The 54,418-nt window shown below is 60.6% G+C and carries 54 protein-coding genes (2 of these 54 only partly in view); 18 read left to right on the top strand and 36 right to left on the bottom strand.

The window, feature by feature from the left end; genetic code table 11:
• The 3 genes in view from ACIPL2_RS20540 to ACIPL2_RS20530 are tightly spaced (at most 3 nt apart) and all read left to right on the top strand, a layout consistent with a single transcriptional unit that may run on beyond the window.
• Positions 1 to 331, top strand: the 3' portion of a protein-coding gene (locus tag ACIPL2_RS20540) for a glycosyltransferase family 2 protein (RefSeq protein WP_401358970.1). It extends 410 nt beyond the left edge of the window; 331 of the gene's 741 nt are visible here — the last part of the coding sequence; the start codon falls outside the window, past its left edge; its stop codon occupies positions 329 to 331.
• The gene (locus ACIPL2_RS20535; protein WP_047528080.1) at positions 328 to 606 is read left to right on the top strand and encodes a lipid-A-disaccharide synthase N-terminal domain-containing protein; all 279 of its coding nucleotides are present in this window, start codon (positions 328 to 330) and stop codon (positions 604 to 606) included. The genes ACIPL2_RS20540 and ACIPL2_RS20535 overlap by 4 nt, the downstream gene beginning before the upstream one ends.
• 3 nt (positions 607 to 609) lie before the next feature.
• Complete coding sequence (locus tag ACIPL2_RS20530) at positions 610 to 2,184, top strand: ArnT family glycosyltransferase (RefSeq protein ID WP_401358968.1); 1,575 nt, start codon at positions 610 to 612, stop codon at positions 2,182 to 2,184.
• Between the two features lie 7 nt (positions 2,185 to 2,191).
• Here ACIPL2_RS20530 and ACIPL2_RS20525 read toward each other — a convergent pair whose 3' ends face one another.
• Complete coding sequence (locus ACIPL2_RS20525) at positions 2,192 to 5,683, bottom strand: hypothetical protein (protein WP_401358966.1); 3,492 nt, start codon at positions 5,681 to 5,683, stop codon at positions 2,192 to 2,194.
• A 124-nt stretch (positions 5,684 to 5,807) separates the two neighbouring features.
• Here ACIPL2_RS20525 and ACIPL2_RS20520 point away from each other — a divergent pair, with 124 nt between their 5' ends.
• Together ACIPL2_RS20520 and ACIPL2_RS20515 are read left to right on the top strand one after the other, a co-directional pair.
• Positions 5,808 to 6,740 carry a GlxA family transcriptional regulator gene (locus ACIPL2_RS20520; protein ID WP_401358963.1) on the top strand — a complete coding sequence of 311 codons (933 nt, stop codon included), beginning with the start codon at positions 5,808 to 5,810 and terminating at the stop codon, positions 6,738 to 6,740.
• Positions 6,741 to 6,924: 184 nt separating this feature from the next.
• The gene (locus ACIPL2_RS20515; protein WP_401358961.1) at positions 6,925 to 7,899 is read left to right on the top strand and encodes a nitrilase-related carbon-nitrogen hydrolase; all 975 of its coding nucleotides are present in this window, start codon (positions 6,925 to 6,927) and stop codon (positions 7,897 to 7,899) included.
• A 144-nt stretch (positions 7,900 to 8,043) separates the two neighbouring features.
• Here the strand turns inward: ACIPL2_RS20515 and ACIPL2_RS20510 are convergent, their stop codons facing one another.
• From ACIPL2_RS20510 to ACIPL2_RS20490, 5 genes are all read right to left on the bottom strand, one after another.
• Positions 8,044 to 8,742: a dienelactone hydrolase family protein gene (locus tag ACIPL2_RS20510; RefSeq protein WP_401358958.1), complete on the bottom strand. Its 699-nt coding sequence runs from the start codon at positions 8,740 to 8,742 to the stop codon at positions 8,044 to 8,046.
• Between the two features lie 37 nt (positions 8,743 to 8,779).
• Positions 8,780 to 9,403: a glutathione S-transferase family protein gene (locus tag ACIPL2_RS20505; RefSeq protein WP_401358955.1), complete on the bottom strand. Its 624-nt coding sequence runs from the start codon at positions 9,401 to 9,403 to the stop codon at positions 8,780 to 8,782.
• A gap of 45 nt (positions 9,404 to 9,448) precedes the next feature.
• Complete coding sequence (locus ACIPL2_RS20500; protein ID WP_401358953.1) at positions 9,449 to 9,964, bottom strand: DoxX family protein; 516 nt, start codon at positions 9,962 to 9,964, stop codon at positions 9,449 to 9,451.
• 57 nt (positions 9,965 to 10,021) lie between these two features.
• Positions 10,022 to 10,225, bottom strand: coding sequence for a hypothetical protein (locus ACIPL2_RS20495; RefSeq protein ID WP_150632833.1), 204 nt, complete (start codon positions 10,223 to 10,225; stop codon positions 10,022 to 10,024).
• Between the two features lie 392 nt (positions 10,226 to 10,617).
• Positions 10,618 to 11,409 carry an N-acetylmuramidase domain-containing protein gene (locus ACIPL2_RS20490; protein WP_401358950.1) on the bottom strand — a complete coding sequence of 264 codons (792 nt, stop codon included), beginning with the start codon at positions 11,407 to 11,409 and terminating at the stop codon, positions 10,618 to 10,620.
• Positions 11,410 to 11,574: 165 nt separating this feature from the next.
• Here ACIPL2_RS20490 and ACIPL2_RS20485 point away from each other — a divergent pair, with 165 nt between their 5' ends.
• Together ACIPL2_RS20485 and ACIPL2_RS20480 are read left to right on the top strand one after the other, a co-directional pair.
• Positions 11,575 to 13,077: an aldehyde dehydrogenase family protein gene (locus tag ACIPL2_RS20485; protein WP_401358948.1), complete on the top strand. Its 1,503-nt coding sequence runs from the start codon at positions 11,575 to 11,577 to the stop codon at positions 13,075 to 13,077.
• 75 nt (positions 13,078 to 13,152) lie between these two features.
• Positions 13,153 to 13,503 (top strand): BON domain-containing protein, encoded by a 351-nt coding sequence (locus ACIPL2_RS20480; protein ID WP_401358945.1) that lies wholly within the window; start codon positions 13,153 to 13,155, stop codon positions 13,501 to 13,503.
• An 80-nt stretch (positions 13,504 to 13,583) separates the two neighbouring features.
• Here the strand turns inward: ACIPL2_RS20480 and ACIPL2_RS20475 are convergent, their stop codons facing one another.
• Together ACIPL2_RS20475 and cynS are read right to left on the bottom strand one after the other, a co-directional pair.
• Entirely contained in the window at positions 13,584 to 14,243 is a 660-nt protein-coding gene (locus tag ACIPL2_RS20475; RefSeq protein WP_401358944.1) for a carbonic anhydrase, read from the bottom strand.
• A gap of 183 nt (positions 14,244 to 14,426) precedes the next feature.
• The gene (gene cynS / locus ACIPL2_RS20470) at positions 14,427 to 14,894 is read right to left on the bottom strand and encodes a cyanase (RefSeq protein WP_201112519.1); all 468 of its coding nucleotides are present in this window, start codon (positions 14,892 to 14,894) and stop codon (positions 14,427 to 14,429) included.
• 123 nt (positions 14,895 to 15,017) lie between these two features.
• Between cynS and cynR the strand changes: the two genes are divergently transcribed.
• Positions 15,018 to 15,902 (top strand): transcriptional regulator CynR, encoded by an 885-nt coding sequence (gene cynR / locus ACIPL2_RS20465; RefSeq protein ID WP_401358943.1) that lies wholly within the window; start codon positions 15,018 to 15,020, stop codon positions 15,900 to 15,902.
• A 5-nt stretch (positions 15,903 to 15,907) separates the two neighbouring features.
• Here the strand turns inward: cynR and ACIPL2_RS20460 are convergent, their stop codons facing one another.
• From ACIPL2_RS20460 to ACIPL2_RS20440, 5 genes are all read right to left on the bottom strand, one after another.
• Positions 15,908 to 16,207, bottom strand: coding sequence for a hypothetical protein (locus tag ACIPL2_RS20460; RefSeq protein WP_401358942.1), 300 nt, complete (start codon positions 16,205 to 16,207; stop codon positions 15,908 to 15,910).
• A 137-nt stretch (positions 16,208 to 16,344) separates the two neighbouring features.
• Positions 16,345 to 16,674, bottom strand: a complete 330-nt coding sequence (locus ACIPL2_RS20455) for a hypothetical protein (RefSeq protein WP_401358941.1) — start codon at positions 16,672 to 16,674, stop codon at positions 16,345 to 16,347.
• A 521-nt stretch (positions 16,675 to 17,195) separates the two neighbouring features.
• Positions 17,196 to 17,699, bottom strand: coding sequence for a GNAT family N-acetyltransferase (locus ACIPL2_RS20450; RefSeq protein ID WP_401358939.1), 504 nt, complete (start codon positions 17,697 to 17,699; stop codon positions 17,196 to 17,198).
• A gap of 48 nt (positions 17,700 to 17,747) precedes the next feature.
• Complete coding sequence (locus ACIPL2_RS20445; protein WP_401358937.1) at positions 17,748 to 18,377, bottom strand: glutathione S-transferase family protein; 630 nt, start codon at positions 18,375 to 18,377, stop codon at positions 17,748 to 17,750.
• A gap of 78 nt (positions 18,378 to 18,455) precedes the next feature.
• Positions 18,456 to 20,405 (bottom strand): DNA topoisomerase III, encoded by a 1,950-nt coding sequence (locus tag ACIPL2_RS20440; protein WP_401358936.1) that lies wholly within the window; start codon positions 20,403 to 20,405, stop codon positions 18,456 to 18,458.
• A gap of 366 nt (positions 20,406 to 20,771) precedes the next feature.
• Between ACIPL2_RS20440 and ACIPL2_RS20435 the strand changes: the two genes are divergently transcribed.
• Entirely contained in the window at positions 20,772 to 21,137 is a 366-nt protein-coding gene (locus tag ACIPL2_RS20435) for a DUF427 domain-containing protein (RefSeq protein WP_401358934.1), read from the top strand.
• Positions 21,138 to 21,229: 92 nt separating this feature from the next.
• On the opposite strand, the gene lldD is transcribed toward ACIPL2_RS20435, so the two are convergent.
• From lldD to ACIPL2_RS20420, 3 genes are all read right to left on the bottom strand, one after another.
• Positions 21,230 to 22,372 carry an FMN-dependent L-lactate dehydrogenase LldD gene (gene lldD / locus ACIPL2_RS20430; RefSeq protein WP_401358933.1) on the bottom strand — a complete coding sequence of 381 codons (1,143 nt, stop codon included), beginning with the start codon at positions 22,370 to 22,372 and terminating at the stop codon, positions 21,230 to 21,232.
• A gap of 307 nt (positions 22,373 to 22,679) precedes the next feature.
• Positions 22,680 to 24,302: an MFS transporter gene (locus ACIPL2_RS20425; protein WP_401358932.1), complete on the bottom strand. Its 1,623-nt coding sequence runs from the start codon at positions 24,300 to 24,302 to the stop codon at positions 22,680 to 22,682.
• Positions 24,303 to 24,501: 199 nt separating this feature from the next.
• Positions 24,502 to 26,148, bottom strand: coding sequence for a GMC family oxidoreductase (locus tag ACIPL2_RS20420; RefSeq protein ID WP_401358931.1), 1,647 nt, complete (start codon positions 26,146 to 26,148; stop codon positions 24,502 to 24,504).
• 121 nt (positions 26,149 to 26,269) lie between these two features.
• Here ACIPL2_RS20420 and ACIPL2_RS20415 point away from each other — a divergent pair, with 121 nt between their 5' ends.
• Positions 26,270 to 27,160 (top strand): LysR family transcriptional regulator, encoded by an 891-nt coding sequence (locus ACIPL2_RS20415; RefSeq protein WP_401358929.1) that lies wholly within the window; start codon positions 26,270 to 26,272, stop codon positions 27,158 to 27,160.
• A gap of 1 nt (position 27,161) precedes the next feature.
• Here the strand turns inward: ACIPL2_RS20415 and ACIPL2_RS20410 are convergent, their stop codons facing one another.
• The 7 genes from ACIPL2_RS20410 to ACIPL2_RS20380 are packed head-to-tail and all read right to left on the bottom strand — an operon-like array spanning position 27,162 to position 33,507.
• Positions 27,162 to 28,580 carry an ATP-binding protein gene (locus tag ACIPL2_RS20410; RefSeq protein ID WP_401358927.1) on the bottom strand — a complete coding sequence of 473 codons (1,419 nt, stop codon included), beginning with the start codon at positions 28,578 to 28,580 and terminating at the stop codon, positions 27,162 to 27,164.
• Complete coding sequence (locus ACIPL2_RS20405; RefSeq protein ID WP_401358926.1) at positions 28,577 to 29,239, bottom strand: response regulator; 663 nt, start codon at positions 29,237 to 29,239, stop codon at positions 28,577 to 28,579. Before ACIPL2_RS20405 ends, ACIPL2_RS20410 begins: the two co-directional genes overlap by 4 nt.
• A gap of 11 nt (positions 29,240 to 29,250) precedes the next feature.
• On the bottom strand, positions 29,251 to 29,895 hold the full coding sequence (locus tag ACIPL2_RS20400; protein WP_401358925.1) for a tetratricopeptide repeat protein: 645 nt from the start codon (positions 29,893 to 29,895) through the stop codon (positions 29,251 to 29,253).
• Positions 29,892 to 30,701, bottom strand: coding sequence for an SDR family oxidoreductase (locus ACIPL2_RS20395; RefSeq protein WP_401358924.1), 810 nt, complete (start codon positions 30,699 to 30,701; stop codon positions 29,892 to 29,894). Before ACIPL2_RS20395 ends, ACIPL2_RS20400 begins: the two co-directional genes overlap by 4 nt.
• Positions 30,688 to 31,362: a TenA family transcriptional regulator gene (locus ACIPL2_RS20390; protein WP_401358922.1), complete on the bottom strand. Its 675-nt coding sequence runs from the start codon at positions 31,360 to 31,362 to the stop codon at positions 30,688 to 30,690. The genes ACIPL2_RS20395 and ACIPL2_RS20390 overlap by 14 nt, the downstream gene beginning before the upstream one ends.
• Positions 31,359 to 32,840, bottom strand: coding sequence for an AMP-binding protein (locus ACIPL2_RS20385; protein ID WP_401358920.1), 1,482 nt, complete (start codon positions 32,838 to 32,840; stop codon positions 31,359 to 31,361). The genes ACIPL2_RS20390 and ACIPL2_RS20385 overlap by 4 nt, the downstream gene beginning before the upstream one ends.
• Positions 32,830 to 33,507, bottom strand: a complete 678-nt coding sequence (locus ACIPL2_RS20380) for a thermostable hemolysin (RefSeq protein ID WP_401358919.1) — start codon at positions 33,505 to 33,507, stop codon at positions 32,830 to 32,832. Before ACIPL2_RS20380 ends, ACIPL2_RS20385 begins: the two co-directional genes overlap by 11 nt.
• A 381-nt stretch (positions 33,508 to 33,888) precedes the next feature.
• Between ACIPL2_RS20380 and ACIPL2_RS20375 the strand changes: the two genes are divergently transcribed.
• Positions 33,889 to 34,461, top strand: a complete 573-nt coding sequence (locus ACIPL2_RS20375; RefSeq protein WP_401358918.1) for a cytochrome b — start codon at positions 33,889 to 33,891, stop codon at positions 34,459 to 34,461.
• Here the strand turns inward: ACIPL2_RS20375 and ACIPL2_RS20370 are convergent.
• Both ACIPL2_RS20370 and ACIPL2_RS20365 read right to left on the bottom strand, forming a co-directional pair.
• Positions 34,442 to 35,548, bottom strand: a complete 1,107-nt coding sequence (locus ACIPL2_RS20370) for a DNA alkylation repair protein (protein ID WP_401358917.1) — start codon at positions 35,546 to 35,548, stop codon at positions 34,442 to 34,444. The two genes, ACIPL2_RS20375 and ACIPL2_RS20370, sit on opposite strands and share 20 nt — an antisense overlap.
• A 143-nt stretch (positions 35,549 to 35,691) precedes the next feature.
• Complete coding sequence (locus tag ACIPL2_RS20365) at positions 35,692 to 37,500, bottom strand: monovalent cation:proton antiporter-2 (CPA2) family protein (protein ID WP_401358915.1); 1,809 nt, start codon at positions 37,498 to 37,500, stop codon at positions 35,692 to 35,694.
• 305 nt (positions 37,501 to 37,805) lie between these two features.
• Here ACIPL2_RS20365 and ACIPL2_RS20360 point away from each other — a divergent pair, with 305 nt between their 5' ends.
• Complete coding sequence (locus ACIPL2_RS20360; protein ID WP_401358914.1) at positions 37,806 to 38,711, top strand: LysR family transcriptional regulator; 906 nt, start codon at positions 37,806 to 37,808, stop codon at positions 38,709 to 38,711.
• Here ACIPL2_RS20360 and ACIPL2_RS20355 read toward each other — a convergent pair.
• From ACIPL2_RS20355 to ACIPL2_RS20345, 3 genes are all read right to left on the bottom strand, one after another.
• A complete protein-coding gene (locus ACIPL2_RS20355) occupies positions 38,701 to 39,477 on the bottom strand; it encodes a substrate-binding domain-containing protein (RefSeq protein WP_401358912.1) in 777 nt (258 codons plus the stop codon). The genes ACIPL2_RS20360 and ACIPL2_RS20355 overlap by 11 nt on opposite strands.
• A gap of 25 nt (positions 39,478 to 39,502) precedes the next feature.
• A complete protein-coding gene (locus ACIPL2_RS20350; RefSeq protein WP_401358911.1) occupies positions 39,503 to 40,795 on the bottom strand; it encodes an MFS transporter in 1,293 nt (430 codons plus the stop codon).
• 309 nt (positions 40,796 to 41,104) lie between these two features.
• Entirely contained in the window at positions 41,105 to 41,710 is a 606-nt protein-coding gene (locus ACIPL2_RS20345) for a DJ-1/PfpI family protein (protein WP_401358909.1), read from the bottom strand.
• A 149-nt stretch (positions 41,711 to 41,859) separates the two neighbouring features.
• On the opposite strand from ACIPL2_RS20345, the gene ACIPL2_RS20340 reads away from it, so the two are divergent.
• Positions 41,860 to 42,168, top strand: coding sequence for an RcnB family protein (locus tag ACIPL2_RS20340; RefSeq protein ID WP_401358908.1), 309 nt, complete (start codon positions 41,860 to 41,862; stop codon positions 42,166 to 42,168).
• Between the two features lie 93 nt (positions 42,169 to 42,261).
• Here the strand turns inward: ACIPL2_RS20340 and ACIPL2_RS20335 are convergent, their stop codons facing one another.
• Together ACIPL2_RS20335 and ACIPL2_RS20330 are read right to left on the bottom strand one after the other, a co-directional pair.
• Positions 42,262 to 42,585, bottom strand: a complete 324-nt coding sequence (locus ACIPL2_RS20335; protein ID WP_401358907.1) for a protealysin inhibitor emfourin — start codon at positions 42,583 to 42,585, stop codon at positions 42,262 to 42,264.
• A complete protein-coding gene (locus ACIPL2_RS20330) occupies positions 42,582 to 43,646 on the bottom strand; it encodes a M4 family metallopeptidase (RefSeq protein WP_401358906.1) in 1,065 nt (354 codons plus the stop codon). The genes ACIPL2_RS20335 and ACIPL2_RS20330 overlap by 4 nt, the downstream gene beginning before the upstream one ends.
• Before the next feature lie 146 nt (positions 43,647 to 43,792).
• On the opposite strand from ACIPL2_RS20330, the gene ACIPL2_RS20325 reads away from it, so the two are divergent.
• The gene (locus ACIPL2_RS20325; protein ID WP_401358904.1) at positions 43,793 to 44,131 is read left to right on the top strand and encodes an FKBP-type peptidyl-prolyl cis-trans isomerase; all 339 of its coding nucleotides are present in this window, start codon (positions 43,793 to 43,795) and stop codon (positions 44,129 to 44,131) included.
• Positions 44,132 to 44,134: 3 nt separating this feature from the next.
• On the opposite strand, the gene ACIPL2_RS20320 is transcribed toward ACIPL2_RS20325, so the two are convergent.
• Positions 44,135 to 45,166: a D-cysteine desulfhydrase family protein gene (locus ACIPL2_RS20320; protein WP_401358903.1), complete on the bottom strand. Its 1,032-nt coding sequence runs from the start codon at positions 45,164 to 45,166 to the stop codon at positions 44,135 to 44,137.
• Positions 45,167 to 45,372: 206 nt separating this feature from the next.
• Positions 45,373 to 46,500 carry a cytochrome P450 gene (locus ACIPL2_RS20315; RefSeq protein ID WP_401358902.1) on the bottom strand — a complete coding sequence of 376 codons (1,128 nt, stop codon included), beginning with the start codon at positions 46,498 to 46,500 and terminating at the stop codon, positions 45,373 to 45,375.
• Between the two features lie 82 nt (positions 46,501 to 46,582).
• On the opposite strand from ACIPL2_RS20315, the gene ACIPL2_RS20310 reads away from it, so the two are divergent.
• Positions 46,583 to 47,338, top strand: a complete 756-nt coding sequence (locus tag ACIPL2_RS20310) for an ArsR/SmtB family transcription factor (RefSeq protein ID WP_401358900.1) — start codon at positions 46,583 to 46,585, stop codon at positions 47,336 to 47,338.
• Here the strand turns inward: ACIPL2_RS20310 and ACIPL2_RS20305 are convergent.
• A complete protein-coding gene (locus ACIPL2_RS20305) occupies positions 47,335 to 47,943 on the bottom strand; it encodes a LysE family translocator (protein WP_401358899.1) in 609 nt (202 codons plus the stop codon). The two genes, ACIPL2_RS20310 and ACIPL2_RS20305, sit on opposite strands and share 4 nt — an antisense overlap.
• A gap of 105 nt (positions 47,944 to 48,048) precedes the next feature.
• Between ACIPL2_RS20305 and ACIPL2_RS20300 the strand changes: the two genes are divergently transcribed.
• Genes ACIPL2_RS20300 through ACIPL2_RS20290 form a run of 3 tightly spaced genes read left to right on the top strand, consistent with a single transcriptional unit; the run spans position 48,049 to position 51,088 of the window.
• Entirely contained in the window at positions 48,049 to 48,975 is a 927-nt protein-coding gene (locus ACIPL2_RS20300) for a LysR substrate-binding domain-containing protein (protein WP_401358898.1), read from the top strand.
• 53 nt (positions 48,976 to 49,028) lie between these two features.
• Complete coding sequence (locus ACIPL2_RS20295; protein WP_401358897.1) at positions 49,029 to 50,249, top strand: putative DNA modification/repair radical SAM protein; 1,221 nt, start codon at positions 49,029 to 49,031, stop codon at positions 50,247 to 50,249.
• Positions 50,246 to 51,088 (top strand): TIGR03915 family putative DNA repair protein, encoded by an 843-nt coding sequence (locus ACIPL2_RS20290; RefSeq protein ID WP_401358896.1) that lies wholly within the window; start codon positions 50,246 to 50,248, stop codon positions 51,086 to 51,088. Before ACIPL2_RS20295 ends, ACIPL2_RS20290 begins: the two co-directional genes overlap by 4 nt.
• A 53-nt stretch (positions 51,089 to 51,141) precedes the next feature.
• On the opposite strand, the gene ACIPL2_RS20285 is transcribed toward ACIPL2_RS20290, so the two are convergent.
• From ACIPL2_RS20285 to ACIPL2_RS20275, 3 genes are all read right to left on the bottom strand, one after another.
• Positions 51,142 to 52,161 (bottom strand): branched-chain amino acid aminotransferase, encoded by a 1,020-nt coding sequence (locus tag ACIPL2_RS20285; protein ID WP_401358894.1) that lies wholly within the window; start codon positions 52,159 to 52,161, stop codon positions 51,142 to 51,144.
• A 214-nt stretch (positions 52,162 to 52,375) separates the two neighbouring features.
• Complete coding sequence (gene lpdA, locus ACIPL2_RS20280) at positions 52,376 to 53,761, bottom strand: dihydrolipoyl dehydrogenase (protein ID WP_401358893.1); 1,386 nt, start codon at positions 53,759 to 53,761, stop codon at positions 52,376 to 52,378.
• Between the two features lie 3 nt (positions 53,762 to 53,764).
• Positions 53,765 to 54,418, bottom strand: partial view of a dihydrolipoamide acetyltransferase family protein gene (locus ACIPL2_RS20275; RefSeq protein WP_401358891.1) — the 3' portion only. Its footprint extends 630 nt past the window's final position; 654 of the gene's 1,284 nt are visible here — the last part of the coding sequence; its start codon lies off the right edge, out of view; the stop codon is at positions 53,765 to 53,767.

The following is a 54,418-nucleotide window of genomic DNA, read 5'->3' as shown; positions in this document are numbered from 1 at the left end:
GCGCTGGGCCTCGTGTTTCGCCAACGGCCTGCGCCGTCGCCTGCTCAAGGACGCCACTCCGGACACCGGTTGCGGCTTGAAGCTGATCGAGCGCGTGGCCTTTCTGCACCTGCCGTACTTCGACCATATGCACCGCTTCATTCCGGCGTTGATCCAGCGCCACAACGGGCGAATGATCGTCCACCCGGTCAACCACCGACCGCGCACGGCGGGTGTGTCAAAGTACGGCAACCTCGACCGCGCACTGGTGGGCGTTTTCGACCTGATCGGTGTCTGGTGGCTGATCAAACGCACGCGCCTGAACACCAACGCCCAGGAGGTCGACGCATGACTTTGTCGCGAGAAGTCCTGTGGCTGGTGATTGGCTTTGCCGGGCAGATTGCGTTTACCGGTCGCTTCGTCTTGCAGTGGCTGTACAGCGAATACAAGAAACGCAGCGTGATCCCGGTGAGCTTCTGGTACTTGAGCATTGTCGGCAGCACCTTGCTGTTCGCCTACGCCATTTACCGCCAAGACCCGGTGTTCATTGCTGGCCAGGCCTTTGGTTCCATCGTGTATCTGCGCAACCTGCAATTGATCGCCAAAAGCAAACACCTCAAGGAATAAGTCATGCGCCGAACCCTATCGCCCAGGGTCGAATGCCTGGGCCTGATGCTGCTTGCCTTGCTGTTGATCGGTGCAGGCCTGGGGCTGCGTTCGGCGCAGAACGTCGATGAAGAACGTTTCCTCGGCGTGGCGCTGGAAATGCTGAACAACGGTTCATGGCTGATTCCACACCGCGCCGGGGAGATCTACGGCGACAAACCGCCGATCTTCATGTGGACGGTGGCGTTCTTCGTCTGGCTCACCGGCAAGCCCAACATCGCCCTGTACATTCCGGGGCTGTTTTCGGCGGTGACGGTGACGGCGATCGTCTACGACCTGGGCCGCCGGCTCTGGAATCAGCGCACCGCTCGCACGGCCGCGCTGCTGTACCTGGCGACCTACCAGACCTACAGCATCCTGCGCACCGGGCAGATCGACAGCTTTTTGATTCTGTTCACCTCGCTGGGCCTGTATGGGGTGGCGCGTCACTTGCTGCTCGGCCCGGCGTGGCGCTGGTTCTATGTGGGCTGCGCCGCGATGGGGATTGGCGTGATCACCAAAGGTGTCGGCTTCCTGCCGGCGCTGATGCTGATCCCGTATGCCTACGCGGTGCGCAAGGATTGGCCGGGCGTGGTGGCCATGCCGGGCGAGGCGCGCAAGTGGCTGCTGGGCTTTGTGGTGATGCTCGGGGCGATTGCGATCTGGCTGCTGCCCTTGGCGCTGTCCATTGCACTCAATGGCAGCGCTGACGAAATCGCTTATGCACGGGAAATCCTCCTGCGCCAGACCGCCGGGCGCTACGCCGCCGCGTGGCACCACCGCGAGCCGTTCTGGTATTTCTTCGTCAACGTCATTCCGCAGTATTGGCTGCCTTTGGTTTTGGTCTTGCCATGGCTGGTGCCGGCCTGGCGTCGGCAGTTGAGCAAACGCGACGGTCGGGTGCTGGTGCTGCTCGGTTGGGTTGCGCTGGTGGTGCTGTTTTTCTGTATCAGCAGCGGCAAACGCAAGTTGTACATCTACCCGGCGCTGCCCGGATTGGTGCTGGTGGCCGCGCCGCTGATCCCGTGGCTGCTGCAGCGCTGGTTCCGCCAGCGCCCATGGTTTCGACGGGCCTTCCCGGCGCTGGTTACGACCTGGTTTGTGCTGTGGTTCACCCGCGGTTTCATCGAGCCGGTCAAGGACGGGGTCAATCCGGATCAGCTGATCATGACGCAGGCGAATACTCTGAGCCACGGCGCGGAGCTGGTATTGGTCAACTGGAGCGAGGGCCACTGGTTGTTCGCCCGCCAGCCGATTGTGCATTTCGGCATGCTCGATTCCACGGTGGAGCGGGCGGCGCAATGGCTGCGCGAACATCCGCAAGCCTACGCGATGGTGCCGGATGAGGTGCTGAATCGCTGTTTCGACCCCCAGTCTGCCCGTGAACTGGGTAAATCCTCTGGTGCGCAGTGGTCGATGGTCGGTGTCGATGCGGATAACGGCAAATGCCACCCCGAGCCGTCTGCCACGGTCTATCGATTCACCTGGCCGCAGACGGTTGGTTATACGGTCTTAGGCGAAAACCTGCCGCTGGATGTCGTGCACGCCGGTGCGCCATGACGGCGCGCTAAAACTTCGCATAGTTCAACGCATCGACAATCGCCGAGCCGCCGATGCCGGTCAGCGACAGCAGCAGCGCCCGGATCAACGGATCCTCGGAGTAGCGGGAGAATGAGCCGGTATTGAGCGTCGCGACGCGCTCGCGGATCATCTTGAATTTCTCGTAGCAGGGCGATGATTCGGGTGTTTGCAGCAGGAAGGCGTCCAGTCGTTGCAAGGCCTGCGTGCGGGCCTTTTCCGCGCCGCGCCGCAGCGACAATGCCGAGACGAGCAGCACCAGCGCCGTCAGCAAATACGAAATGATCAGGCCCGGCGGTGTCGGCCAGTTATCGAACAGGCTGCTGCGCGACGCCAGCAGGATCAACATCACCACCGTCGGCGCATAGATCAGCCGGTTGACCGCCGAGGTGCGCTTGGCGATCAGCTGCAAATCCACCCACTCATCGATGCACGGATGCCTGAGCATGCCGAAGGTTTTCTTGTGCTCCGCCTGCAAGGTCCCGGGCCAGATCGCATGGTGTTCGCTGAGGTGGCGGATGAAGCGCGTCAGCAGCAGATTGGCGTCCACCACCCAGAACACCAGCACCTGGAAAATCAGCGTGGGCAGCAACCAGCCCATCATCCACCACATCGAATGGCCGCGAACGGGCATGCCTTCCATTGGCCAGACGACAAACAGCACGCTGGTGACGACCACATAAACCCACGTCGCGAGCATGGCCCGCAGCATTCGCGCACCGAAGGAACCGCACACACAGTGCTCACCCCAGAAGCGCGCAATGGAGATCAGCTTGCGCCCGTCCGCGCAGGTGGCCTGAGCCGGTGCGCAGGACCTCGACCACTCTTCGCTAGTGCTCATCAGCGGGAAAAAAATCAGCAGCAGGCAATGCCCGAACTCGTTGCACCAGCGCCGAAACTTCCAGCCCTTGCCGCGACGTATCAAACGCCGGAGCTGACCCCATAAGGTCATCTCGTATTTGCGCATGTGCAGGGTCAGGTGGTACGCGGTCTCGATCTCGGCCCGATTGACGCGCAGGTTGCGCCAGCCCCAGGCCAATGCCGCGAGCGATATCAGCACGGCCAGCAGTCGCAGGGCCATGGTCGGCCAGGCACTGATGCCTTCGAACAGGAACATCGGTTCACCCAGGCCGTTTTCCGTCAAGGTGCTGCGCATCTGATACGCCATCATCAAGGCGAGGATAAACATCACCAGGGGAACCACGATGTACCACGCCCGAGAGTCGTACAGGCCGGTGCTGGCGTTGCCCGTCACATCCTGCGCTATCGCCAGTTTTCTTGCGGAGCGCCGGGTCAGGTTCGACGTGACGATACCCAGCAGAATCAGTACGAAGGTGAACCAGAGAAACTCCGCGTGCCAGAACCGCGTGGCGATAAAGGCGCAGGCCGCTGCCACCATGTACAGCGTGATCGGTACGCCCCGGACCCAGGCCAGCCGGGGATCGTGATCATCTCGCGGGCCTTCGATTTTCCACCAGACAATGAACCCGGCGAGTATCAGCAGGGTGAGCGTCAGCGGCCCGGCCCAGAAAAACGATTGGGCCTGCTTGAAGCGCTCGCGGATCGACGTGGACGGTTCAGGGTAGGGCGGTGGCGAGGGATCCTGCAGGCAACGCAGCGCCATCAGGTCGTGCGGACGGACGCCACGATCGGACTGGGATTGGGTCGGGGCCTCGCAGTTGGCCGGGCGTGAAGCGGTCAGCCGGCTCGCCAGCGGAATGAAGCCGCTGATGCCCACCTCATAGATCCCCGGCGACAGCAGCTCGGATTTTGAATAGTCGAACTTCGCCCGTTTGGCGTCGAAGGATTGTGGCGCCAGCGCGGCCAGCACCGAGATGAACACCGCACTTTGCAGGCTGTCGCGAAACGGCGGCACGTCCTGTTGCAGCGCACGGGTCAGCGTCAGGCCATAGGGCGCGGCGAGTATCAGGTTGCGCGTGGTTTGCGCCTGGCCCCGCTGCAACATGCGCGCGTCGAGGTCGGTGGAAAAGTACAGTTTGTACGGCAACCGGCTCTTCAGCGCCTGCAACACCAGCAGCTTGTCGTAGGCATCGACGCCCAGCACACCGATGGCGCCGATGCCGCTTTCGCCATTGCGCCTATACGCCGCGTCCTCGCTGGCGATGTGGTCGGCAAGACGCCGCAGGTAATCGAGTTGGGAGTTGCCATCGGATTTCTCCAGTGGGCTGAGATCAATCTGGGTGGCGTCTTTGCTGTTTTTGCCGGGATCAGCAGCGGCGTTTTTGTCGTTGCTGGCCGACTCCTCGGGCAGGCGTCCGTCCAGGCCGCGTAAATAGCTGAAGCGCAAAATCCACTGATCAACCACCGACCGCTGGTTTTTATCATCGTTACCGAGGCGGGCGTCGTTGGCGACCTGCGACTTGAAGCTTTCGATCAGCGCGCGGCTGTAGAAACTGTCCCACTCGGAAATCAAGGCGATGCGATTGCCGCTGCGGCGCAGGTCACGGGTGCATGGCGAGCCGATGCGTCGCAGCTTGCCTTCGCTGCACCGCACGCCAGCGGCCGGGTCGACACGGCGCAGCTTCAATTCCTCAAGCATCAGCTGCGTCATGGTGCCGTCGTCGCTGACGGTGCGCAGCAACTTCATCGGTGGTCTGCTTGCCAGCGGTGGCGAAAGTTTCTTGTAGCCGCGATCCAGGGTTTCGTTGTCGGCCGTGGCCAGCGGTGAGTAAATCTCGACCGTCGCGGTGGCCTTGCCGAGGTCCTGGTCCTGGAACATGTCGCGCAGAACGGTGGAGGTGGAAGGGCCTATGACTTTCAGAACGGCGTTGTCGGGTGGCGCTGTACAGGGGTTTGGCGTGCAGCCCTGAGCGATTTTGTGGTTCAGGGTTGCGCGCAGTTTTTCCAGCTGCTGCAACGGGGTTGAACCGAGTGCGTCCTGTTTCAACCAGAACACGATCGTTCGGTCAGGCGGCGGTGGGGCGCCTTCCAGTGCGGTCGGCGGATCGAAGGGGTTGGAGACGAAAATTTCATAGGGCGCGTCGACGAAGGCCTGTTTCTGCGGTGCATCGACCGACAGGTCAGCGGCGAGTCTCAAGCAATGGATGTACTGTTCCTGATCCGGCACCCGATGGGAATTCTTGAACCCCGCCAGCAAGGCGTAGCGGATGCGGCGGCGCCGTTCGACTTCGTCGGCGTAAGGGCCACCCTCGACCAGCGCCACCATGACATCGGGCGCTGCATTTTCGCCGGACAGCGACGCCATGTCGGCACTGCACACATTGTCCGCATCCGGGTTCTTGCTGTCGGTGAGCTTCTTGCGATAACGCTCGACGGCGTCGAATGGGTCTTGCCAGAGCCGAGCTTCGATGGGCAGTTGCGCCTGGAACTGGGCGCCGATGGGCCGCGGTTCAAGGAACGGCTCGCGGTTGAGGGCGAACATCGAGACCACGAGACTGAGGATCACCGCACTGCCTGGCAGCCAAAACGCCAGGTTAGTGCCTGAACCGTGGTTGTCCATGGCCTGTGCCTCTTGTTTTCGGCCAACTGATAACAGTTATGTATAGACCCGATTTGGGCGTACAGTGCAATTTAGTGGCCTAAAAACAGTTATGCCACTTTTACGGTCAAGAGGGGCGGCTGCCATGCACAACATCGGACTGATTGTTTATCCCGGCTTTCAGGTGCTCGGCCTGGCCATGTGCGCCACGTTCGAGTTGGCCAACACGGCCGCCGACGAACCGGTGTACAGCATTGCCTTGCTGTCCGAGCACGGTGGAACCGTGCAGACCTCCGCCGGGTTCGGCGTGGAAACCACGGCGTTCGATCAGCGTGCGTTCGATACGCTGCTGGTGATGGGCGACAACCTGGTCCGCCCGACAACGCCGGGCATGGTCGAATTTTTGCGCAACGCCAGCCGGACCACCCGGCGCCTTGGCTCGATCTGCACCGGCGCTATTGTGCTAGCCGAGGCCGGTTTGCTCGATGGCCGACGGGCGACCACGCATTGGTGCCATGCCCCGGCGTTGCAGCGGGCGTACCCGAAAGTGAAGGTGGAAGAAGACCGGATATTCATCAACGACGGCAACCTCTGGACCGCGGCGGGCATGAGCGCCTGCGTCGATCTGGCCCTGGCCCTGGTTGAGAACGACCTGGGCGCCGAAGTGGCGCGGCGCGTGGCCCGGCAATTGGTGGTCTACCACCGGCGCGCGGGCGGGCAATCGCAGTTTTCGGTGATGCTCGAACTTGAGCCCAAGACCGACCGCATCCAGGCCGCGCTGACCTACGCCAAGCACAACTTGAAGTCCGCGCTGTCGGTTGAGGAACTGGCCAACGCGGCCCATTTGAGCCCTCGTCAGTTCAGCCGGGTGTTCCATGCCGAAACCGGTCAATCACCGGCCAAGGCCATCGAAAACCTGCGGGTGGAATCCGCGCGCCTGATGATGGAAACCGGGCGGCACTCCATTGATGTGGTGGCTGCCGATACCGGTTTTGGTGATCGAGAGCGCATGCGTCGGGCGTTTATCCGCGCGTTCGGCCAGCCCCCCCAAGTCATACAACGCGCCAACCGAGCCTGAATGACACACCCTGTAGGAGCACGGCTTGCCGGCGAAGGCGTCTTCAAGAACGCCTTCGCGAGCAAGCTTTGCTCCTACAGATGTCAAGGTGTCCTAAAAGGTGGTGTATACGACATTTGGGTCTGAATATTATTGGCGTAATGTTGATCTCGTTGAAGCCCACTTTCTCAATGAGATCACCGCCATGACCCTCATCAAAGCCGCCGCCGTCCAGATCGCCCCCGTACTCTACAGCCGTGAAGGCACTGTCGATAAAGTTGTCCAGAAGATTCTCGAACTCGGTGATCAAGGTGTGCAGTTCGCCGTGTTCCCGGAAACCATCGTGCCGTACTACCCGTATTTTTCGTTCGTACAGTCGCCGTTCGAAATGGGCACCGAACACCTCAAACTGCTGGATCAGTCCGTGACCGTTCCGTCGGCCGCCACTGATGCCATCGGTGCCGCTGCCAGACAGGCTGGCATGGTCGTGTCCATCGGCGTCAACGAGCGTGACGGCGGCACGTTGTACAACGCGCAGTTGCTGTTCGATGCTGACGGCACACTGATCCAGCATCGCCGCAAAATTTCCCCGACCTATCACGAACGTATGATTTGGGGCATGGGGGACGGCTCTGGCCTTCGCGCCACCGACAGCGCGGTAGGGCGCATCGGTCAGTTGGCCTGCTGGGAACATTACAATCCGCTGGCCCGTTACGCCTTGATGGCCGACGGCGAACAAATCCACGCGTCGATGTACCCAGGATCGTTTGCCGGACCGTTGTTCACCTCGCAAATGGAAGTCAACATCCGCCAGCATGCATTGGAATCGGCGTGCTTTGTGGTCAACTCCACCGCCTGGCTGAGCCCTGAGCAACAGGCACAGATCATGGCCGACACCGGTTGCCCGATCGGCCCGATTTCCGGTGGGTGCTTCACCGCGATCATCAGCCCGGATGGCGTGATACTCGGTGCGCTGACTGAAGGTGAAGGCGAGGTGATCGTCGACCTGGACATGAGCCTGATCGACAGGCGCAAACGCATGATGGATTCCCGTGGCCACTACAGCCGTCCGGAACTGCTGAGCCTGCTGATCGACCGCACACCGCAGGCTCATGTCCATGAACGTGGCGCTCATTCGAGGCTGGCAGTGATCGACAGGGTGGAAGAAATCAGCCTTTAACGTCTTGGGACCGTGTCGTTCCCTTCGCGGGCAAGCCTCGCTCCTACAGGATAGGCGGGTGGCCTGGCCGCGATGAGGCCATCACCGGCACAAAAAAGGGGACTTCCACCCAAATGGTGTAAGTCCCCTTTTACTCATCGGGCCTTACAGTTCCTGGCCCAAAAAGATCAACGTATTGCCATGGGCCTCAGCCGCGGTGCGCTGGTTGTAGCTGTCGCGGTGCGAGCAGTTGAAGCCATGCTCGGCTTCCGGATACACGACAATTTCCACGTTGTCGTTGTTCTCGAAACGCTCGGCGATTTGCTCCACGGCTTCCAGTGAAATGTGGCTGTCATTTTCGCCGAAGTGCATCAACAGCGGCACATCGATTTGATCGGCGCGGTCCAGGTGATTCTGGATTCCGCCGCCGTAGTAGGCGACGGCGACGTCCACCAGCCCATTAGTGGCGGTGAGGTAAGAGAGCAAGCCGCCGAAGCAGTAGCCGAGCGAGGCGATGCCGCCGTCCAGCTCCGGCCGGGCTTTCAAGGCATCGATGGCCAGTTCGATGTCAGCTTGTGCCTTGCCGACATCGGTGGCGTTCATCAATTCGACGGCGCGTTTCCAGCCGGCTTCGTCGTAGGCCAGTTCGATACGGTGGCCGTTGCGCCAGAACAAGTCCGGTGCGATCACCAGGTAACCATCAGCCGCGTACTGCTCGGCGACCGAGCGGATGTGTTCATTCACGCCGAAGATCTCCTGGATCAGCACGATCCCCGGACCTTTGCGGGTATGCGGAATCGCCAGGTAAGCGCCGAATTTACCTTCGTCGCTGTCGATCTCGATCCATTGGGTGGTCACGCTCATGGTGGCTCCTGTCTACGCAATTGAGGTGGGGTAAAGCTTACTGTGGCTGTGTGGCCTGGAAGCTTGGCAGTGCCTGCATACGTTTCCACCATTCGCTGAAACCGTCTACTGAAAATACCTGCGGCGCATCCTTGGTCATCGCTATATAGGCACAACCCGGTGCCAGGTAAAAGTCGCCGATGCTCTGTTCCTGACCGGCGATGTACGGATCGCTGCCTTTTATTTTCATCAGTTCACGCAGCACGCGTTTCGAATTCTCGATCCCTTTGCGGCGTGAATCTTCATTTTGCCCGCCAATAAAGTCAGGAAAAAGATGGTAGCCGAACACCTGCACCAGGTTGCCGTAGCCATAAGCATCGTAAATGCCCTGGGCCATGTGGGTACGCGCACGGTCATGGGCGTTATCCGGTGTGATCGACGGGCCTGGCAGGACTTCGTCCAGGTAGGCCACGATCGCAGCGGTTTCGATGATGCGGAAACCGTCGTGGTCGACGACGGGCACCTTGCCGAAAGGGTGACGCACCAAATGCTCTGGCAGGTGCGGCTCACCTTTGATGACGTTGACCTGCACCTGATCGAAGTCGGCGTCTTTTTCCGCCAGCAGCATCTTCACCGTGCGCACATACGTACTGCCATCAAAACCGTAGAGAGTGAGGCTCATGACCGTTGCTCCAACATTGAGGGACTTTATCGAGACCCTGGCGTATCAGCGGTTGTGGCGACGCCAGAAGAATCGCGCCAGCAGCGCATCGAAACTGAGCTTGCCGGCACCCGAGAGCAACAGAGGCACAAACGCCGCGAGGTAGATCAGCGGCAGTTTGAAGTTGCCATAGCCCTTGTTGCTGATGGAGTAACCCTGTGCAAGCTCACTCAATGTAGACCAATCGGCTGGCCAGTGAACGGCAGCGGTCGCGACGATGGTCACCACGATCAGAATGAAGGCCGAAACCCGCGTGCCCAGGCCGATCAGGATGGCGAGGGCGCAGATCAGTTCGGCCCACATCGACAGTTCCCAGTTCAGCGTGGCCGAGACGTGGTCGAACGGAAACGGGAAGCGGTCCTGGATGTCGGCGAACCAGTTGTCGCCATTCCATTTTTCCAGGCCTGACTCGAAGAACTCCCAGGCGAGGAACAACCGCAGGGTCAGCGGCGCGATCCAGTCACCGGCACGGTCGAGGTTCAGGTGCAGGCCTTTGACGGCCGAAGAAATTGAGCTGTTCATGGGGTTGATCTCCGTTCAGTCAGGGGTGTGGGGCAACGGCGTGCCCCACGCAATGGGTTACTCGCCGGCGCCGCACTTGCCTTCGCCACATTTGCCTTCGGCGGGTTTCTCGGCGGTATCGGCCTGGACCTGGCTGTAGCCGTGGGCCAGTTGTTTCATGCTGAACGCTTCGGACTCGGAGGCCGACGCGACGTTGGACAGGGCCAGGCCACCGGCGATGATCAGGCCGAGGGTCAGCGAAGCAGTCGAGAGCTTGAACATGGTGATACTCCGTAGCGTTGAGTGAGTTGAGCGCTTTGATCGGCTTGGCCAATCGACAGGCACATTTCATCAAGCAGGTGTATCTGCGATGTGTCGTTGACGCGGGGTTTTATGGCCGGGGTGTGTCGAGAGGGGGGCTGTACACACTGTGATACGTAAGCACTTCAACGAAACCGAGCCCCTGTAGGAGCTGTCGAGCCGTGCGAGGCTGCGATCGGCCCTGTAGGAGCTGTCGAGCTATGCGAGGCTGCGATCGGCTGCGAAGCAGTCGTGAAATCAGGCAATGCGGTGTATCAGGAAAACCGCGTGTTCAGGGTTTACGGCTGCTTCGCAGCCGATCGCAGCCTCGCACGGCTCGACAGCTCCTACAGGGGGGCGGTGGGGCGTTACGGTTACAACGGCAACGCGTCGATCCGGCTGCGCAAGAGCTCCAGCGTTTCGTCGTCCAGCACCGTGGTGGGCCCCAGTCCCGCTTTCGCCTGGAACAGATTCATCGCGTCCCGGGTTTGCTTGCCGACGATGCCGTCGATGGTGCCGGGATGAAAGCCCAGGTACGTCAAGTAGGTTTGGGCCATGCGAATCCTCAGGTCCGGGGTGCCGCCATAAGAGAACTTTTGATAGGCGGCGCTGAGCCGTAAGTCATAGTTGTTGATGGCGTAGTTGGGGCCGTTGTAGCGGCGGGCGAAGTTGGCCCAGTCCTTGGCGCGTAACGCGTCTACTGCTCCGCCTTCGATCAACGTGCCAATGGTGCACAGCAGTTGCTCGTTCTCGGAGGCGACCATGCGCTTGACCATCGACTCGACATCCACCGAATGGGTGTGCGCGAAATTGAACCCCATCGTCTGCCCCAGTCCCCACGAAGTGCTTTGCAACGCCGCGTTTCGGTTCAGGCCGATGGCCTGGTTCAGGCGGTCGTATTGGTGCGCCCCCGACTCGCCGTAATTGCCCGGGGTTTTGCTGCTGATCTGCGGGTGTTGTGCATCGAACATCTGGTGGGTCAGACGGCTGAAGACGTGACGCTCAAAAAGAATTTTTGGTCGGCGGTCGGAAAAGAATCCGTTGCCCGAGGTTTCTACCGCCAAAACAGCCCAGAGTTGCGCGGCACTGACTTTGGCAAGGTCCAGGGCATTCGCCAGACCTTCGTCGTCAAGAGCCGATCCATGACTTTTGAATTCATCGCTCATGACAGCCTCCTTCGGCAACAGGAAACGCTGGTTTACCTCTTTAGCGTAGGAGGGCCGGGCGCTGGGGCTGCGGGTTTGCGATCACCGGTCAGGCGCGCGGTTAATGACGCTTCGCGGAATTTCCTATACATTTTCTGCCCGCCCACTGCATGGTGAAACCGCTTCATGTCTCTTGCGCTCGAACGTCTAGTCGCTGGCACGCCGATCCCTTTCGCTGGTAATCGTGTCACTGTGGTCAGCCCCGAATTGGCGGCGCGCTTTCAGCCCGGCGACCACCTTTTGGTGGAGCAAGTCAGCGGCGAGTTGTTGTTGATTCCGGTAGCCGATCAGCAAGCGGCAGCCGTCGCCATCGAACGTGCCGAAGCAGCGTTCAGTGCGATATCTGCGGTCTCGGATCAGGCGATCAGCCAATTCTTCGATCTGTTTGCACAACGTCTGGAAACGCCGGAGTGCTGGGGTTTGATCGCGGCCGCCAACCTGGCCGACATCGAACGAGCCAAGGCACGCGGGCGTTCTACCACGCGACTGCTGGCCGATGAGCGCATGCGTGCCGACATGATCGCCGGCCTGCGGGCCTGGCGCGATGCGTCGGCCACCCGTGGCAAAGTGGTCAGTTGCGTCGAGCATGACGGCTGGAAAGTCGAGCAAGTGGTCTCGCCCTTGGGCATCGTCGCTTTCGTCTTCGAAGGCCGGCCGAATGTCTTCGCCGACGCCGCCGGTGTATTGCGCACGGGTAACACTGCGGTGCTGCGCATTGGCAGTGATGCCTTGGGCACGGCGCAAGCCATCGTCACCCATGCATTGAATCCGGCATTGTCCGATGCAGGGCTGCCGGCCGGTGCGGTGTCGCTGGTGGAAAGCGTCAATCACGCCGCCGGCTGGGCGATGTTCGCCGACCGACGCCTGTCGCTGGCCGTGGCCCGTGGATCGGGACGTGCCGTCAGTCAACTGGGCAGCATCGCGCAACAGGCCGGCACCGCCGTCAGCCTGCACGGCACCGGTGGTGCCTGGTTGATCGCGAACCAGGACGCCGACGCCCAGCGCTTTGCCGCCGTGGTGCGCAACTCGCTGGATCGCAAAGTCTGCAACACCCTGAACGTCTGCCTCATCCACCGTGACCGCGCCAGCGAACTGGTGCCGCTGTTTCTCGACGCACTGCAACAGGCTGGCACCGCTCGGGGCCAAGGCTGCAAGTTGCACATCGTTGAAGGTAGCGAGCAGTGGTTGCCAGCCGATTGGCAGACCGCCAGCGTTGAGGTGTATCGCGCCGAAGGCTATCGAACCGAAGCGTTGGCCGAACCGTTGCCCGAGGATCAGTTGGGCCGCGAGTGGGAATGGGAAGAAACCCCGGAAGTCAGCCTGAAGATCGTCGACGACCTGGACCAGTCCATCGCCTTGTTCAATCGCTACAGCCCGCAATTCACCGTGTCGTTGATCAGTGAAGCTGCCGAGGCTCAGGAGCGCTTCTACAACGCGGTCAACGCGCCTTTTGTCGGCAACGGGATTACCCGTTGGGTCGACGGCCAATACGCGCTGAACAAGCCGGAATTGGGGCTTTCAAACTGGGAGAGCGGGCGCCTGTTTGCGCGCAGCGCGATTCTCTCGGGCGATGGCGTGTTCACCATTCGCAGCCGCATGACCCAGACGGATCTGTCGGTCAAACGCTGAGTACCCCGACCGCAGACGAGGGCCGCACTATACTTAGTGTGTGTCTGAGTCTGTGTTTTGAGAGAGGGGTCCGCCATGAAACTTCAATCCTTTGGTCATTACTCTCATCAGTTGGAAACGGTCGCGCACGACGCCTGGATTACCACCCGGGTGAAGTCAGCCCTGGCAATGGCCACGCCATCCCTTGGCCTGCAAATCCATGTCAAAACCCTTGCCGGCACGGTGGCATTGAGCGGGCGCGTCAACACCCATAAGCAGTGTGAGCAGGCTGTTGCTTTGGCCCGTTCGGTTCCCGGTGTCGTTGACATCGATGCCAGGGAATTGCTGACTCACGTGTTCACCCCTGGCAGCATTCCAACCGCGCCCAACGCCGAAGAGAGCCCTGAGAGCCGACCACAATCGTCCACCAGGAAGGATGATTTATAACAGTGGCGATTGAGTGAGAACAGCGCTCCCATAAGGGGGCGCTGCACCTGATCGGGACTGAACGCGGGTTCCAACACTCATCAAGCGGCTTCGACCGCTTTGCCGTAAACCGCGCAGGTGCTCGGGTGCTCGGCCAGCGACACGAATGTGCGGTGGTTGGCGTCCAGTGCCTCGACCGAACCGGTCTCGATGTCGTAGACCCAGCCATGCAAATTCAGAAGGCCTTTTTCCTGAGCCAGTCGCACGCTCGGGTGTGTCTGAATATTGGCCAGTTGCGCGATGACATTTTCCCGGACCATCGAACTCACTTTCGCCGCGTCATTGGCGTGAGTACGGGATTCGTTGATGACTTTCGCCGACTCGGCGTGCTGCAACCAGCCGCTGACGGCGGGCAGGTGGTCCATGCATTTGCACTGGGCAACGGCAGTCATGGCGCCGCAATCCGAATGGCCGCAGATCACAATGTCGGTCACGCCCAGTACAGCGACGGCGTACTCGACCGTGGCTGAAACACCCCCCGGATGCGGGCTGTAGGAGGGCACGATATTGCCGGCGTTACGGATCACGAACAGTTCGCCGGGTTCTTGCTGGGTCAGCAGTTCCGGCACCACACGACTGTCGGAGCAGGTGATGAACAACGTGCCGGGGTGTTGCGTGGTGGCCAAGTGTTTGAACAGGTCAGTGCGTTGTGGAAACGCTTCCTTCTGGAACTTCAAAAAACCTTCGATGAGCGCTTTCATTGGGGATTCCTCATGCGTGAATCAAATGATGACCCTGTGTAGCAGCTGTCGAGCCTGCGAGGCTGCGTTCGGCTGCGAAGCAGTCGCCTGGTTCTGGTGGTCGACGAGGACTTCGGTCGAGCGCGACCCGGCCCGAACGCAGCCTCGCGAGCTCGACAGCTGCTACAGAGGTAACGGTGCGGCTTAGAACGGGCGCAGTGGCAGGAATTTGCCGTCCAGGGTGATCACGGCGCGGGAGCCGCCTTCAGGGTCTTCGACTTTTTTCATGTCGAGCTTGAAGTTGATCGCGCTGATGATGCCGTCGCCGAACTGTTCATGAACCAGGGCTTTCAAGGTGGTGCCGTAGATCTGGATCATTTCGTAGAAGCGGTAGATGGTCGGGTCGGTCGGGACACCCGAAAGGCTGCCGCGCAGCGGGATGATTTGCAGGCGCGCCACGGCGTCGGCGTCCAGGTCGAGTTTCTCGCCAATCACTTTCGCCGCGCTTTCCGGTAGCGGGTGCTGACCGAGCAGGGCGGCGGTGACGTAGGCCAGGCCCAGGCCGGTGCCGTCGGTCAGGTCCTGCCACGACAGGTTTTTGCGTGCCTTGGCATCGAGGATCGACGTGGTCAGGGCCAGACTCGGGTCGTTGTAAGCGTGGGACTGTTGCATGGTATTTCTCCTGTCGCGGATGGTTTTGCTTGGGTGTGGAGCCATCTTCTGCCGATCAATCCATAGCGTCCAAGACCGATATACAATGCAACGCATAAGTGCTGCCTATAGAAGGTGATTCCCATGCTGCTCCGACATCTGCGCTATTTGCTGGCGGTCGCCGACCACGGCGGTTTCACCCGCGCCGCCGAAGCGCTGCACGTATCCCAACCGACCCTGTCGCAACAGATCCGGCAACTGGAAGAAACCCTGGGCGTCAGCCTGTTCGACCGAACCTCGCGCACGGTCAAGCCCACCGACGCGGGCGAGGCTTACATCGAGTGTGCCCGTCGGGTGCTGGTGGAGCTGGAGGCCGGCAAGCGTGCGCTGCACGACGTGAAGGACTTGTCTCGCGGCACCTTGCGCCTGGCCATGACGCCAACGTTCATGGCGTACCTGGTGGGGCCGCTGGTGCGCGATTACGTGGCGCGGTTTCCGAACATCCATCTGCAGATTTTCGAGTGGTCGATGGACGACATCGAGGCCGGGTTGCTGGATGACTCACTGGACATCGCCATCGCGTTCACCCAGGTCAGGAACGCCGACATCGAGTCGATCCCGGCATTTACCGAAACATTGGGAGTGATGGTCGGGCGCGATCACCCGTTATATGAAAGCCAGCTGCCGTTGTCGGCGCAGGCGTTGGCGCAACTGGAGTTTGCGCTGCTGGCTCCGGACTTCGTCACCCGCACGCGCATCGATGAGTATTTTGCCCAGGAGCAGATCACGCCGAAGGTGGTGATCGAGGTCAACTCGGTCAGCACCTTGCTCGAAGTCATTCGGCACACGGCCATCGCCACCATCCTGCCGGAACCCATCGCCACCGAGGACCGTGCGCTGCGCAAGCTTGCGTTACTGGGCGAGGCGCCCAAGCGCGGTGCGGCGCTGCTTCGGCGCAAAAACAACTATCACAGTGCCGCGTCAGTGGCCTTTATGGAGCTGGTGTTGGGCGCGGTTGCTGTGGAGTGACGGGGTCAGTCATCCACTGATTGGCACACACCATTGGGCGCCTTGCCGGTGGAACTTACGGTCACCGAGTCGTCATCGGCGAGGACGATCGAGAGTGTGACACCCGATCCTTTGGCTTCGAAGCGGCGATCGTCGATGGCTTTGGTGTCGGCTTCTTTGCTGTTGATCAACACCGGGCCGTCCTGATCCGCATGGACCAGGATTTTTCCAGGGCAGTCGACGTCGAAGGAGGGAACGCCGGGGACACTGTTGGCCTGGGCGACAGTCGTTATGGCCAGCAGCACGAACGTCAGGACAGTTTTCATCGTTAACCTCCAAGGTTTGGCGCGTACGCTTAACGATAGCTTTGTTTGCGCTGCACGAGACAAACAAAAAGGCCCCGCTCGACAGTACGAGCGGGGCCTTTTAGGTGAGGGGTGTGAAATAAAACCCCGAGGAAGTATCAGTAGAACCGGTCAATCACCCGAACTTCGTTCTGGTTCTGCATCGAAGCCCACGCCTGTTTCAGCGTTTGCAGAACATGACCGATGAAGTCCTTGTCGGCCGCGGCTTTCTTGCCGACATAGCCTTGGCCGCGACGGTACATCTTCAGTCGGGCCAGCAGGTTCTGGTTGTTCTTGTCGAACTCCGCTTCATGAGCGTGAGGCGACAGGCAGTCGATATGAACCTGGCCCGACTTGCTGATCCACAGAATGTGGCTGTCATGGCTGTCTTTTTGCGCAGCGAACATACGAGCCAGTTCATCGATAGTAGGTTGATTGTTCAGATTCATAATAAAGCCCCTTGACCATTTGGTGATCTTTCAAAGTTGATTCGCTAATACAGGTAGCCCATCGGTTAGTTGATCCCTGGCACCGAAACCAGGACGTCAGCGGTCGGCCGCCAAATCGACGGGGTCTCGCGTCTGTTGCATGTAGTCGTGTTGAATAACTGCTACGCAATAGCGTCACAACGAAGAGAAGCAGCGAAAACCTTCAGGCCACTACCGACGTTTTCAGGGTCGGCCACAAGCTTCATGAGGATTGATCGCCAGCGCTTCTCGTCCTTGTACTGGACGTTCGGGCCAGGTCAGTTTCTTCAATCTGCCTTGTGGGCAGCGTGTATCCGGGAAAAACAGCTCGGCGGTCAGACGAGCTTGCTCAAACATGTTGCCTGTACTCCCGATCGGGGAGACGTCTGCATCATGCAAGGCCAAAACGGCGTCGTCAACCGTTATGTAGTGATTATTTTCAGTCACTACATATTGTCGGACAAAGTGGTTTTGGAATTAAAAAGGGCAGCGGAACACGCCAGTCAGGCCGACGGCGGTGATGCGGTGAAACGGTAGAAGGTGCAGGGGTAACCGTCGACAGGCCGTTGATGCAAGGTGAACTCGCCTTGCGTCAGCTCAGGCATGACCCTGGCCCAGAACCGCCGCGCAGGCGGGTTCGCATCGATGTGGAAAATCTGCCATTGACCGGGGATTTGGCTCAAGAGGGTGGAAACGACAAACTTCGCGACGCCTTGGCCACGGAAGCGTCGGCTGACAAAAAAGTAGCCGATGTTGTGCTCCGCGCCTGGCAGGTGGGTCCGATCATCCACGGTCACGAAACCGGCCAGTTCACCGTCAACGTTGATGAGGAACGGGCGGGTAGCGGGGTTTCGCCAGTACTCCGGTTCAGGCTGGGCGTTGAAGAAGCCATGCCCGCCGAGTTTCAGCGGCAGCCACTCGCTGAAGTCGTACAGGTAGAACTGCATCAGGTTTTCAATCGTTTGCAGTTCGTCGCGCTGGGCGGCGTGCAGTTCTATCGAGAGCATGCGGTTGGCTCCTGATGCGCAGGCCATCCGTGGCCCGAACGCGATCACTCAATGGGGCGCGAAGTCGTATTTTCCGCCTTTCTTCAGTGCGGCTGCATAAGCCGGGCGAGCCTGAAAGCGCTCAATCCAGGCCGCGACATGAGGGTAGCCGCCGAGCTTGCCCTGGGCTCTGGCGATCTCGCCAATAAAGCTCATCTGAATGTCGGCGGCGGTCAGTTCATCGCCCAGCAGGTAATCGGACTGGCTCAGTGCCGTGTCTAGGTAGCTCAGGTAGTTGGCCACTTCCGAATTGATCCGTGGATGCAATGGCGCGCCGGCTTCACCGAGGCGCCCGACGTACAGGTTGAGCATCAGCGGCAACATCGCCGAGCCTTCGGCGAAATGCAGCCACTGCACGTATTCATCGTAGGCCGGGGTGGATGGATCGGGTTGCAGGTGGCCCTTGCCGTGGCGGCGAATCAGGTAGTCGATGATCGCGGAGGACTCGATCAGCTTCTGCGCACCGTCTTCCAGCACCGGCGATTTGCCCAGGGCATTGATCGCTTTCAACTCCGGCGGCGCCAGGTTGGTCTTTGGGTCGCGCTGATACAGTTTCAGCTCGTAGGGGATGGCCAGTTCTTCCAGCAGCCAGAGAATCCGCTGGGAGCGGGAGTTGTTCAGGTGATGCACGATGATCATGGTCAATCCCTTTTCAGAAAAAGCGGCGGTCGCCGAGCTTGAAGAACACTAGACCATCACAGCCGGTTCGAAGTGCCCTCAAGCCTTGCTCGCTGGTTTTGCCGCGCGTTTGGTCCCGGTCGAGGGCTTGCGCTTGGCCGGTTTTCGTTTGTTTTTCCACGGCGTCGCGCCACGTCCGGCGGGGCTTGCCGGGCCGCTGATGGTCAGGCTCAGGCCGGCACACCGGGCGACTTGCTTGCTCATCCACGCCGCCTGCTTGGTGACGAACTCTTCCAGGCTCATTTCACCGCTTTGCACCATGTCCAGCGCTTGCTCCCAGATCGCCGTGGTTCCCGGATCGGCAATGGCGCGCGGCACGGCGTCGATCAGGCTGAACGCCGCCGGGGTCGCGGCCAGCGCTTTGCCGTTCTTGATCAGGTAACCGCGGTCGAGCAAGCCCTGGATAATCGAGGCGCGGGTTGCTTCGGTGCCGATGCCGGTGGTGTCCTTGAGCTTTTGCTTGAGCAGCGGATCTTCCACCAGTTTGGCGACGTTCTTCATGGCCTTGATCAGGTCGCCTTCGGTGAACGGCTTGGGCGGCTGCGTCCACAGGTCCTTGAGCTTGATGTCGGCGATCGCGCAATCCAGCCCTTCGGCCAGGGCCGGCAGGGTTTGCGGCGCCGGTGCCTCGCGGCCCTTGGCCGGGGCCAGGGCTTCGGGCAGGGCACGTTTCCAGCCGGGCTCGACGATCTGCTTGCCGACGGCGCGCAAGGCTTCACCGGCACAGTTGAAGTCGGCCTGGGTCCGGTCGTATTCATGATTGGGCAGAAACTGCGCAAGGTAGCGCGCGCGGATCAGGGTGTAGACCGCTCGCTGCTTGCCCACCAGCCGCTCAAGGTTTTTCGCCGCAGCGGTGGGGATGATGCCGTGGTGAGCGCTGACTTTTGCGTCGTTCCAGGCGCGTGAGCGTCGCTGGGGTTCCAGGTAATCGTTCAAGGCGTTCAGCGCCGGGTCAGCCTGGCGCAGCGCCGCCAGAATACCTGGCGCTTCGCTGTGCTGGCTCACAGGCAGGTAGCCGCAGTCGCTGCGAGGGTAGGTGATGACTTTGTGGGTTTCGTAGAGCGCCTGGGCGATGTCGAGGGTTTCCTGGGCACCGAGGCCGAGTTTCTTCGAGCAGACTTCCTGCAAGGTGCCGAGATCGAACGGCAATGGCGCCACTTCACGCATCCGTTCGGTGCGCAGCTTGATCACCCGCGCGCTCGTCGCGCTGCCCATTGCGGCTGCCGCTTTCTGCGCCAGCGCCTGATTCAGGCAGCGATCCTGATCGTCGCAGACCTCGGACGCCGCACGCCACTGGGCAGTGAACGCCGTGCCGTCATGCAGCAGTTGCACGTCGATGGCCCAGTAAGCCACCGGCACGAAATCGGCGATGCTGCGATCGCGATCCACCACCAGGCGCAGGGTCGGCGTTTGCACCCGCCCGACCGGCAAGACGCCCTGATAACCGGACTGCCGCCCCAGCAGGGTAAACAGCCGGCTCATGTTCATCCCGATCAGCCAATCGGCACGGGAACGTCCCAGTGCCGAATGGTAAAGGCTGAACGTCTCGGCCCCCGGCTTGAGCGCCGCGAGTGCCTTGCGGATCGAGGCATCGTCCAGCGCCGATAGCCATAGCCGCTGGATCGGCCCGCGATAGCGGCAATGTTCGACCAGTTCCCGTGCAATCATCTCGCCCTCACGGTCGGCGTCGGTAGCGATGACCAATTCGTCAGCTTCGCCGAGCAAGCGTTTGACCGCCTTGTACTGGCTGGCCGTGCGCGGCTTGACGGTCATTTTCCATTTTTCTGGAATGATCGGCAGGTCTGCCAGCACCCAGCGCTTGTAGCGCGCGTCGTAGGCATCCGGCGGCGCGGTTTCCAGCAGATGGCCGATGCACCAGGTCACCGTGATGTCCGTTCCCAGCCAGCAGCCGTCGCCCCGACGCCTGGCGCCGAGCACGGCCGCAATGTCTTTGGCCTGGGAAGGTTTTTCACAGAGGTACAGCCGCATAACCACCATCGTTCAGTCGGTTTGAAGAGGTGAACAGAATGCGCAGGGAAAGCGATTGGAGCAACCTTTATCTGTATGGATGTACAGCAAAACCTGTTGCGTATGTTTTCGGCGCTCACTACACCACGAACAGCCTGGCAGCAAAAGGGTCAGCCCTCTGGCCCGAAACTCGCGCGCACATTCCAATGCACGCGCTGACAAACGCTGCAATGTTTTGATCCTCCGTTCGGCTGCGAAGCCGTCGTGAACGCGAAATCTGGGTTATACCTGACAGTCGAGGTCTCGGTTTTTTTGCGGCCGCTGTGCAGTCCATCGCGGGCAAGCCTTGCTCCTACAGGTCCATCACCGTCATGAGGAACGTGTTCCATGAAAAGCTCCGGTCCTAGTCCTGTCATCACCATCGCAGAGCAACCCGGCTGCCTGTTGGTGAAGTTCCACGGTATCCAGGTGGCCGCCTCCGCACGCGCGCTGGTGTTGCTCGAGGCCAATTATCCGCCGGTGTATTACGTGCCCCGAGAAGACATCGACGAAAAGTACTACGCCATCACCGACCACACCAGTTATTGCCCCTACAAGGGCGATGCCACCTATTACAGTCTGCAAATCCCCGGGCATGAAGGCGCGAACGCGGTGTGGAGTTACGAGGACCCCAAGGTGTCGGTCGATCAGATTCGCGGGTATATGGCGTTTTATCCCGATCAGGTGACGTTCGAGATACTCAAGGACGTTTAGGTGTCTCTAGTTCGGGGATAAAGAGGCCACGATCCAGAGCATCGATGAAATTGCCGCGCCCGTGCGCGGCGATTCAGGGGCAGCCGTTCAACTTATCGAACAGCCTCCACCAGGGTGGATTGATCAATCTGACTAATCGAAGTCACCCCGGTCAATGTCATCGCGACACGCATTTCCTTGGCGAAAATATCCAGCATATTCTCCACCCCGCGTTGACCATCGGCCGCCAACGCATAGGCCATGGAGCGCCCCAGCAATACGCCTTTCGCGCCCAGCGCCAACATCCGCACGACATCAAGCCCCGAGCGGATGCCCGAGTCGACCAGCACGGTCAGGTCATTGCCGATGGCCTGCATGATCGGCGGCAATGCCTTGGTGGTGGAGAGCACGCCGTCGAGCTGCCTGCCACCGTGGTTCGACACCACAATGCCATCGGCGCCGAAGCTGACCGCGTCTTTGGCATCTTGCGGATCAAGAATGCCTTTGATGATCATCGGGCCTTTCCAGAAATCACGAATCCACTCCAGATCGCTCCAGCTGATCGAGGGGTCGAAGTTGTTGGCCAGCCAGCCCATGTAGTCTTCGAGCGTGACGGCTTTGCCCAGGTACTTGGAGATGTTCCCGAGGTCGTGTGGGCGTCCCATAAGGCCGACGTTGAAGGCCCAGTCGGGTTTGGTCATAGCCTGAAGCATTCGCCGCGATGAGGCAAAAGGGCCGGACATGCCCGAGTGTGCATCCCGGTAGCGGGCGCCGGGTGTGGGCATGTCGACGGTGAACACCAGGTTTTTCACGCCGGCGGCTTTCGCCCGCTCCAGCGCATTTTTCATGAAGCCCCGGTCTTTCAACACGTACAGCTGAAACCAGATGGATTGTTGGCTTTGTGCCGAGACTTCTTCGATCGAGCACACCGAGACGGTTGAGAGGCAGAGCGGGATGCCTTTGTTTTCCGCAGCTCTGACCGCTTGGACTTCGCCACGGCGGGCGAACATGCCCGTCAGGCCTACCGGGGCCAGGATGATGGGCATTGCCAACGGCTGATCGAAGAGGGTGGTTTGCAGGCTCAGGGTTTCGACGTTTTTCAGGATGCGCTGACGCAGGCTGATGCCTGTCAGGTCGGCGCTGTTGGCCCTCAGCGTGTGCTCGGCGTAAGCGCCCCCGTCGATGTAGTCAAACAGGAAACGGGGAAGTTTGCGGCGGGCAGCCTCTCGATAGTCAGATGCGGATGAAATGATCATGGAGCCTCGGTCGGGTGAGTGGCGGGGCGATGGATGCGTGCTGTCAGAGTAGCGAAAACGTTCTGGGTTTGCGGAGGTTTCCCCGAAATCGTTGTGGGGGTTGGCTTAGGTGTACTCCGACCCAATTGTGGGAGCGAGCCAGCTCGCGATGAACCCACGGACACCGCGTTTATCCTGGCGAAACGCGTCGTCGTTAACGTCCATCGCGAGCAAGCTCGCTCCTACAGGGGGAACTCCTGGCCGGTAGGCCGCCGTGCTTTTGATGTTGATGCTCGGCCCTCAAGCATCAGCCCGTTCAAGGTCGGCCTCAGTTGGTATCCAGATCCACATTCTTGGTCTCACGCAAACAGATCATCCCCACCACCAGGCTCACCCCGGTAATCACCACCGGGTACCACAGCCCATAGAAAATGTCCCCGGTATACACCACCAACGCAAACGACACCGTCGGCAAGAACCCACCAAACCAGCCGTTGCCAATGTGGTACGGCAAGGACATCGAGGTGTAGCGGATGCGCGTCGGGAACAGTTCGACCATCAGCGCCGCCAGCGGACCGTAGCACATGGCGGAAATGATGATCAGCGCGACAATCAGCGCCACGATCATGGGTTTGTTGATCAACTGAGTGTCAGCCTGTGACGGATACCCAGCCAGCGTCACCGCGCCACGCAGGGCCGCTTCGTCATAGCCATCGATCTTCACTTCACCCACGCTCACCTGCACCGCGCTACCGGCCGGCGCAGCTTGGCTGGTGTACGGCAGGCCCTGTTTGACCAGGAAGGTTTTGACCTTGTCGCACGGGCTATCAAATTTCGCCTTGCCCACCGGATCAAACTGGAAGGTGCAGGTAGCCGGGTCGGCCAGCACAGTGATCGGGGCCTGGCGACTGGCCTGGTCGATCGCCGGATTGGCATAGTGGGCCAGGGTCTTGAAGATCGGAAAGTACAGCGCAGTGGCCAGCAGCAGGCCGATCATCAACACCGGTTTGCGCCCGACCTTGTCCGACAGCCAGCCGAAAAAGATAAAGAACGGCGCGCCAATGATCACGCTGATAATCAACAGGCTGTTGGCCAGTGCCGGGTCCATTTTCAGGAACTGGGTGAGGAAGAACAGCACATAAAACTGCGCCGCATAAAAGGTCACCGCTTGCCCGGCATTGATGCTGAACAGGGCGATCAAGACGACTTTAAGGTTTTCCCATTTGCCGAAGGAGTCGCGCAGCGGCGACTTGCAGAGTTTGCCTTCTTCTTTCATTTTCACGAATGCAGGCGACTCGTGCAGGCTCATGCGAATCCAGGTCGAGATGCCCAGCAGAACGATCGAAAACAGAAACGGAATGCGCCAGCCCCAGACTTCGAACTGGTCACCGGTGAAGTAGCGGCAACCCAGCACCACCAGCAACGACAGCAGCAGCCCGAGGGTCGCGGTGGACTGAATCCAGCTGGTGTGGAAACCGCGTTTGCCCATTGGCGCGTGTTCCGCGACATACGTCGCCGCGCCGCCATATTCACCGCCCAGGGCCAGGCCCTGGAGCATGCGCAGCACCACGAGGATGATCGGCGCGGCGATGCCGATGCTGGCGTAAGTCGGTAGCAGCCCGACGCAGAAGGTGGCCAGGCCCATCAGAATGATGGTCGCGAGGAAGGTGTATTTGCGCCCGATCATGTCCCCCAACCGACCGAACACCAACGCACCGAACGGCCGCACGATGAAGCCGGCGGCGAAGGCCATCAGGGCGAAGATGAAGGCCGTGGTGTCGTTGACCCCGGCAAAGAATTGCTTACTGATCACCGCCGCGAGGGCGCCATAAAGGAAAAAGTCATACCACTCGAACACCGTCCCGAGCGATGAAGCGAAGATGACTTTGCGGGTGTCGTGGCTGATTTCCGCGACCGGCGCGGCTTGCAGAGGCTGAACATGTTCTGACATATCGGTATCCCTCACAGTGATTGTTTTTGTTGTTCCACTGTCGCCGCCGGCCTTGTGGGCTGGCGCCGCTACTGCGATGTATCGGATGTACGCCCCTGTAGGAGCGAGCTCGCTCGCGAAAAACCTGAGAGCGCACGTGGGTGCCAGGTATGCAACGTCATCGTTGACGACCCTCGCGAGCGAGCTCGCTCCTACAGATTTACGGGTGTGTGACCAGTTCCATGGGTGGGGTGAGGTTCCTCGTCGAAGGGTTAAGAATGAGCTGGGCGGCCTTTTCGGCAATCATCAGCGTAGGCGAACAGGTGTTGCCCGAGGTAATGCGCGGCATGATCGAGGCATCGGCAATACGCAGGCCAGGGATGCCGTGGACGTTGAGCTGCGCATCAACTACCGCGTCCGCGTCGTTGCCCATGCGGCAAGTGCCCACCGGATGGAAAATCGTCGTGCCGATCCGCGCCGCGGCTTCCTGCAATTCTGCTTCGCTCTGCAAGCTGTCACCGGGCAGGTATTCCACCGGTTTGAACGCTTGCAGGGCCGGCGCTGCGACGATGCGCCGGGTCAGGCGAATGGCATCGGCGGCCACCCGCAGATCTTCCGGATGGCTCAGATAGTTGGGCTGAATCAACGGCGCTTCCTGCGGATTGGCGGAGCGAATTTCGATACGGCCACGGCTTTGCGGACGCAGGTCGCAGACCGACGCGGTGAACGCGGGGAAGGCGTGCAATGGCTCGCCGAAGCGTTCCAGTGATAAAGGTTGCACGTGGTATTCGAGATTGGCCGACGTCTGCTCCGGCCCCGACCGGGCGAACGCGCCGAGCTGGCTTGGCGCCATGGACAGCGGACCACTGCGGTCATACAGATAGCGCAAGCCCATGCCCATCTTGCCCCACACGCTGCCGGCGATCTGGTTGAGAGTGCGCGCGTTTTCCAGTTTGTAGATCAACCGCAGTTGCAGATGATCCTGCAGGTTGCCGCCCACCCCAGGCAGTTCGTGGGCAACACCGATCCCCAGGCGTTGCAGCAGCGGACGAGGGCCGATCCCGGAGCGTTGCAGGATGCTCGGCGAACCGACGGAGCCGGCGCACAAGACGATTTCCCGGCGCGCCTTGAAGGTTTTCGCCTGACCCTGACAACGCGTAATGACCGCTGAAGCGCGACCGTTTTCCAGCAGCACACGGTCGACTTCGACGTCGGTCAGTACGGTGAGATTGGGCCGATGGCGGATCGGTTTGAGAAACGCCTTGGCCGCGTTCCAGCGAATCCCGGCTTTCTGATTGACCTGGAAGTAGCCGCAGCCTTCGTTGTCGCCCTGGTTGAAGTCATCGATGCTGGCGATCCCGCTCTGCGCGGCGGCCTGTTGGAAGGCATCGAGAATCGGCCACGACAGACGCTGACGTTCGATCCGCCATTCGCCGGCAGCGCCGTGAAACTCGGAATCGCCGGCAAAATGGTTTTCGCTTTTCTTGAACAGCGGCAGCACGTCGTTCCAGCTCCAGCCGGGGTTGCCGTCGGCTGCCCAGCCGTTGTAATCGCCGGCCTGGCCACGCATGTAGATCATGCCGTTGATCGAGGAACAGCCGCCGAGCACCTTGCCCCGTGGGTAACTCAGGGCGCGCCCTTGCAGGCCGGGTTGTGCCTCGGTCTTGAAGCACCAGTCGGTGCGCGGGTTGCCGATGCAGAACAGGTAACCCACGGGGATGTGAATCCACGCATAGTTATCGCGGCCGCCGGCTTCAAGCAGCAGCACCCGGTGTTGCGGGTTAGCCGACAACCGATTGGCCAACAAACACCCGGCTGGCCCGGCCCCGACCACGATGTAGTCGTATTCATCAAGGGAAGTCTGCATCCCTGACCTCGTATTGTTGTTCTTGTTGTCGGTCATCCTAGTTGTTAGCTTTCGTCAAAAGAATGTTAGTTTTTGCGCAGCCGCTGTGCGTTTTTAAACAGCCTCACCTCAAGGACGAATCATGTTCGACTGGAATGACCTGCGGTTTTTTCTCGAATTGCAGCGCAGCGGGCGATTGCTCACTGCTGCCCGCCGTTTGAACACCACCCACGCCACGGTGGCGCGGCACATCGAGGCCATCGAAAAGAGTCTCGGCACCGCGCTGTTCGTCCAGCACGCCCAGGGTTATGAGCTGACCCCAGCCGGCGAAGCGCTGCTCAAGCATGCTGAAGCCATGGAAAACGTCGCGCTGCTGGCCCAGGAAGAAATCACCCAATCGACGGCGCCGCTGGGCAAGATCCGCGTCGGGGTCACGGAAGGGCTGGGCATCATGTTCCTCGCCAGTCGCATGAACGAGCTGTTCGAACGCTATCCGGGGCTGGAAGTGGAACTGGTGGCGGTGCCGCGTTTCGTCAGCATCCTCAACCGTGAAGCCGAGATCAGCATCCATCTGGAGCGTCCGTCCGCCGACATGCTGGTCACGCGCAAACTCACTGACTATCGCCTGGCGCTGTACGCCAGTCAGGATTACCTGGATCGCTCGCCACCGCTGAGCAGCCGCGAAGACCTCGGCCGCCACGCCTGGATCGGTTACGTCGACGACTTGCTGTTCAGCCAGGAATTGATGTTCCTCAACAGTTTTTGCCGCAACCCGCAGGTGGTCTTCCACAGCACCAGCGTCATCGCCCAGCAACAGGCTGCGCGTTCGGGGTTAGGGATCGCGGTGCTGCCGTGCTACATGGCCAGCGCCGATCCGGGTCTGGTGGCATTGCTGCCAGATGAGAGCATCCAGCGCAGCTACTGGATCAGCACCCGCCGCGAGTTGCACAAGTCGGTGCGGCTGCGGGTGTTGTGGGATTACGTGGTGGAGTTGTGTGAGCGCGAGCAGGAACTGTTGCTCGGACCGCAGTAACTCAACCCTTGGGCGGTGGCTCGCGGGTAGCTCGTGGCAATGGACTGCGTGACTGGCCGTCCGGAATCGACAGGGTTGCCCGCAACCCTCCCTCGGGGCGGTTGACCAGCGTGATCCGCCCGCCCAGCCGAGTCGCAATGGTGTTGACGATGGTCAGGCCCAATCCAGCCCCTTGAGCATTGCCACGACTGTAAAAGCGTTCGAACAATCGCTCGCGTTCCGTTTCGTCGATGCCCGGTCCCTGATCCTCGACACTCAGTGAATAGTATCCGTCCGCCTGACTCAACTGCACGGTGATAACGCCATGTTCGGGGGAGAAGTTTGCCGCGTTCGTGATCAGGTTGTTCAGAGCAACGTCGATGGCTGCGGCGTCAGTGATGACCTTGAAAGGACGATCGTTGACGTCGAATGCCAGTTCCAGGTGCTTGCTCAGCAACCAGGGGGCGAGTTGCACCAGGCTGTCACGGACGGTTTCGGTCAGGTCGATGCTGTGCAGCACTGGCGACACGGCGGAGGGTTCGAGGCGGGCCATGGTCAACAACTGATTCACCAGACGGCTGGTGCGATCGACACCGGCGATCAGAAACTCCAGTGATTCACGGCGCTCCTGTTCAGTGCCCGCCTCGAGCAGGTTTTGCGCATGCACGCGCAGCACGGCCAGGGGCGTGCGCATTTCGTGGGCGGCATCGGCGATGAAGCGTCGTTCGCGCCCTAGTACTTCCTGAATCTGCGCGAGCATGCGATTGAGCGCTGCTTGCATCGGTTCCAGTTCACTGGGTAGCGGGGTCAGTTGCAACGGTTCCAGCGAGCCGCTGTGCCGTGCCCGCAGGATCGACGCCATGTCGGCCAGTGGCTTGAGGCCCCAGCCGATGGCCATCCAGACCAACGCTGCCAGAATCAAGCTGCCGAGCACATTGGGCCATAGAGTATGGCGCACAATCCGGTCCACCAGGTCCGAACGCACATCGTCGCGTTCGCCGACCCAGATGCGCAAATCAGTGGGTTTATCCTCAAGCACAAACGCACGCCAGTGGCGGTTATTCAGGTCTACCACATCGCTGAAGCCGGGTTTCGACGGTGGTGTGGTGAAGGAGGGCGCGCTGGCGGTGTGCACCAACACCTGGCCCTGACGATTCCAGACCTGGAAGGCAATCTTGGTTTCATACGGATGGCCGTCGACCCTCGGCTCCGCTTCGCTCAAGGCCTTGTTGAATGCCTGATACAGATCAGCGTGTTCCTTGCTGGCCATGGGCATGCGCATCACGCCCTGCAACAACCTGGCGTTCTGCGCGAGCTGGGCATCGTAGACTTCGGCGATTTCGTGGTTGCTGTCGTACAGGTTCAATACGCTGATCACGGCCAGGCCGGCGAGCATCAGGCCAATGATCAGCGTCAGGGTGCGGCGCCGGATCGACGTCATCGACGTTCCTCCACCAGGTAACCGACACCGCGAATGGTGCGGATCAGGTCGGTGGAAAATTTCTTGCGCAAGTGATGGATGTGCACTTCCAGGGTGTTGCTTTCGGCTTCCTCGTTCCAGCCGTAGAGCAACTGCATCAGATGATCGCGAGTCATGACCCGGCCCGGTGGCGAGAGCAATTCATGGAGCAGCTGATATTCCTTGGGAGTCAGCGCGACCGGCTGGCCCTGATAGCTGACTTGCTGGGTGCCGGGGTTCAGGCTGATGCCGGCATGTTCGATCAGCGCTTGCGCGCGACCGGCGCTGCGCCGTAACAAGGCCCGCAGGCGAGCCTTGAGTTCGGCCAGATCGAAGGGTTTGATCAGGTAATCGTCGGCCCCCGCGTCCAGCCCGGCGATGCGGTCTTCGGTGGCATCCCGGGCGGTGAGGATCAACACGGGCAGGTTGGAGCCACTGTCACGCAGGCGACGCAGCACTTCAAGACCGTCCATGCGTGGCAGGCCGAGGTCGAGCACCGCCAGGTCAAAGGTTTCGCTAAACAGCGAATGCAAGGCGCTGCTGCCGTCCTGCAACCAGTCGACGGTATACCCTTCGCGGCTCAGTGCCTGATGAATGCCTTCGCCCAGGGCCACGTCATCCTCAATCAGTAATAAGCGCACACAGACTCCTGTCAGTCGAGTTTCTTGTTCACATCCACCAGCAACGCTTCGATTTCCTTGCGCCGTCCAGCGTCGGCAACTTCGCGGCCTCGCCTCGGGTCTGCTTGCAGGGCTTTTTGCAGTGCGACCCGGGCTTCGCTGTAGCGTTTTTGACGGTAGAGGTGATCGCCCCAGAAGTACAGACTATCGATGCCGTTCGGGTTGAGTTGCAAGGCCTGCTTGAGCAGCTGCTCGGCCTTGTCCGAGTCACCGAAGCCGATAGGCCAGCCCGGCACGCGGTCATAGAGAGCGCCGAGGCTGGTGTAGGCCGAGCCTTGCAAGGCTTTTGGGTCCAGGGCCAGGGCTTTCTCCAGATCAGCCTTGGCATCCTTGACCTTGCTCAGTGCACCGAGCCCGCCCTGGGCACCGGCCCAACTGCTGGTGACGATGCCGGACCAGATCCAGGCTTCCGCCACCGATTGGCGCTCCCGAGTGAAAGACGCGGCCTGGGTGGCGAGTTTTTCGAAAGCGGCGGTGCGTTGATCGGCGGGCAGTTCGTACTGGATGTGGGCCCAGCTTTGCTGGAGGCCATTGAGGCGTTGCTGGTCAGCGGTGTCCAGGGCCCAGACGCTTTGACTCAAGGCGCCCAGCAACAGGCAAGCGGCAAATTTTTTCATGGTTCGAGGTTCTCGTTGTCGGGCTTCTGACTCAGTCGACGGATCAATGGCAATTGCTTGCGCAAGCCACGGTCCACCAGATTGGGCAACAGGCTGTTCAGGCGCACGAAAAAACGCTCTGGCCAGCCCAGGTACAAGTCACGGCGGTCGCCGGCGATGGCATGCATCACCGCCGAGGCGACTGTTTGCGGGTCGTCGACATTGGATTTGAGCGCGTCATTCAATGCCTGCGCTGCCGGGCTGTTCATGCTCGTACGGGTGGCTCGGGGCGCGACATACAGGACGCCGACCCGCGTGTCGGCCAGTTCCCGGCGCAGGGCTTCGGAAAACCCGCGCAAGGCAAATTTGCTGGCGCAGTAGCTGGCGTAGCCGGGGTAGCCGATGGAACCGTAAGTCGAACCGACGTTCACCACCATGGCGCTCTCGGCTTGTTTGAGCAGCGGCAGCAAAGTTTTGGTCAGGCAGATCGGCGCGCTGATGTTCACCGCCAGCATCGCGTTGATGTCGCTGTCATCCAGCTGTTCAAGCATGGCGAAGTGATTGACCCCGGCGGCGTTGATCAGCAGGTTGATGCCGCCGATGGCTTCGGCGGCGGCCAGCACTTTTCGCCGGTCGGCGAGAACCGTCAGGTCGGCGCCGACCCAGCAGAGCTGTTGCCGATAGCGTTCGAACAAAGGCTCCAACGCTTCCCGATGCCGGGCCACAGCCAATACCTGGGCGCCACTGGCACACAACGCGGCAGTGATCGCCAGACCGATGCCGCCACTGGCGCCAGTCAATACCACGCGAGCCTCAGACAGGCGCATGCTGATTCTCCCTGTTATGCGGCAAACCGCGGAACATGTCGGTGTAGAGCGTGTAGACCACCTTGGAGGCATGAATCACAGCGGCCTGGTCGGCCGGATCGTCGAGGGTGTTCATCAACCGGCGGTAGGTCTGCATGTGCTCGATATCCAGCGAACCATGGGAGCTCAGGTAGCTGAAGGCGTTTTCTGGCAAATCCAGGCGTTCACGAATGCTGCCGGCGGCGTGGGTGGCCAGGGCAATGCTGGTGCCTTCCAGTACGTTGACCATGCCGAACAGGCCGACCGGGTTGTCCCGGGCGATCAGGTCGTAGAGAAAACTGACCATCAGTTCGATTGGCAAGGATGGCCGACCGTCGCGCACCGCGTCCCTGTCTCCACCGCAGGCATCGATGTCATTGAGCACCCATTGTTCGTGACCGTATTCGTCCTCAATGTACTCGCACACTGCTTCGCGTAGCCATTCCAGGCGCTGTGGCAGGCGCGCGCCACAGGCCATCATCAAAGGTACGGTGTGGCGCACGTGGTAATAGGCTTGCGCCAGGAAGGCCCGGTAACTTTCCAGGCTGACCTTGCCCTCGAGCGCGTCGCGAATGATCGGCAGATTAAACAGCTCGTGGCGTTGCTGGTGGGTGGCTTCTTGCAGGGCGTCGAAAAAACTCATGGTGCGGATTCCTCCGAAAGTTCGGATTCAGTCAGTTGCGCGTGGTAGCGCTCGATGATGGCGTCGCGTCGTGGTCGACCGTTGGCGGTGAGCAGGCCATTGGCTTGGGTGAACTGTTGATCCAGACGGGTCCACTGATGGACCTGCGCGTAATCGGGCAAGACCTCGTTAACCTGGGCCACGGCGGCGGCCAGGTCTTCGTCGGTGCACTCCGGGCGATGGGGCCAGAGCAGCGCATGATTGCGCGGCATGGCTTCGCCGTAGACGAAGGCCTGGGCGATATGACGACGCTGGGTCAATTCGGCCTCGACCCATTCCGGGTTCACGTTGCGACCGAAGCTGGTGACGAACTGGTGCTTCTTGCGCCCCTTGAGGTAGAGAAAACCCTCGGGATCGAACTCGCCGAGATCGCCGCTCGGCCACCAATCACCGGCTTGCGGCGCTTCGCCCAGATAACTCAGCAGGGTCGAACCCTTGATCAGCACTTCGCCATCCTCGGCCAGGCGAATCTCCACATGGGGCAGGGGCCGACCGACACTGCCAGGGCGGCGCGCTTCTGGCCGATTGAGGCACACCACCGACGCGCACTCCGACAACCCGTAACCTTCGTAGACCGGCAGGCCGATACGTTGCGCACGCTGCAGCAATTCTTCGGAAACCCGAGCGCCACCGACGGCGGCAAAACGTAACGAGTAGGGGCTGAATGCTTTTTGCTCGGCGGCGCTGACCAGCATGAGTAACAATTGTGGCACCAGGATCAGGCTTTCCGGCGCACGAGTGGCCAGGCAACCGAGCAATCGCGGCACATCAACACCACTGGCACCTCGAATGCCCAGCGTTTTCTGACTCGGCAGGCTCAACGTCGCGCCGGCATGCAACGCGGCGTAGCAGCCGAGGTTTTCCAGCAGAATCGCCAATGGCAAAAGCGCCAGGTGATGTTGCGGATCGGTGGGTTTGCTCGCTTGATCCAGCTCGCGGGCGACGGTCAAAATACCTTCGGCGCCCAGGCACACGCCTTTTGGCGTACCGGTGGTGCCGGAGGTGAAGGTCAGTTTGGCGGTGCCTTCGGGCATCCGGCTCGGACCGCTAAAAGTGCGGCGCCAGAACTCACCTGTTTTCTCGTAGCCCGCAGTTTCCAGTTCGGCATCCAGTTCCGGTTCAGCAATGACCAAGGCGGCCTGGCTCTGTTCCAGGCAATGCCGGCGTTGGGCCGGGCTGAAGAAGGGCGGCAACGTCAGGCAGGTCAGCCCTTCGAAGAGCACGGCCAGGTCCCACAGCATCGCTTCGACGCCATTGTCCAGCGCCAGTGCAACCACCTTGACGTTTTCAGCGCGCAGCCGCTGCTGTCGATACATCACTTCGGCGTACAGCGTGGCGTAGTCCACTTTCAGCTGATCGCCCCACAAAGCGATGGCATTGGGCTTGCGTTCGGCATGGCTGCGCAGGGTCTGTTTGAAACGCTCCATTTCAGGCGACATGACTGGCTTCCTCGATGGACGATGGCAACCCGAGGCGATTGAACATCCCGATGTTGCGCAAATGAATGAAGCCGGCGCGGATATTGCCAACGTGCACCCAAGGCTTGCTTTCGTAGTAACTGCCCCAGCTATGGCGGTCGTCGCCGAGCCGCTCGGGGTCGGCAGCGCAGAGGGTCACGGGCTTCAAGCCCAGGCGATGAAAGCTGTTCACCAGGCCGATATTGCCGGTGAACGCCACCCACTCCAGGCCACCCATGGCCAACAGGTAGGTGATGGCGATGATGCTCATTCGGGCACTGCCGGTGTCACTGGCAGCGAGGTTGCCCACCTCGACGATACCGTCCCGATCCACGGGGCGGTCGGCAGTGGCGCAGATCAACGGATCAATGGGTTCATCCAGATACCGCTCCAGAAACAGTTGTCCGCTACTCGCCAGGCGCACACCGGCCACCGCACAGAGTTCGCCCGATGCGTTGTTCATGCCGAACAGCTCCGGCATGAAATGACGGATATCGGCCCCGTGGGCCTTGCGGAAACGCTGCTGGATAAAGGCTTCGAAGACTGGGCGCTGGGGCTCGTCCGGCAAGGCTCTGGCCAGGCTCAACTGCGGGGTTTCGCCGTGGCCGAAGTGCAGGGGCAGAGGGATGTTCCAGTCGAAGTCGGGCATTGGAAGACACCTCCCGGGTAAGTTTGGGAGGAGTATCGGCAGCATTTCTTAACGGAGTCTGAAGGTGCGGAAAAGATCGGCCAGGTTTAACCATAACGCGATCCGTAGCAGCTGGCGAAGCCTGCGTTCGGCTGCGCAGCAGTCGTAAAGTCAGACAACGCGGTGTGTCAGATCCACCGGGCTCTGAGGATTTACGACTGCTGCGCAGCCGAACGCAGGCTTCGCCAGCTGCTACACGTGTGCGTTGTTACTACGGTCGGAGGAGTCTTCAGGTTGCCTTAAGACTGGGCGGGCAGGGTGGCGTCAGGCGATTCGGTGAGAAACCGGATCCAGGCTGTGCGAATGAGTCGGCAGCCGGTTATGACGTTCACGAGGCTCACGATGACCTGCGATACAACAACACAACGGTATGGAAAACTGTCGATCACTCTGCACTGGCTGATGCTGGCGCTATTTGTCGGCGTATACGCTTGCATCGAACTCAAGGGGTTGATGCCGCGCGGCGGTCATTTGAGGGGCCTGTTTCTCGGACTGCACGGGCTATTCGGGCTGAGCATTTTTGCCCTGGTCTGGGTTCGTTTGCTAGGGCGGCTCACCCCGCGTCCGCCCATCACGCCGGCGCTCCCCACTTGGCAGACCGGCGCTTCGCACCTGATGCACCTGGCGTTGTATGGGCTGATGATTGTCACCCCGGTACTGGCGTGGTTGATGCTGTCGGCCGGTGGCAAGCCGATGCCTTACTTCGGCTTCTTCTTGCCGTCGCCGGTGGCGGTGGATCCAGACCTGGCCAAACAGTTCAAGTATTGGCATGAGTTGCTCGGCAGCACCGGTTACTGGCTGATCGGTCTGCACGCGGCGGCAGGGTTGCTCCATCACTATTGGGTCCGCGACAACACCCTGACGCGCATGCTGCCGGGCCGCTCCGATAATGCGGTCAATCAGCGTCAGCGATAATCTCAAACCCCGTACTGGCCAGCCGTTCGCCGTTCACCAGAATGTGCACGGCATGTTGGCCGGCGTAGTGCTTGCGCGTGGTGAGTGCCTTGATGTGCTGGCCACGGGCGATGAACTCGGCTGCCTGGCCTTGAAGCGTCAACGCCTTGAGCTTGAACACCTTCGCCGAGGTGCTGCCGTTGGCTTTGACGTAATCGATGGCGTAGTCGATCACCAGCCGCTGACTGTCCGGCACCGTGGATTTCACGGTGAACGACAGGGTGATTTTCTCGCCCAGGCCAATCACCGCCGGTTCGATCTTCACGTCGATGATCTCGACCTCAGGCTTGCCGCCCGCGCCAATGATCGCCAGCGCCCGTGGGTTGCCCTGTTTGATCAGGCTGCGCAGGGCATGTTTGGCGATCCACGCGGTGTGCTTGTTCTCCAGTGACCAACCTTCGATCACGTCCAGCACCCACTCGGGATGATCCTTGGTAATGTCGTTGAGGTGGTTGGCCACGGACTTGCGCACATAAAGGCTGTCGTCGGCCTTGAGGTTGTCGAGGATCGCGGCCGCCAGGGACGGGTCTGCCTGGATCTGCTCCAGGCGAAACGACCAGGGCAGGCGCGGTCGACTGCCTTCGCTGGCCAGGCGCCGCACGTGCTCGTTTTCATCCAGGGACCAGTCGTGCATGACGGCCAGTGAACGCTGAAGATCGCTGCGCAGGAAATAACGGATCGCAAATTCCGCTGAGCCGAAGGGGGTGAAATATTTCAGCGCCTCCATGGATGGCTCGAAGGCATGGGCGCCGTAGGTCGCGACGTAATGCGGCAACGAGATGCTGACAAAACCGCTGTTCAGGCGCGGTGCGAGGGCGCGCAGGACGTCGAGTGTTTCTTCATAACCCAGCGGCAACACGGCGTGCAGGCATTCGCTGACCCGGGCCATGCGCTGCATGATCGATAAGTCGGCAAGCCCGTCGTTGGCCAGTTTCAGGAAGACCTTGGCGTTGAACTCCGGGTAGACCGCGGTCATCTCGGTGGCGATGTGCTTGAGGCGCTCGGCGTTGAAGATTTCCTTGAGGGCGGGGGAGGGTTGGTCAGCCATGGTGAGTTCCTTGAGGATTCTGGTTTGCCTGAAATACCGCGTTATCGTTCTTCGCGAGCAAGCCCGCTCCCACATTAGATTCGTGTACGACGCAGCTCAAATGTGGGAGCGGGCTTGCCCGCGAAGAGGCCCTCTAATTCACCTCAATTTTTACCCGCTTCCTCTTCCATCTGATCCGCCTCAAACAACCGCGCCAATTCCGCCCGGGCTTCCTGGGCCGTCTGCAACACTTTCGCCGCATCGTCATAAATCGCATGCTGGGCTTCCAGCACTTGTTCGTCGTGATGCTTGAAGCGCTTGATCCGCGCATCCGCCTGGGCCTGGGTCAGCCCCAGCCCGACCAACGTGCGCCGGCTCATTTCCAGGCTCGAATAATAGGTTTCCCGAATCGCCTCGGCACCGATGTCGACCAAGCGATGAACGTGTTGGCGGTTACGCGCCCGGGCGATGATTTTCATGTGCGGGTACAGCTTGTGCACCAGTTCGGCGGTCTTGATGTTGGTGTCCGGATCGTCGGTGGCAATCACGAAATACTCCGCTTGCTCGACCTTGGCCGCACTGAGGATTTCCGGGCGCATCGGGTCGCCGTAGAACACCGGCACGCCGCCGAAGCTGCGGGACAATTCGATGGTTTCGACAGAGGTGTCGAGGGCGACGAACTTGATGTTTTGCGCACGCAGAATCCGCGCCACGATCTGCCCCATGCGGCCCATGCCGGCGATCACCACGCGCGGTGCGTCGGTATCGATTTCGCGGAATTTCTCCGGCACCACCACCGGCTGGACCTTGGGGCTGACCAGTCGTGCGCAGATCAGCAACAACAACGGGGTAACGGCCATGGACAGCGTGATCGTCAGCACCAGTAAGTCATACAGGCGCGGTTCGAACAGGCCTTGGTCGCGGCCGATCTTGAACACCACGAAGGCAAACTCACCGCCGGCGGCCAACACGATGCCGAGGCGAATCGCACTGACTTTGCTCAGTCCACCCGCCAGTCGGCCGACCACAAACAACAGCGGCAGCTTGATTGCGATCAGCAACAGGGTCAGTCCCAGCACCACAATCGGCGCGCTCAGCAGCAAACTCAGGTTCGCGCCCATGCCGACGCTGATGAAAAACAACCCCAGCAGCAGGCCCTTGAACGGTTCGATCTGCGCTTCCAGTTCATGCCGGTATTCGGAGTCCGCCAGCAGCAAACCGGCCAGGAATGCCCCAAGCGCCATGGAGACGCCGACCAGGTCCATCAACCACGCGGTGCCGATCACCACCAGCAACGCGGTGGCGGTGGAGACTTCCGGCAAACCGGTCTTGGCCACCACGCGGAACACCGGGCGCAGCAGATAGCGCCCGCCGATCACCACCACGGCGATGCTGCCGAGCACTCTCAATCCGTGGTTCAAATCTTCGGCGGCGGTGCTGGTGTGATCGCCGCCGGCCAGCAGCGGCACCATGGCGATCAGCGGGATTGCGGCGATGTCCTGGAATAACAGAATCGCGAACGCCAATCGCCCGTGGGGACTGGTCAGTTCTTTGCGTTCGGCCAGGCTCTGCAGGCCAAACGCGGTGGACGATAGGGCGAGGCCCAGGCCCAGGACAATCGCGCTATTGAGTGACTGCCCGAAGACAAACAACGCCACCACGCCAATCACTGAACCCGTCAGCAGCACCTGCCCCAGGCCGACGCCGAACACGGATCGGCGCATCACCCACAAGCGCCGCGGCGACAATTCCAGGCCGATGATGAACAGCAGCAACACCACGCCCAGTTCGGAAATGTGGCTGACACTTTGCGGGTTGCCGATCAAGCCAAGTACCGACGGGCCGATGATCACACCGGCAAACAGATAACCCAGCACCGCCCCCAATTGCAGGCGCTTGGCCAAGGGCACGGTGAGCACCGCCGCGAACAGAAACACGACAGCGGCTTGCAACAGGTTGCCTTCATGGGGCATGACAAACTCCAGAACTCGGTACGGCGGGGCGACAAGGATAAAGGGTGATGCGGGATGCGTCAGCCTCGAACATACAGCGATGTTGACTGACCCACCGCTTTCGCGAGCAAGCCCGCTCCCACATTTGATCTCTGTCGCACACAAGTTCCGTGTTCACCAAAGATCAAATGTGGGAGCGGCGGTGCGACGATTCGACTTGCTCGCGAAGGCGGCCTGACTGGCGACAACCCTCTCGCTAAATTCAGCATCAATTAGTTACATTCATAGGATAAGCTGATCAATCTGTCCGTCCCTTGAGCCCCACCATGGCCATCAACTTCGACCTCAACGACCTGCAAGCCTTCCGCGCCGTGGTCGAGCAGGGCAGCTTTCGCAAGGCTGCCGACGCTGTGCGCATCTCGCAGCCAGCACTGAGCCGGCGCATCGAAAAACTTGAAGACGCCCTTGGTGTCAGGTTGTTCGAACGCACCACGCGCAAAGTCAGCCTGACCCAGGCCGGACGCGGTTTTATGCCCAGCGTCGAACGGCTGCTGGATGATCTGGACGTGGCATTGCTCGGCATCAGCGAAGTCGCCTCGACCCGGCTCGGTCACGTCACGGTCGCCTGTGTGCCCTCGGCGGCGTACTACTTCATGCCCCGGGTGATCGCGCACTACCACCGCCAGTTTCCGCGGATCAAGGTCAAGGTGCTCGACTCCAGTGCCCATGAAGTGCTGAGTGCAGTGGTCAACGGTGAAGCGGATTTCGGCCTGAGTTTCATGGGCACCCTGGAGGCCGAAGTGGATTTCGAGCCGCTGGTGCAGGAAGGTTATGTGGTGGCCTGTCGGCGCGATCACCCGTTGGCCGGGCGCAGCAGCGTGACGTGGGACGAGTTTTATCAGCAGGATTACATCTCGCTGGACAAGACGTCCGGCAATCGCTTTTTACTCGATCAGGCGCTCACGGGCATCGTGCCGCAACGGCCGAGCATCTGCGAAACCCGGCATGTGACGACAATGATTGGTCTGGTGGAGGCCGGGTTGGGTGTGGCGGCGGTGCCATTGATGGCGATGCCGGCGGCGGATCACCCGATTCTGACGCGGGTGCCACTGACCGACCCGCAGGTGATGCGCAGCGTCGGCTTGATCAAGCGCCGGGGTCGAACCTTGACCCCGGCGGCGTTGGAGTTGGAACGCCTGGTGGTGGAAATGAAAGTTCAGGTCAGCGATTGACCGAGTCCAGGCCGGTGGCTTTCACATCGGGCTGAGCCGCGGCGGAGGCGAGATAATCCAGCAACGCCCTGGCTTCGGCCGGATGTTGCGCGCCCACCGGAATGCCGGCGGCGAAGCGGGTCACCGATTGCACCGACTCTGGAATTTTCGCGACAAAGCTCACGCCAGGGACCGGCAGCAACTCGCTGACCTGCTGGAAGCCCAGTTGATAGTCGCCGGTGGCAACCACCGAACCCACCGGGATTTTCGGCACCATCGTTGACTTGGGTTTGAGTTGACTTTCGATGCCCAGTCGCTTGAACAGCTGATTCTCGATGTACACGCCGCTGGCGCTGTCGGAGTAGGCGACAGACTTCGCGTCGAGCAAGGTCTTTTTCAGGCTGTCGACGGAGCTGATGTCCGGCTTCGGCGCGCCTTCGCGCACCACCAGGCCGATTCGCGAATCGGCCAGTTCGACGCGCGACGCGGGATCGACTTTGCCTTGCTTGATCAGATCATCGAGGGCATAGCCGACCATGATCACCACGTCGGCCTTTTCACCACGGGCCAGCCGATTGGGGATCGCTTCCGGCGCTTTGCCCATGGACGGGCCGAGTGCCGTATCCAGCGTGTTGTCGGTAGAAGCGGCGAATTTCGGGCCGAGGATTTTATAGGCAGCGGTGAAGCCGCCGGAAGTCATCACGCGGATCTCTTCGGCCTGGGCGACGCTGGTCAGACCGAGGCTGGCAACGAGGGCCAGGGCGGCAAAATTGAATAGCTTTTTCATAGGCAGTTTCTCGAAAAGGACGGGTTCAGGAAATGGCCGGTTGCAGGCGTCCGGAGGCTCGGCGATAGAGGTACAGCGTCGCGCACAACGCACAAAGCGCCGCAAAACTCATCCAGTAACCGGGCGCAGCCTTGTCGCCGGTGTACTGGATCAGGAAGGTCGACATCGCCGGGGTGAAACCGCCAAACACCGCCGTCGCCAGGCTGTACGCCAACGAGAACCCGGCGACTCGCACCTCGACCGGCATGATCTCCGTCAGCGCGGCAATCATCGCGCCGTTGTACAAGCCATAAATAAATGACAACCACAGCAACACCAGCAACATGTTGATGAAACTCGGCGCGTGCACCAGGTACGTCAGCGCCGGGTATGCGGTGGCGAGGGTCAGCAGGGCCATGGCGATCAACACCGGCCGACGACCGATGCGGTCCGACAATGCGCCGCCAATCGGCAGCCAGAAGAAGTTCGAAACGCCCACCAGCAAGGTCACCAACAGCGCATCGGCGGTGCTCAAGTGCAGCACGGTTTTGCCGAAGGTCGGTGCGTACACGGTGATCAGGTAAAACGCGGTGGTGGTCAGGGCGACCATCATCATGCCAGCGAACACGATCACCCAGTTCTGCGCCAGGGTGCGGAACACATCGCCCATGCTCGGGCGGTGTTTGCGGGCAGCGAACTCCTCGGTTTCCTCCAGGTTACGGCGCAGGAAGAAAATGAACGGCACGATCATGCAGCCAACGAAAAACGGAATCCGCCAGCCCCAGTCGGCAATCATTGCTGGCGCCATCCATTGGTTCAGGCCATAGCCCAGCGCTGCCGCGACGATAATCGCCACCTGCTGACTGGCCGACTGCCAACTGGTGAAAAAACCTTTGTTCCCAGGCGTAGCGATCTCCGCGAGATACACCGAGACACCCCCCATTTCCGCGCCGGCCGAGAAGCCCTGCAGCAGTCGGCCGATCAACACGATGGCCGGGGCAAACAGTCCGATGGTGTCGTAACCGGGCACCAGCACAATCAGAATCGTGCCGCTGGCCATGATCGACAGGGTGACGATCAGCCCTTTGCGTCGACCCACATCGTCGATGTAGGCACCCAGCACCACCGCGCCCAAAGGTCGCATCAGGAAGCCTGCGCCGAACACCGCAAAGGTCATCATCAGGGAGGCGAATTCGCTGCTCGCCGGGAAGAACACGGCAGCGATCTGTGTGGCGTAAAAGCCAAAAAGGAAGAAGTCGAACTGTTCGAGAAAGTTGCCCGATGTCACCCGGAAAATCGCACTGGCGCGGGAGCGCCCAGAGGGTATTGATGTTGTCATTGACCTGTACTCCACCGCTTTTATGACGTGCGCTGCCTGGACGCGGCGCACGGTTCTTATTGAGGCGAATGGTGGAGCAGGGCGATCAATATGATAAGTGCATTGTTGGCATGCATTGATGCGTGGAGCGGATCAATTGGGTTTGCTGTGGGCGTTTACGATTCAGCTTTGATGTCGTCTGACACGACGTCTTCGCGAGCAAGCCCACTCCCACACTTGATCTTCGGTGAACACAGAATTTGTGTACGACGGAGATCAAGTGTGGGAGCGGGCTTGCTCGCGAAGGCGTCCGATGCTGCCCCCCAAATGTCAGACAAACCCGGCGATATGCGCCATCCCCCTGGCCACAGAATCATCCTTCTCGCCGACCGGCGCGAAATAATGCAGCACTTCCCGCGCCGTCTCGGTGCCCTTGAGCCGGGCCAGCAACCACGCCGACACGTACTGCGCCGACAGGCAACCACCGGCGGTGGCGACATTGCCGTTGGCATAGAACGCCTGATTGACGACGTTGACACCCGCCGCCTGCACCCAGGGTTTGCTGGTGGTGTCGGTGCAGGCCGGCGCGTCGCCGAGCAGTCCGAGTGTGGCCAGCAGGAAGGTTCCAGAGCATTGCGCCGCCAGTAACTGACGGGTCGGATCGAAACGCAGCTGCTGCATGATCGCAGGGTCATTGGCCACTTCACGGGTCTTGCGGCCGCTGCCCACCAACACCGCATCGGCCTGACAAGCCTCGGCGAGATCGATGTGCGCGTCGATGGTCAAACCGTTCATGGATGTGACCCTGGACGTCGGCGAAGCGATGCTCACGCGCCAATCCTTGTCGCCGACCAGGGAAATCCGGCTGAGCATGCCGTAGGCGATCAGGGAGTCCAGTTCGTTGAAACCGTCGAACGTCAGAATGGCGATGTGCATGGCGAATCCCGATTGTTTTTTGGCAGCCTACGCCGAGGCTGCGTGAAGCTTCCCGTACAGTCCGGCACAGAATCATCGCAACAGTAATGAATGATTGATCGCGAGTGCAGTCGGAGTTTTGTTACCACGACATCACTGGAGGTTCACCGATGAACAACAAAACCCTTATCGCCAGCCTCGCCCTTGTCGCAGGCATCGCCGGTATCAGCCCGATCGTTCAGGCGGATGACCCACCGCAAAAAACCGTCCAGCCCGGCGTCAACAACGCCCGCAAACTGGAAGTCGGCGACCGCGCCCCGGACGTTTACCAGCGCAGCGAAAAAGCCCTGACCAACTGGAAGGCGAAAGGCCTGAAAGCGCCGAAGGATCAGGCGCAATGGGTGCAGATCAATGACAAGTACATGATGGTGATGATTACCAACGGCACCATCATGGATATCACGCCGATTGAGCGATAAGCCGATGGTGGCGCTAGTCCAGGCCACTTTCATTCAGGGATTGCCATCATGGCGCACTAGCCGTACAGAAAAGCTGGCCTGAAGGCAGCAGGCTCATAACACCTCGCCTTTGTCCCACAGCCGCACCAATTCACCCGGTGCCTGATCCTCAGGCACTTTCATCACCATGCGATCGTCCTGCTCGCCGCTGCGGAAATGCACTTCGATTTCAAAGAAGCGCTGATCACCTCGACCCGAGGCGGAGTCTGCGAGCGGCAGGCAACCTTCCAGCAATGAACAGATGCGTGTGCGCTGATCGATGTCGCATTGCGCGAATTCGATTCGACGAGGGCGGGTCAAGGCGTGGATTGCCGCTACACCGCCCTGACGGGAGAGACGCACCACGGCATCATCACCCAGTGTTGGCAAGGTTTTCATGGTTTCTCCTGAGAGACATCGACACCCACTTCAGACCAGGCATGGCGCACTGCCTTGGCTTCATCGGGGCCGAAAAGTTGCCGGGCATGCGTGAGGGTCAGATCGGCGAAGGCAGCGAATGACGCCTCGCTGCTCAAGCGCTTGTCGCACAGCGTGTCGTACCAGATGCGCCCGGCTTTCTCCCAGGCAAACCCGCCCAGTGCCTTGGCCGCTAGATAAAACGCGCGATTGGGGATGCCAGAATTGATGTGCACGCCGCCGTTGTCTTCCTGAGTAATGACGAACTTGCGCATGTGGTCCGGTTGCGGATCCTTGCCCAGCAGCGGGTCGTCATACGCTGTGCCGGGATGAGCCATCGAGCGCAAACCGATGCCTTTGATCCGCGGCGTCAGCAGGTCGGCGCCGATCAGCCAGTCTGCCTCTTTGGCCGTCTGGCCCAGCACATGCTGTTTGATCAGGACCCCGAAGACGTCCGATATCGATTCATTCAGGGCCCCGGACTGGTCGGCGTAGACCAGGCCGGCTTCGCTTTCGATCACGCCGTGGGTCAACTCGTGCCCGATCACATCCAGGGAACGGGTGAAGCGCTCGAAAATTTCGCCATCGCCGTCACCGAACACCATCTGTGCACCGTTCCAGAACGCATTTTCGTAGTCTTGGCCGTAATGCACGCTGCCAATCAGGGCAAAACCTTTATTGTCGATGGAGTCACGACCCAGCACCTTCCAGAAAAAATCATGACTGGCGCCCAACGCATCGTAAGCCTCGTCGACCGCGGGATCACCCGTCGCCGGCTGGCCTTCAAGGCGCGCCGGCATCCCCGGCAGGAGCATTTTGCCCTGCGCATCATAGACGCTGCGCTGTACCAGACCGGGTTGAGTGGAGGGCGGCAGGATCGTCGCCGCCGCAGAACGTACCGGTGGTGTCGGCGAGTGACGAAGGGCGCGCACGTGGGTCAGCGTGATCAGCGCGCTGGAACGCTGCCGCTCGGAGCCGTGGGCAATAATGCGGTTGAGGATGTAGGGCGGAATGAAACTGCGCAATGATCGTGAGTCGGTCATCAGAGCATCCTTTCCTGAGTACGAAATCGATATTTATGTGAGCAGGAGGGCGGCGTTTCGGTTCCATGGATTGCCATCCGCGGCGGATTCTGCGAAAACCACCGTCCGTGCCCTCAGTCCGGGGCGACAGTGAACGAGTAAGCAGTATGAACGACGAATTGCAAATCATCGACCTTGAGCCAGGCGACGGCAAAGCCGCAGTCAAAGGCGCACTGATCACCACTCAATACCGCGGCTGGCTGGAAGACGGCACCGAATTCGACTCTTCCTACAGCCGAGGGAAACCGTTCCAGTGCGTGATTGGCACCGGGCGCGTGATCAAGGGCTGGGATCAAGGAATTATCGGCATGCAGGTCGGCGGCAAGCGCAAGCTGCTGGTGCCCGCGCATTTGGCGTATGGCGAGCGTTCGATGGGGGCGATTACCCCCCATTCGAATCTGATTTTCGAGATTGAATTGCTGGAAGTGCTGACGCGGGATGATTAACGGCTAAGCCTGAAACGTTTCCCGGTAGGCATACAGCCCCGGTGTGCCGCCGGTCATCACGAACAGCACGTTGTCCCCGGCGCGGAAATGTCCTTGCCGGAGGTCGGCCAACAGGCCGGCGAAGGCTTTGCCGGAGTACACCGGGTCGATCAACAGGCCTTCGGCGCGGGCCATCAGGTGTACTGCGTCCTGCATGGCGGGTGTCGGCAGACCGTAGCCGTCGCCCAATTGGCTGCCGTCAATGCTGATCTCGTCGGCCTGCACGATGGCGCTGCTGCCCAGTAACGCCAAGGTGTCCTGGGTCAATTTCAGGGTCCTGTCCGCTGACGTGGCTTGATCGGATAACACCGAGTACGACTTGACGATCGATGTGCCTCGGTCCAGCAACTGGAAGCCAGCCGCGAGCCCGGCATGGGTCCCGGCGCTGCCGTTGGGCACAACGACTTGATTGAAGGTGAGGCCGAGCGTCGTCTCCTGCTGCGCGATCTCTGCTGCACAGCGTGCATAACCGAGACTGCCCAGTGGCGTTGAGCCGCCCGTAGGAAGCACCATCACCTTGCGCCCCGATTCCCGGAGTTGCGCAGCCCGTGTCTCGGCCCTGGCGAGTGAGTCGGTGCCACCGGCGAGCACGCTGATTTCTGCGCCGAACAACTGGTCGAGCAGCACGTTGCCGTTGAGTTCGTAATCCACTTCGGATTTGGGCACCGAGCGGGTCAGGATCAATTCGCAGGCGAGGCCCAGGCGCGCGCAGACGGCGGCAGTCAGGCGAGCATGGTTGGATTGAAGGCCGCCGATGGTAATGACCGTATCGACCCCGGCCGCCAGCGCCGCACCGATATGGAATTCGAGCTTGCGCAGTTTGTTGCCGCCACCGCCAATCAGCATGTGATCGTCACGCTTGAGGAACAGGCCGATTCCCTGGGTATCCAGGCCCAGCAGCCGTTCGAGGCGTTCGGCGCGTTGAATGGGCGTGGGGCCTTGCAGCAGGTCTGCGCGGGCAAAAGCGTTCAGTGCCGTGTCCAGTCGGGTTTGCATCAGTGGCGCCTCGGGGTCTTTTATTAGGGTGACTTTAGGGAGAAAGGCACCTGGAATATAGGCATTGCCAGTCATTTCAGTTTTTACTTGATGTAATCAGTCTGCGTTGTTGGTGAGACCGCTTTCGCGAGCAAGCCCGCTCCCACAGTTGAAATGCATTCCAATGTGGGAGCGGGCTTGCTCGCGAAGAACGATAACGCGGTCCATCAGCCTGCCGACAGATCAGCGAACAACGGAATCCGCCCATTCAGCGAAGGTCGGTAGCGCCAGGTCAATCGATCCAGCGCGGGTTTTATCTGCATAATCTGCGTCACCGTGGCGCTGGCGATGCTCATGGCCAACACCTGCCCCGGACATTGATGCTGCCCCGCGCCAAACGTGAAACTGCGACGCTGCGGACGATCGAGCAGGAAGGCGTCGGGATGGTCATTAAGCTGCGAGTCGCGATTGGCCGAGGCCAGCAGCACCAGGATTACATCGCCGGGGCTCAGGCTCACGCCGTCGATTTCACAGGACGCGGCGACGAACCGGCGGGTGTTCTGCACCGACGGATCGAAGCGCTGGACCTCCGCCAACAGCTCATCGATGCGAACCGGATCGCTCGGCAACGACGGGTTTCGTATCAGCGCTACCAACGCATTGCCGATCAGCCCGGCGGTAGCCTCATACGTCTGGGAGAACAGGCCAAGGAGGTTGGCGATCAACGACTCAGGGGCGGCTGATGTCGCCGCAAAGCGCTGGCGAATACCGGCGAGCAGGGCGCTTTGAGGGGCCGGGTCGTCCATTAGCTCGATGAAATAACCACTCAATTGCTCCGCCGCCGCATCGGCTGCGTCCAGTTGCGCCTGATCGCTAAGCGGCGACAGGCACGCGACGAAATCCGCCGTCAGCTCGCTGATCACCCGACCCTGAGCTGGCGTAAACCCCAGCAGCGCCGCCACCACGCACACCGGACCACGGAACATCGCCTTATACAGGCCGTCGGCGTCCGGGCTGAGCAACCGCGCGCCGACCAGCGCATTCACTTCATCAACATCAATCAACGCCAACCCCGGCTGAATCGCCGACCTCGGGCACCGCTGGCGCTCGCCTTCATTCATTCGCATCAGTTGCCCGAATACCTGGCCGGCCAAGCCACCCGCGATTGTCTTGGGCACCGGTTCGTGGGCCGGTCGAACATGACAATCGGGATGCGCCAGTACCGCCGACACGGCGCGGGCGCTACTGGCCACCCAGAGTTTCAGTCCCTGATGAAAAACCAGCCCGCCCTCGGCGCGCAATTGTGCGTAATAGGGATAAGGATCAGCATGAGTCGCAGCGATGATCGGGTCCATGGGTCGCAGCCTTGTTCGTGGTGGGGAAAGTGTTGCTACTATCTCCAGTCCGAAAGGCCCTTGATTCGTCCGGGAGCGAAGTATGAACGCAGAACAGCACGACATTGGCGTCTCTCAAGTCGCTGCGGCCATTGCGGAACCGGCCCGGACCAAGATCCTCTGTTCGCTGATGGACGGCCACGCCCGCACCAGCACCGAGCTGGCGGCGATCGCCGAGGTCAGCGCGTCTACCGCCAGCGCGCACTTGGCCAAACTCAAGGAATCGGCGCTGGTGCGTTTACACGTCCAGGGCCGCCATCGCTATTACAGCCTCGCGGACAAACGGGTGGCCCAGGCATTGGAAGCGCTGATGGTCGTCGGCCAGAACGCCGCGCCGACCTTCAACCCGCGCACCCCGGATCGCCTGCAATTCGCCCGCACCTGCTACGACCATATGGCTGGCACCCTGGCGGTGTTGCTGCATGACCGGATGCTGGAAAAAGGCTGGCTGCTGGAAACCGATGAGCAGGTTTACCAGCTGAGCGACAGCGGCGAAGCAATGTTTGAAGGTTTGGGGATCGAGGTCAAAGACCTGAACACCTTGCGCCGCCGGTTAGCCTGCCCATGCCTGGATTGGAGCATGCGCCGACCGCATCTGGGGGGATCGTTGGGCGCGGCGTTGCTGCAAACGGCGATCAAGCGTAAATGGCTGACGCAGGATCTGGACAGTCGGGCGCTGGCGCTGACCGCAACTGGCCGAAAGGAACTCGGTAGCCGCTTTTCCATTGAACTGCCGATTCAACTCTCGACCGCCAAACCTGTGTCCACCGGTGACCGGATCACCAGTCCAGCGCCTTAGCGACTGGCCGAGGCCATGAGCACGCCAAAACCGGCGAAGGTCACGCCCGAGACTTTCGCCGCCAGCCACGAACCCTTCGGGCTCGACAACCAGCCTTTGGCGGCATTGGCGAGCAAGGCGTAGCTGCCATGCACCAGGATCACCAGTAGCGCATAAGAGGCGACCAGTTTGAAAAACTGGGCGGAGAAATGGGCCGAGGTGTCGATGAATTGTGGGAATACCGCCAGGAAGAAAAACACCGCCTTGGGGTTCAAAAACTGGATCGACGCCGCTTCCAGGTAGCGATAACCCGGGCTTGAAGGGCGTGTTTCCAGCAGCGTACTGAAACGATCCGAACGCCAGCTTTTGAAACCCAGGTACAACAAATAGGCGGCGCCTGCGTACTTCAACGCGGTAAAGGCGTTGGCCGAAGTGCTGAGTATCAAGCCGACACTGGTGGCGCTGATGGCGGCGACGATAAACGCTCCCGACGCGATCCCCAGAATGCCCGGCACGGCCCCGCTCCAGCCGTGGCGCGCGGCGTTGGACAAGGTCAGGAGTACACCTGGCCCAGGGCTCAAAATGGTCAGGGTGGCGAAAAGTAGAAAGAGTCCATAGCTGTTCATGTCGTGCTCCGTCAGGTGGCGCTTGCCGCGTGCGGGCAGATTGGCGTGGCGAGGCGGGCGTGACAAACGCTTTAAATGCGGCGCATATGTGACTAAATTAGACGCATGACCAATCCACTACCGCCGCTTAATGCTGTTCGTGCCTTTGCCGTTGCGGCTCGTCATCAGAGTTTCAGCCTGGCGGCCGAAGAGCTGCATGTCAGTCACAGTGCCGTCAGCCGGCACATCAAATTGCTTGAGGAGCACCTCGGCGTGCTGCTGTTCGAACGGCGTATCCGGCAATCGCTGCTGACGCCGGCCGGCCAGCGCTTTTATGAGCAAATCAGTGCCGGGCTGGCACAGATCGCCGACGCCGCCGCTGCGCTCAGGCAGCAGGCCTCGTTGCCGAGGGTGAAGATCAATGTCCGGCCGTCCTTTGCCATGCTGTGGCTGGCGCCCCGGTTGGAGGATTTCATCGCACAACACCCGGAGATCAAACCGCAGGTCATTACTCAAACCCAGGCCCCCGATCATGCCCGCGACGGCTTCGACGTCGTCATTCGTCGGGGGCGTGACGACTGGGCACCGGCGATTGAGGCGCGTGCCCTGTTCGAAGACGAACTGTTACTGGTCGCGGCGCCCTCGCTGATCGAACGCCTGCCGCTTGAAGACCTCACGGCACTGAGCCGACACACACTGCTGACCGCCAAGGCGCGTCGCGAAGACTGGCACAACTGGGCCCTGCACTTTGCTCAAAGGCAGTCAGCCACTCAGGTGACCCGGCAGTTTGATCACATGCATCGGGTGCTTGAGGCGGCCGTGGACGGGCAGGGCATTGCCTTGTGCCCGACCTCTTTGCTGGGCACCCATCTTTCGAGCGGGCGCCTGATCTGCCCGTTGCCCGAGTTGCGCATGCCGTTGCCGCGTTATTACTACGGGGTTGCGCCGGATGTCACGGAGGCCACGCGGGTGTTTGTCGAGTGGTTGTTTGCCCGGATTGCCCAAGACGGACTTCAGGGCGTCTATCGGACCAAGGGCACGATGACGCCTTGAACCTCAGGGGCTGACCCTATACTGTATATCCAAACAGTAAAGGGGCGTGCCTCATGGAACTCATCGATAAGCTCGGCATTCTCGCCGACGCCGCCAAGTACGACGCGTCCTGCGCCAGTAGTGGAGCGCCCAAGCGCAGTTCCGAGGGCAAGAGCGGCCTGGGCTCGACCGACGGCATGGGCATTTGCCACAGTTACACGCCGGACGGTCGTTGCGTCTCGCTGTTGAAGATCCTGCTGACCAACTTCTGTCTTTATGACTGCCAATACTGTGTCAATCGCCGTTCCAGTGATGTGCCACGCGCGCGTTTCACTCCTGAAGAAGTCGTGACGCTGACGCTGGATTTCTACCGACGTAACTGCATCAGTGGGCTCTTTCTAAGTTCCGGGATCATTCGCTCGGCGGACTACACCATGGAGCAATTGATCCGCGTGGCCAAACTGCTGCGCGAAGACCATGAGTTTCGCGGCTACATCCACCTCAAGACCATTCCCGAAGCTGACCCGGCGCTGATCGAAGAAGCCGGACGCTACGCCGATCGATTGAGCGTCAACATCGAACTGCCCACTGATGACAGCCTGCAAATCCTCGCCCCGGAGAAGCAGTTGGGTTCGATCAAACAAGCGATGCAAACCATCTACACCGGTGAACAAACCGTCCTGAACGAACCGCGGGCTCCGAAATTCGCCCCAGCCGGGCAAAGCACGCAGATGATCGTCGGCGCCGATGACACCGACGACAGCACCCTTCTTCATACTGCCCAGGCGCTATACGGCGACTTCCGTCTGCGGCGGGTCTATTACTCGGCGTTCAGTCCGATCCCCAACAGCCCGAAAAGCGTGCCGCTGGCCGCGCCGCCGCTGATGCGCGAGCACCGTTTGTATCAGGCCGACTTCCTGTTGCGCAGTTATGGCTTCAAGGCTGGCGAACTGTTCAAGGGCCCTGGGCATCTGGCACTCGACATCGACCCGAAACTGGCCTGGGCACTGGAGCACCGTGAAGTCTTTCCGCTGGACTTGAACCGCGCCGAGGCGTCCTTGATTTCGCGTATCCCCGGTATCGGCTTGCGCACGACCGAGCGGCTGGTGGAGCTGCGCCGCCAGCGACGTATTCGCTATGAGGACTTGGCCCGCATGCGTTGCGTGCTGGCCAAGGCCAAGCCGTTCTTCATCACCAGCGATTACCACCCGCAACAGGCTGAGGTCACCAGTCACACGCTCTATCAACAACTGCGCGACCGGCCACAACCCCAGCAAATGGGGCTCTGGGGATGATCAATCTGGATTGCGACGATCTGTTCGATACTTGGCGCCAGCAAGCACGCTGGCTGTTGAGCCATGAGGTTGATCCTTGTCTGGTCAGTTGGGCCAGTGAACGTGTGGCGGACCTGTTCGCCAGTGATGATGTGTTGCCTGAAACACAAGGTCCGTTTCAGGCACGAATTCCGCGAACGCTGCTCGACACACTTGAGCAAGCCGCTCGTTATCGCGGCGATCAGCGCTGGAGCCTGCTGTACGAAGTACTGTGGCGGGTGAGTCATGGCGACCGCACGGCGATGATGGCCGGAGATAAAACCGGCAGTGAGTTACACAGGAGAATCAAACAGGTACAGCGTGAAGCTCATCATTTACATGCATTCGTACGCTTCGTGCCGATACCGCTAGGCGAGGGGCCGCACTACGTTGCCTGGCATGAACCGGCTCATGACATCCTGCGCAGTGCCACTGAACACTTCATCGGTCGAATGGGCCGACATCGCTGGTTGATTGCCACGCCTCGGGACGGTGTTTACTACGATGGCGACCAGTTGATTCATCAACGCAAGTGCCCGGCTGAATGGCAGCAACTGGCGAAAAACGTCGACGATCCACACGGCGACATGTGGCTGACGTACTACAGCCACATCTTTAACCCTGCGCGGCTGAACCCGAAAGTCATGCAAGGGCATTTGCCGGCGCGGTTCTGGAAGAATCTGCCGGAAGGTGCGCTGATTCCGGGGCTGATCACTCAGGCGCGGACTGGCAAGCAACAGGATGGCCAGGCCAGCGGGATAAAGGGCAGGGAGGGCAAGCGCATCGCGCCGGGAGGCAGCGAACGCGGCCAGCACTCATAAAAAAGCCCCTCATTACCAAGGCAATGAAGGGCTTCGAGGCCGCGGGTGTCAGATCAAACCTTGACGATCCAGCCGGCTGGCGCTTCGATTTCGCCAGTCTGTACACCTGTCAGCTCTTTGTAGAGCTTCTGGGTGACCGGGCCGACCTCGGTTTCGCTGTGGAACACGTGCAGCTTGTCGTTGTAGCTGATGCCGCCGATCGGGGTGATCACGGCAGCCGTACCGCATGCACCGGCTTCCTTGAAGTCGGACAGCTTGTCGATGAACACGTCACCTTCGACCACTTCCAGACCCAGGCGCGATTTGGCCAGCTCGATCAGCGACAGACGGGTGATGCCCGGCAGTACTGACGGTGAGTTCGGCGTGACGAACTTGTTGTCGTGGGTGATCCCGAAGAAGTTGGCCGAACCGACTTCTTCGATTTTGGTGTGGGTCATCGGGTCCAGGTAAATGCAGTCAGCGAAGTGCGCTTTCTTGGCCTGGGAACCTGGCATCAGGCTGGCGGCGTAGTTGCCACCGACCTTGGCCGCACCGGTGCCTTGTGGAGCTGCGCGGTCGTAGCTGGAGATCAGGAAGTTGTGCGGGGTCAGGCCGCCCTTGAAGTAGGCGCCGACCGGGATGCAGAAGATCGAGAAGATGAACTCGGGTGCAGTACGCACGCCGATGTTGTCACCCACGCCGATCACGAACGGGCGCAGGTACAGCGCGCCGCCGGTGCCGTAAGGCGGGATGAAACGCTCGTTGGCGCGAACCACGTCCTTGCACGCTTCGATGAACTGCTCGGTGGACACCTGTGGCATCAGCAGGCGGGCGCAGCTGCGTTGCATGCGTGCGGCGTTCTGATCCGGACGGAACAGGTTGATCGAACCGTCCTTGCAACGATAGGCCTTCAGGCCTTCGAAGCATTGCTGGCCATAGTGAAGGGCGGTGGAGCCTTCGCTGATGTGCAGCACATTGTCTTCGGTCAGGGTGCCCTTGTCCCACTCGCCATTACGCCAGTGCGACAGATAGCGCTTGTCTGTCTTGATGTAGTCAAAACCCAACTTGTCCCAATTGATGCTTTCGTTACCCATGACACCCTCTATCACTGAACAACCGTCGAAACGGTTCAAGGCTTCTGACGTTTTTTTGGATGGGGACAACAATACTTCATTCCGGGGTGGTTTCGCAGCCCGCAATTGCAATCCCTGTAGGAGCGAGGCTTGCCCGCGAACAAGGCACCGCGGTGTACCAGATACTCCGGGTCATCGTTCTTCGCGGGCAAGCCTCGCTCCTACAGGTTTTGCGTTATAGGTGTAACGCGTGGCCTAACGCACGCAACGCCGCTTCCTGGACCGCTTCGCCCAAGGTCGGGTGCGCGTGGATGGTGCCGGCGATGTCTTCCAGCCTTGCGCCCATTTCCAGGCTCTGGCCGAACGCCGTCGACAACTCCGAAACACCCACGCCAACGGCTTGCCAGCCAACAATCACATGATTGTCACGGCGCGCCACGACCCGCACAAAGCCGCTTTTCGATTCAAGGGTCATCGCCCGGCCATTCGCCGCAAACGGGAAACTCGACACGATACAGTCCAGACCCGCGGCCTTAGCCTCGTCCGGCGTCTTGCCGACCACCACCAGTTCCGGGTCGGTAAAGCACACGGCGGCAATCGCGGTCGGGTTGAATTCGCGGGATTTACCGCTGATCAGTTCGGCCACCATCTCGCCCTGAGCCATGGCCCGGTGCGCGAGCATCGGTTCGCCACTCACGTCGCCAATGGCATAGACGTTGCGCATGCTGGTCTGGCAGCGGTTGTCGATCTTGATCGCCGAACCGTTCATGTCCAGGTTCAGCGCTTCTAGGTTCCAGCCCTGCGTGTTGGGTTTGCGCCCGACCGCCACCAGCACCTGATCGGTTTCCAGGTTCAACGTGTCGCCATTCGGGTCACGAACTTGCAGTGTATTTGCTTTTAAATCAAAGCCTTCCACGCTGTGCTTCAAGTAAAGCTTCATGCCGAGTTTTTTCAATTCGTCATGAACCGGCTGGGTCAGTTCGGCGTCGTAGGCTGGCAGGATGCGCTCCTGTGCCTCGACCACGCTGACCTCGGCGCCGAGCTTGCGATAGGCAATGCCCAGCTCCAGACCGATGTAACCGCCACCGACCACCACCAGCCGTTTTGGCACGGAGGTCGGCGCCAGGGCTTCGGTGGAGGAGATGATCGGGCCGCCAATTGGCAGCATCGGCAGGTTCACGCTTTTCGAACCAGTGGCCAGCACCAGGTGCTCGCACTGGATGCGCGTATCGCCCACTTCTACGGTTTTACCATCAATAACTTTCGCAAAACCTTGAATAACCTTGATTTTATGCTTTTTCAGCAGCGCCGAAACGCCCGTGGTCAGGCGATCAACGATGCCGTCCTTCCACTCGACACTTTTGCTGATGTCGAGGGTCGGCGCTGACACGCTGATGCCCAGTGCGGAGTGCTGGCTGTGATGTTGGGTCTGGTGAAACTGTTCAGCAACGTGAATCAGCGCTTTCGACGGAATGCAGCCGATGTTCAGGCAGGTGCCGCCCAACGATTCGCCTTCCACCAGAATGGTCGAGATGCCCAGTTGACCGGCACGGATCGCCGTCACATAACCGCCGGGGCCGCCGCCGATGATCAGTAGCGTAGTGTTCAGAGACTGTTGCATGCCTTACTCCACAAACAGGGTGGCGGGTTGTTCGAGCAAGCCACGAATGGCCTGGATGAATTGCGCCGCGTCCATGCCGTCGACCACGCGGTGATCGAAGGAGCTGGAGAGGTTCATCATCTTGCGAATCACGATCTGGCCTTTGACCACCATCGGGCGTTCGACGATTTTGTTGACACCGACAATCGCCACTTCCGGCAGGTTCAGCACCGGTGTGCTGACGATCCCGCCCAAAGCGCCGAGGCTGGTCAACGTAATGGTCGAGCCGGACAACTCATCGCGGCTGGCCTTGCCAGTGCGCGCGGCGGTGGCCAACCGGGAGATTTCCGTGGCGCTGTCCCACAGGCTGCGTGCTTCGGCATGACGCACCACCGGCACCATCAAACCAATGTCGGCCTGGGTGGCGATGCCCACGTGCACGGCGCCGAGGCGGGTGATGACCTGGGCTTCGTCGTCGTATCGGGCGTTGATTTGCGGGAAGTCGCGCAGGGCGACAACCAGGGCACGGACCAGAAACGGCAGCAGCGTCAGCTTGCCACGGGTCGCGCCGTGTTTTTCGTTCAGGTGCGCACGCAGTTCTTCCACGGCCGTGACGTCGATTTCCTCGACGTAACTGAAGTGAGCGGCGCGTTGCGTGGCGTCTTGCATGCGCTGGGC

The sequence above is a fragment of the Pseudomonas sp. NPDC086251 genome, from assembly GCF_044746405.1.
In the GTDB taxonomy this organism is placed as follows: Bacteria; Pseudomonadota; Gammaproteobacteria; order Pseudomonadales; family Pseudomonadaceae; genus Aquipseudomonas.
The sequence above is the reverse complement of the archived record's forward strand: the minus strand, read 5'-3'. Positions and strand labels throughout refer to the sequence as shown.

What these genes read in the sequence shown, in the direction of transcription:
- ACIPL2_RS20535 (WP_047528080.1), top strand. Translation starts at nt 328, where the DNA reads ATGACTTTGTCGCGAGAAGTCCTGTGGCTGGTGATTGGCTTTGCCGGG.
- ACIPL2_RS20530 (WP_401358968.1), top strand. Translation starts at nt 610, where the DNA reads ATGCGCCGAACCCTATCGCCCAGGGTCGAATGCCTGGGCCTGATGCTG.
- ACIPL2_RS20525 (WP_401358966.1), bottom strand. Translation starts at nt 5,683, where the DNA reads ATGGACAACCACGGTTCAGGCACTAACCTGGCGTTTTGGCTGCCAGGC.
- ACIPL2_RS20520 (WP_401358963.1), top strand. Translation starts at nt 5,808, where the DNA reads ATGCACAACATCGGACTGATTGTTTATCCCGGCTTTCAGGTGCTCGGC.
- ACIPL2_RS20515 (WP_401358961.1), top strand. Translation starts at nt 6,925, where the DNA reads ATGACCCTCATCAAAGCCGCCGCCGTCCAGATCGCCCCCGTACTCTAC.
- ACIPL2_RS20510 (WP_401358958.1), bottom strand. Translation starts at nt 8,742, where the DNA reads ATGAGCGTGACCACCCAATGGATCGAGATCGACAGCGACGAAGGTAAA.
- ACIPL2_RS20505 (WP_401358955.1), bottom strand. Translation starts at nt 9,403, where the DNA reads ATGAGCCTCACTCTCTACGGTTTTGATGGCAGTACGTATGTGCGCACG.
- ACIPL2_RS20500 (WP_401358953.1), bottom strand. Translation starts at nt 9,964, where the DNA reads ATGAACAGCTCAATTTCTTCGGCCGTCAAAGGCCTGCACCTGAACCTC.
- ACIPL2_RS20495 (WP_150632833.1), bottom strand. Translation starts at nt 10,225, where the DNA reads ATGTTCAAGCTCTCGACTGCTTCGCTGACCCTCGGCCTGATCATCGCC.
- ACIPL2_RS20490 (WP_401358950.1), bottom strand. Translation starts at nt 11,409, where the DNA reads ATGAGCGATGAATTCAAAAGTCATGGATCGGCTCTTGACGACGAAGGT.
- ACIPL2_RS20485 (WP_401358948.1), top strand. Translation starts at nt 11,575, where the DNA reads ATGTCTCTTGCGCTCGAACGTCTAGTCGCTGGCACGCCGATCCCTTTC.
- ACIPL2_RS20480 (WP_401358945.1), top strand. Translation starts at nt 13,153, where the DNA reads ATGAAACTTCAATCCTTTGGTCATTACTCTCATCAGTTGGAAACGGTC.
- ACIPL2_RS20475 (WP_401358944.1), bottom strand. Translation starts at nt 14,243, where the DNA reads ATGAAAGCGCTCATCGAAGGTTTTTTGAAGTTCCAGAAGGAAGCGTTT.
- cynS (WP_201112519.1), bottom strand. Translation starts at nt 14,894, where the DNA reads ATGCAACAGTCCCACGCTTACAACGACCCGAGTCTGGCCCTGACCACG.
- cynR (WP_401358943.1), top strand. Translation starts at nt 15,018, where the DNA reads ATGCTGCTCCGACATCTGCGCTATTTGCTGGCGGTCGCCGACCACGGC.
- ACIPL2_RS20460 (WP_401358942.1), bottom strand. Translation starts at nt 16,207, where the DNA reads ATGAAAACTGTCCTGACGTTCGTGCTGCTGGCCATAACGACTGTCGCC.
- ACIPL2_RS20455 (WP_401358941.1), bottom strand. Translation starts at nt 16,674, where the DNA reads ATGAATCTGAACAATCAACCTACTATCGATGAACTGGCTCGTATGTTC.
- ACIPL2_RS20450 (WP_401358939.1), bottom strand. Translation starts at nt 17,699, where the DNA reads ATGCTCTCGATAGAACTGCACGCCGCCCAGCGCGACGAACTGCAAACG.
- ACIPL2_RS20445 (WP_401358937.1), bottom strand. Translation starts at nt 18,377, where the DNA reads ATGATCATCGTGCATCACCTGAACAACTCCCGCTCCCAGCGGATTCTC.
- ACIPL2_RS20440 (WP_401358936.1), bottom strand. Translation starts at nt 20,405, where the DNA reads ATGCGGCTGTACCTCTGTGAAAAACCTTCCCAGGCCAAAGACATTGCG.
- ACIPL2_RS20435 (WP_401358934.1), top strand. Translation starts at nt 20,772, where the DNA reads ATGAAAAGCTCCGGTCCTAGTCCTGTCATCACCATCGCAGAGCAACCC.
- lldD (WP_401358933.1), bottom strand. Translation starts at nt 22,372, where the DNA reads ATGATCATTTCATCCGCATCTGACTATCGAGAGGCTGCCCGCCGCAAA.
- ACIPL2_RS20425 (WP_401358932.1), bottom strand. Translation starts at nt 24,302, where the DNA reads ATGTCAGAACATGTTCAGCCTCTGCAAGCCGCGCCGGTCGCGGAAATC.
- ACIPL2_RS20420 (WP_401358931.1), bottom strand. Translation starts at nt 26,148, where the DNA reads ATGCAGACTTCCCTTGATGAATACGACTACATCGTGGTCGGGGCCGGG.
- ACIPL2_RS20415 (WP_401358929.1), top strand. Translation starts at nt 26,270, where the DNA reads ATGTTCGACTGGAATGACCTGCGGTTTTTTCTCGAATTGCAGCGCAGC.
- ACIPL2_RS20410 (WP_401358927.1), bottom strand. Translation starts at nt 28,580, where the DNA reads ATGACGTCGATCCGGCGCCGCACCCTGACGCTGATCATTGGCCTGATG.
- ACIPL2_RS20400 (WP_401358925.1), bottom strand. Translation starts at nt 29,895, where the DNA reads ATGAAAAAATTTGCCGCTTGCCTGTTGCTGGGCGCCTTGAGTCAAAGC.
- ACIPL2_RS20395 (WP_401358924.1), bottom strand. Translation starts at nt 30,701, where the DNA reads ATGCGCCTGTCTGAGGCTCGCGTGGTATTGACTGGCGCCAGTGGCGGC.
- ACIPL2_RS20390 (WP_401358922.1), bottom strand. Translation starts at nt 31,362, where the DNA reads ATGAGTTTTTTCGACGCCCTGCAAGAAGCCACCCACCAGCAACGCCAC.
- ACIPL2_RS20385 (WP_401358920.1), bottom strand. Translation starts at nt 32,840, where the DNA reads ATGTCGCCTGAAATGGAGCGTTTCAAACAGACCCTGCGCAGCCATGCC.
- ACIPL2_RS20380 (WP_401358919.1), bottom strand. Translation starts at nt 33,507, where the DNA reads ATGCCCGACTTCGACTGGAACATCCCTCTGCCCCTGCACTTCGGCCAC.
- ACIPL2_RS20375 (WP_401358918.1), top strand. Translation starts at nt 33,889, where the DNA reads ATGACCTGCGATACAACAACACAACGGTATGGAAAACTGTCGATCACT.
- ACIPL2_RS20370 (WP_401358917.1), bottom strand. Translation starts at nt 35,548, where the DNA reads ATGGCTGACCAACCCTCCCCCGCCCTCAAGGAAATCTTCAACGCCGAG.
- ACIPL2_RS20365 (WP_401358915.1), bottom strand. Translation starts at nt 37,500, where the DNA reads ATGCCCCATGAAGGCAACCTGTTGCAAGCCGCTGTCGTGTTTCTGTTC.
- ACIPL2_RS20360 (WP_401358914.1), top strand. Translation starts at nt 37,806, where the DNA reads ATGGCCATCAACTTCGACCTCAACGACCTGCAAGCCTTCCGCGCCGTG.
- ACIPL2_RS20355 (WP_401358912.1), bottom strand. Translation starts at nt 39,477, where the DNA reads ATGAAAAAGCTATTCAATTTTGCCGCCCTGGCCCTCGTTGCCAGCCTC.
- ACIPL2_RS20350 (WP_401358911.1), bottom strand. Translation starts at nt 40,795, where the DNA reads ATGACAACATCAATACCCTCTGGGCGCTCCCGCGCCAGTGCGATTTTC.
- ACIPL2_RS20345 (WP_401358909.1), bottom strand. Translation starts at nt 41,710, where the DNA reads ATGCACATCGCCATTCTGACGTTCGACGGTTTCAACGAACTGGACTCC.
- ACIPL2_RS20340 (WP_401358908.1), top strand. Translation starts at nt 41,860, where the DNA reads ATGAACAACAAAACCCTTATCGCCAGCCTCGCCCTTGTCGCAGGCATC.
- ACIPL2_RS20335 (WP_401358907.1), bottom strand. Translation starts at nt 42,585, where the DNA reads ATGAAAACCTTGCCAACACTGGGTGATGATGCCGTGGTGCGTCTCTCC.
- ACIPL2_RS20330 (WP_401358906.1), bottom strand. Translation starts at nt 43,646, where the DNA reads ATGACCGACTCACGATCATTGCGCAGTTTCATTCCGCCCTACATCCTC.
- ACIPL2_RS20325 (WP_401358904.1), top strand. Translation starts at nt 43,793, where the DNA reads ATGAACGACGAATTGCAAATCATCGACCTTGAGCCAGGCGACGGCAAA.
- ACIPL2_RS20320 (WP_401358903.1), bottom strand. Translation starts at nt 45,166, where the DNA reads ATGCAAACCCGACTGGACACGGCACTGAACGCTTTTGCCCGCGCAGAC.
- ACIPL2_RS20315 (WP_401358902.1), bottom strand. Translation starts at nt 46,500, where the DNA reads ATGGACCCGATCATCGCTGCGACTCATGCTGATCCTTATCCCTATTAC.
- ACIPL2_RS20310 (WP_401358900.1), top strand. Translation starts at nt 46,583, where the DNA reads ATGAACGCAGAACAGCACGACATTGGCGTCTCTCAAGTCGCTGCGGCC.
- ACIPL2_RS20305 (WP_401358899.1), bottom strand. Translation starts at nt 47,943, where the DNA reads ATGAACAGCTATGGACTCTTTCTACTTTTCGCCACCCTGACCATTTTG.
- ACIPL2_RS20300 (WP_401358898.1), top strand. Translation starts at nt 48,049, where the DNA reads ATGACCAATCCACTACCGCCGCTTAATGCTGTTCGTGCCTTTGCCGTT.
- ACIPL2_RS20295 (WP_401358897.1), top strand. Translation starts at nt 49,029, where the DNA reads ATGGAACTCATCGATAAGCTCGGCATTCTCGCCGACGCCGCCAAGTAC.
- ACIPL2_RS20290 (WP_401358896.1), top strand. Translation starts at nt 50,246, where the DNA reads ATGATCAATCTGGATTGCGACGATCTGTTCGATACTTGGCGCCAGCAA.
- ACIPL2_RS20285 (WP_401358894.1), bottom strand. Translation starts at nt 52,161, where the DNA reads ATGGGTAACGAAAGCATCAATTGGGACAAGTTGGGTTTTGACTACATC.
- lpdA (WP_401358893.1), bottom strand. Translation starts at nt 53,761, where the DNA reads ATGCAACAGTCTCTGAACACTACGCTACTGATCATCGGCGGCGGCCCC.